The sequence below is a fragment of the Nocardia vermiculata NBRC 100427 genome, assembly GCF_001613265.1.
GTDB classification, from domain to species: domain Bacteria; phylum Actinomycetota; class Actinomycetes; order Mycobacteriales; family Mycobacteriaceae; genus Nocardia; species Nocardia vermiculata.
In genome coordinates, this window is the sequence record NZ_BDCA01000006.1 from 173014 (window position 1) to 230339 (window position 57326).

The 57326-nt window shown below is 67.0% G+C and carries 57 protein-coding genes and 1 pseudogene (2 of these 58 only partly in view); 30 read left to right on the forward strand and 28 right to left on the reverse strand.

Going from position 1 to position 57326, the window contains the following annotated elements; genetic code table 11:
* Nucleotides 1–2204 carry the 5' portion of a methionine synthase gene (gene metH / locus NV2_RS10270; protein WP_067871426.1) on the reverse strand. It extends 1375 nt beyond the left edge of the window, so only the first 2204 of its 3579 coding nucleotides appear in the window; its start codon is at nt 2202–2204; its stop codon lies beyond the left edge, outside the window.
* A gap of 239 nt (nt 2205–2443) precedes the next feature.
* Between metH and NV2_RS10275 the strand changes: the two genes are divergently transcribed.
* Nucleotides 2444–3334, forward strand: a complete 891-nt coding sequence (locus tag NV2_RS10275; RefSeq protein ID WP_067871334.1) for a PAC2 family protein — start codon at nt 2444–2446, stop codon at nt 3332–3334.
* Nucleotides 3335–3353: 19 nt separating this feature from the next.
* Here the strand turns inward: NV2_RS10275 and NV2_RS10280 are convergent, their stop codons facing one another.
* On the reverse strand, nt 3354–3659 hold the full coding sequence (locus NV2_RS10280) for a hypothetical protein (protein WP_067871335.1): 306 nt from the start codon (nt 3657–3659) through the stop codon (nt 3354–3356).
* Nucleotides 3660–3928: 269 nt separating this feature from the next.
* Between NV2_RS10280 and NV2_RS10285 the strand changes: the two genes are divergently transcribed.
* The 4 genes from NV2_RS10285 (at nt 3929) to NV2_RS10300 (ending at nt 12368) form a co-directional block, all read left to right on the forward strand.
* A complete protein-coding gene (locus tag NV2_RS10285; RefSeq protein WP_067871427.1) occupies nt 3929–5068 on the forward strand; it encodes an NsdA family TPR-like regulatory protein in 1140 nt (379 codons plus the stop codon).
* A 180-nt stretch (nt 5069–5248) separates the two neighbouring features.
* Nucleotides 5249–6748 (forward strand): TIGR02677 family protein, encoded by a 1500-nt coding sequence (locus tag NV2_RS10290; RefSeq protein ID WP_067871428.1) that lies wholly within the window; start codon nt 5249–5251, stop codon nt 6746–6748.
* Nucleotides 6748–8151, forward strand: a complete 1404-nt coding sequence (locus NV2_RS10295) for a TIGR02678 family protein (RefSeq protein WP_067871336.1) — start codon at nt 6748–6750, stop codon at nt 8149–8151. The genes NV2_RS10290 and NV2_RS10295 overlap by 1 nt, the downstream gene beginning before the upstream one ends.
* Before the next feature lie 2 nt (nt 8152–8153).
* The gene (locus tag NV2_RS10300; RefSeq protein WP_067871337.1) at nt 8154–12368 is read left to right on the forward strand and encodes a TIGR02680 family protein; all 4215 of its coding nucleotides are present in this window, start codon (nt 8154–8156) and stop codon (nt 12366–12368) included.
* Between the two features lie 41 nt (nt 12369–12409).
* Here the strand turns inward: NV2_RS10300 and NV2_RS31370 are convergent, their stop codons facing one another.
* Together NV2_RS31370 and NV2_RS10310 are read right to left on the reverse strand one after the other, a co-directional pair.
* Nucleotides 12410–12622 (reverse strand): hypothetical protein, encoded by a 213-nt coding sequence (locus tag NV2_RS31370; RefSeq protein WP_157102838.1) that lies wholly within the window; start codon nt 12620–12622, stop codon nt 12410–12412.
* Between the two features lie 301 nt (nt 12623–12923).
* A complete protein-coding gene (locus NV2_RS10310; RefSeq protein WP_245662534.1) occupies nt 12924–13403 on the reverse strand; it encodes a M15 family metallopeptidase in 480 nt (159 codons plus the stop codon).
* A 239-nt stretch (nt 13404–13642) separates the two neighbouring features.
* On the opposite strand from NV2_RS10310, the gene NV2_RS10315 reads away from it, so the two are divergent.
* Nucleotides 13643–13858, forward strand: a complete 216-nt coding sequence (locus NV2_RS10315) for a hypothetical protein (RefSeq protein ID WP_157102839.1) — start codon at nt 13643–13645, stop codon at nt 13856–13858.
* Nucleotides 13859–14196: 338 nt separating this feature from the next.
* On the opposite strand, the gene NV2_RS10320 is transcribed toward NV2_RS10315, so the two are convergent.
* Nucleotides 14197–14409, reverse strand: coding sequence for a hypothetical protein (locus tag NV2_RS10320; protein ID WP_067871340.1), 213 nt, complete (start codon nt 14407–14409; stop codon nt 14197–14199).
* A gap of 347 nt (nt 14410–14756) precedes the next feature.
* The gene (locus tag NV2_RS10325; protein WP_067871341.1) at nt 14757–15107 is read right to left on the reverse strand and encodes a hypothetical protein; all 351 of its coding nucleotides are present in this window, start codon (nt 15105–15107) and stop codon (nt 14757–14759) included.
* Nucleotides 15108–15460: 353 nt separating this feature from the next.
* Between NV2_RS10325 and NV2_RS10330 the strand changes: the two genes are divergently transcribed.
* The 3 genes from NV2_RS10330 to NV2_RS10340 all read left to right on the forward strand — a co-directional run bounded on the left by NV2_RS10330 (nt 15461) and on the right by NV2_RS10340 (nt 17110).
* On the forward strand, nt 15461–16330 hold the full coding sequence (locus NV2_RS10330) for a helix-turn-helix domain-containing protein (RefSeq protein ID WP_067871342.1): 870 nt from the start codon (nt 15461–15463) through the stop codon (nt 16328–16330).
* Nucleotides 16327–16539, forward strand: coding sequence for a DUF397 domain-containing protein (locus NV2_RS30735; protein ID WP_084474282.1), 213 nt, complete (start codon nt 16327–16329; stop codon nt 16537–16539). Before NV2_RS10330 ends, NV2_RS30735 begins: the two co-directional genes overlap by 4 nt.
* A gap of 139 nt (nt 16540–16678) precedes the next feature.
* On the forward strand, nt 16679–17110 hold the full coding sequence (locus NV2_RS10340) for a hypothetical protein (protein ID WP_067871344.1): 432 nt from the start codon (nt 16679–16681) through the stop codon (nt 17108–17110).
* Between the two features lie 297 nt (nt 17111–17407).
* Here NV2_RS10340 and NV2_RS31375 read toward each other — a convergent pair whose 3' ends face one another.
* From NV2_RS31375 to NV2_RS10355, 3 genes are read right to left on the reverse strand one after another with little or no spacing between them, the layout of a single operon-like run.
* Nucleotides 17408–18178 carry a hypothetical protein gene (locus NV2_RS31375; RefSeq protein WP_157102840.1) on the reverse strand — a complete coding sequence of 257 codons (771 nt, stop codon included), beginning with the start codon at nt 18176–18178 and terminating at the stop codon, nt 17408–17410.
* A 59-nt stretch (nt 18179–18237) separates the two neighbouring features.
* On the reverse strand, nt 18238–20868 hold the full coding sequence (locus NV2_RS10350; protein ID WP_067871346.1) for a TPR repeat domain-containing protein: 2631 nt from the start codon (nt 20866–20868) through the stop codon (nt 18238–18240).
* Between the two features lie 17 nt (nt 20869–20885).
* Nucleotides 20886–21203: a hypothetical protein gene (locus NV2_RS10355; protein WP_067871347.1), complete on the reverse strand. Its 318-nt coding sequence runs from the start codon at nt 21201–21203 to the stop codon at nt 20886–20888.
* Nucleotides 21204–21314: 111 nt separating this feature from the next.
* On the opposite strand from NV2_RS10355, the gene NV2_RS10360 reads away from it, so the two are divergent.
* Nucleotides 21315–21842, forward strand: a complete 528-nt coding sequence (locus NV2_RS10360) for a YbaB/EbfC family nucleoid-associated protein (protein WP_067871348.1) — start codon at nt 21315–21317, stop codon at nt 21840–21842.
* Between the two features lie 347 nt (nt 21843–22189).
* A complete protein-coding gene (locus NV2_RS10370) occupies nt 22190–22537 on the forward strand; it encodes a hypothetical protein (RefSeq protein WP_067871350.1) in 348 nt (115 codons plus the stop codon).
* Nucleotides 22538–22592: 55 nt separating this feature from the next.
* Here NV2_RS10370 and NV2_RS10375 read toward each other — a convergent pair whose 3' ends face one another.
* Nucleotides 22593–24269, reverse strand: coding sequence for a fumarate hydratase (locus tag NV2_RS10375; RefSeq protein ID WP_067871430.1), 1677 nt, complete (start codon nt 24267–24269; stop codon nt 22593–22595).
* 272 nt (nt 24270–24541) lie between these two features.
* Here NV2_RS10375 and NV2_RS10380 point away from each other — a divergent pair, with 272 nt between their 5' ends.
* From NV2_RS10380 to NV2_RS10405, 6 genes are all read left to right on the forward strand, one after another.
* A complete protein-coding gene (locus tag NV2_RS10380) occupies nt 24542–25072 on the forward strand; it encodes a MarR family winged helix-turn-helix transcriptional regulator (protein WP_067871351.1) in 531 nt (176 codons plus the stop codon).
* A gap of 152 nt (nt 25073–25224) precedes the next feature.
* On the forward strand, nt 25225–26118 hold the full coding sequence (locus NV2_RS10385) for an STAS domain-containing protein (RefSeq protein ID WP_067871352.1): 894 nt from the start codon (nt 25225–25227) through the stop codon (nt 26116–26118).
* A 12-nt stretch (nt 26119–26130) separates the two neighbouring features.
* Complete coding sequence (locus tag NV2_RS10390) at nt 26131–26505, forward strand: STAS domain-containing protein (RefSeq protein ID WP_067871353.1); 375 nt, start codon at nt 26131–26133, stop codon at nt 26503–26505.
* On the forward strand, nt 26505–26921 hold the full coding sequence (locus NV2_RS10395) for an ATP-binding protein (protein WP_373863547.1): 417 nt from the start codon (nt 26505–26507) through the stop codon (nt 26919–26921). Before NV2_RS10390 ends, NV2_RS10395 begins: the two co-directional genes overlap by 1 nt.
* The gene (locus NV2_RS10400) at nt 26914–27546 is read left to right on the forward strand and encodes a SpoIIE family protein phosphatase (protein WP_067871354.1); all 633 of its coding nucleotides are present in this window, start codon (nt 26914–26916) and stop codon (nt 27544–27546) included. Before NV2_RS10395 ends, NV2_RS10400 begins: the two co-directional genes overlap by 8 nt.
* Nucleotides 27547–27589: 43 nt before the next feature.
* Nucleotides 27590–29872, forward strand: a complete 2283-nt coding sequence (locus NV2_RS10405; RefSeq protein WP_067871432.1) for a SpoIIE family protein phosphatase — start codon at nt 27590–27592, stop codon at nt 29870–29872.
* A 69-nt stretch (nt 29873–29941) separates the two neighbouring features.
* Here the strand turns inward: NV2_RS10405 and mftR are convergent, their stop codons facing one another.
* Entirely contained in the window at nt 29942–30589 is a 648-nt protein-coding gene (gene mftR / locus NV2_RS10410; RefSeq protein WP_245662535.1) for a mycofactocin system transcriptional regulator MftR, read from the reverse strand.
* Nucleotides 30590–30625: 36 nt separating this feature from the next.
* On the opposite strand from mftR, the gene mftA reads away from it, so the two are divergent.
* The 8 genes and pseudogenes from mftA (at nt 30626) to NV2_RS31380 (ending at nt 35964) form a co-directional block, all read left to right on the forward strand.
* Nucleotides 30626–30736 carry a mycofactocin precursor MftA gene (mftA, locus tag NV2_RS10415; protein WP_067871356.1) on the forward strand — a complete coding sequence of 37 codons (111 nt, stop codon included), beginning with the start codon at nt 30626–30628 and terminating at the stop codon, nt 30734–30736.
* The gene (gene mftB / locus NV2_RS10420) at nt 30726–31031 is read left to right on the forward strand and encodes a mycofactocin biosynthesis chaperone MftB (protein WP_245662536.1); all 306 of its coding nucleotides are present in this window, start codon (nt 30726–30728) and stop codon (nt 31029–31031) included. Before mftA ends, mftB begins: the two co-directional genes overlap by 11 nt.
* Nucleotides 31028–32212 carry a mycofactocin radical SAM maturase gene (mftC, locus tag NV2_RS10425; protein WP_067871358.1) on the forward strand — a complete coding sequence of 395 codons (1185 nt, stop codon included), beginning with the start codon at nt 31028–31030 and terminating at the stop codon, nt 32210–32212. Before mftB ends, mftC begins: the two co-directional genes overlap by 4 nt.
* A gap of 87 nt (nt 32213–32299) precedes the next feature.
* On the forward strand, nt 32300–33472 hold the full coding sequence (gene mftD, locus NV2_RS10430) for a pre-mycofactocin synthase MftD (RefSeq protein WP_067871359.1): 1173 nt from the start codon (nt 32300–32302) through the stop codon (nt 33470–33472).
* A gap of 14 nt (nt 33473–33486) precedes the next feature.
* Nucleotides 33487–33843 (forward strand): annotated as a pseudogene (locus NV2_RS32665) (SDR family NAD(P)-dependent oxidoreductase); the annotation flags it as partial.
* 112 nt (nt 33844–33955) lie between these two features.
* On the forward strand, nt 33956–34429 hold the full coding sequence (locus NV2_RS32670) for an SDR family oxidoreductase (protein WP_281198528.1): 474 nt from the start codon (nt 33956–33958) through the stop codon (nt 34427–34429).
* Nucleotides 34430–34459: 30 nt separating this feature from the next.
* Nucleotides 34460–35713 carry a fatty acid desaturase family protein gene (locus NV2_RS10440; protein WP_067871433.1) on the forward strand — a complete coding sequence of 418 codons (1254 nt, stop codon included), beginning with the start codon at nt 34460–34462 and terminating at the stop codon, nt 35711–35713.
* A complete protein-coding gene (locus NV2_RS31380; protein ID WP_157102842.1) occupies nt 35710–35964 on the forward strand; it encodes a hypothetical protein in 255 nt (84 codons plus the stop codon). Before NV2_RS10440 ends, NV2_RS31380 begins: the two co-directional genes overlap by 4 nt.
* A gap of 4 nt (nt 35965–35968) precedes the next feature.
* On the opposite strand, the gene NV2_RS10445 is transcribed toward NV2_RS31380, so the two are convergent.
* The 5 genes from NV2_RS10445 to NV2_RS10465 all read right to left on the reverse strand — a co-directional run bounded on the left by NV2_RS10445 (nt 35969) and on the right by NV2_RS10465 (nt 40168).
* Nucleotides 35969–36733, reverse strand: a complete 765-nt coding sequence (locus NV2_RS10445) for a crotonase/enoyl-CoA hydratase family protein (RefSeq protein WP_067871360.1) — start codon at nt 36731–36733, stop codon at nt 35969–35971.
* Between the two features lie 167 nt (nt 36734–36900).
* Nucleotides 36901–37653: an SDR family NAD(P)-dependent oxidoreductase gene (locus NV2_RS10450; RefSeq protein ID WP_067871361.1), complete on the reverse strand. Its 753-nt coding sequence runs from the start codon at nt 37651–37653 to the stop codon at nt 36901–36903.
* Nucleotides 37654–37665: 12 nt separating this feature from the next.
* Nucleotides 37666–38496 carry a mycofactocin-coupled SDR family oxidoreductase gene (locus NV2_RS10455; protein ID WP_067871362.1) on the reverse strand — a complete coding sequence of 277 codons (831 nt, stop codon included), beginning with the start codon at nt 38494–38496 and terminating at the stop codon, nt 37666–37668.
* Nucleotides 38497–38516: 20 nt separating this feature from the next.
* Nucleotides 38517–39398, reverse strand: coding sequence for a DUF6282 family protein (locus NV2_RS10460; RefSeq protein WP_067871363.1), 882 nt, complete (start codon nt 39396–39398; stop codon nt 38517–38519).
* Nucleotides 39395–40168, reverse strand: a complete 774-nt coding sequence (locus NV2_RS10465) for an SDR family NAD(P)-dependent oxidoreductase (RefSeq protein ID WP_067871364.1) — start codon at nt 40166–40168, stop codon at nt 39395–39397. Before NV2_RS10465 ends, NV2_RS10460 begins: the two co-directional genes overlap by 4 nt.
* 132 nt (nt 40169–40300) lie before the next feature.
* Between NV2_RS10465 and NV2_RS10470 the strand changes: the two genes are divergently transcribed.
* Entirely contained in the window at nt 40301–41533 is a 1233-nt protein-coding gene (locus tag NV2_RS10470) for a cytochrome P450 (protein WP_067871365.1), read from the forward strand.
* A gap of 181 nt (nt 41534–41714) precedes the next feature.
* Here NV2_RS10470 and NV2_RS10475 read toward each other — a convergent pair whose 3' ends face one another.
* The 3 genes from NV2_RS10475 to NV2_RS10485 all read right to left on the reverse strand — a co-directional run bounded on the left by NV2_RS10475 (nt 41715) and on the right by NV2_RS10485 (nt 44524).
* Nucleotides 41715–41915 carry a ferredoxin gene (locus NV2_RS10475; protein WP_067871434.1) on the reverse strand — a complete coding sequence of 67 codons (201 nt, stop codon included), beginning with the start codon at nt 41913–41915 and terminating at the stop codon, nt 41715–41717.
* 90 nt (nt 41916–42005) lie between these two features.
* Nucleotides 42006–43445: an MFS transporter gene (locus NV2_RS10480; protein WP_067871366.1), complete on the reverse strand. Its 1440-nt coding sequence runs from the start codon at nt 43443–43445 to the stop codon at nt 42006–42008.
* Nucleotides 43446–43510: 65 nt separating this feature from the next.
* Nucleotides 43511–44524 carry an LLM class flavin-dependent oxidoreductase gene (locus tag NV2_RS10485; RefSeq protein ID WP_067871367.1) on the reverse strand — a complete coding sequence of 338 codons (1014 nt, stop codon included), beginning with the start codon at nt 44522–44524 and terminating at the stop codon, nt 43511–43513.
* 180 nt (nt 44525–44704) lie between these two features.
* Between NV2_RS10485 and NV2_RS10490 the strand changes: the two genes are divergently transcribed.
* Nucleotides 44705–45832: a CaiB/BaiF CoA transferase family protein gene (locus tag NV2_RS10490; RefSeq protein ID WP_067871368.1), complete on the forward strand. Its 1128-nt coding sequence runs from the start codon at nt 44705–44707 to the stop codon at nt 45830–45832.
* 61 nt (nt 45833–45893) lie between these two features.
* Here NV2_RS10490 and NV2_RS10495 read toward each other — a convergent pair whose 3' ends face one another.
* The 4 genes from NV2_RS10495 to NV2_RS10510 form a co-directional block, all read right to left on the reverse strand.
* The gene (locus tag NV2_RS10495) at nt 45894–46601 is read right to left on the reverse strand and encodes an alcohol dehydrogenase catalytic domain-containing protein (RefSeq protein WP_067871369.1); all 708 of its coding nucleotides are present in this window, start codon (nt 46599–46601) and stop codon (nt 45894–45896) included.
* 115 nt (nt 46602–46716) lie between these two features.
* Entirely contained in the window at nt 46717–47208 is a 492-nt protein-coding gene (locus tag NV2_RS10500) for a nuclear transport factor 2 family protein (RefSeq protein WP_067871370.1), read from the reverse strand.
* Nucleotides 47209–47222: 14 nt separating this feature from the next.
* Nucleotides 47223–48032, reverse strand: coding sequence for an SDR family NAD(P)-dependent oxidoreductase (locus tag NV2_RS10505; RefSeq protein ID WP_067871371.1), 810 nt, complete (start codon nt 48030–48032; stop codon nt 47223–47225).
* A 19-nt stretch (nt 48033–48051) separates the two neighbouring features.
* Nucleotides 48052–50397, reverse strand: coding sequence for a CaiB/BaiF CoA transferase family protein (locus NV2_RS10510; RefSeq protein WP_067871372.1), 2346 nt, complete (start codon nt 50395–50397; stop codon nt 48052–48054).
* Nucleotides 50398–50612: 215 nt separating this feature from the next.
* On the opposite strand from NV2_RS10510, the gene NV2_RS10515 reads away from it, so the two are divergent.
* Genes NV2_RS10515 through NV2_RS10525 form a run of 3 tightly spaced genes read left to right on the forward strand, consistent with a single transcriptional unit; the run spans nt 50613 to nt 52961 of the window.
* Complete coding sequence (locus tag NV2_RS10515) at nt 50613–51344, forward strand: FadR/GntR family transcriptional regulator (RefSeq protein ID WP_067871373.1); 732 nt, start codon at nt 50613–50615, stop codon at nt 51342–51344.
* A 1-nt stretch (nt 51345) separates the two neighbouring features.
* On the forward strand, nt 51346–51765 hold the full coding sequence (locus NV2_RS10520; RefSeq protein WP_067871374.1) for a Zn-ribbon domain-containing OB-fold protein: 420 nt from the start codon (nt 51346–51348) through the stop codon (nt 51763–51765).
* A complete protein-coding gene (locus NV2_RS10525; protein WP_245662537.1) occupies nt 51762–52961 on the forward strand; it encodes a thiolase C-terminal domain-containing protein in 1200 nt (399 codons plus the stop codon). The genes NV2_RS10520 and NV2_RS10525 overlap by 4 nt, the downstream gene beginning before the upstream one ends.
* 106 nt (nt 52962–53067) lie before the next feature.
* On the opposite strand, the gene NV2_RS10530 is transcribed toward NV2_RS10525, so the two are convergent.
* The 5 genes in view from NV2_RS10530 to NV2_RS10550 are tightly spaced (at most 14 nt apart) and all read right to left on the reverse strand, a layout consistent with a single transcriptional unit that may run on beyond the window.
* Nucleotides 53068–53844: an SDR family NAD(P)-dependent oxidoreductase gene (locus tag NV2_RS10530; protein ID WP_067871376.1), complete on the reverse strand. Its 777-nt coding sequence runs from the start codon at nt 53842–53844 to the stop codon at nt 53068–53070.
* Nucleotides 53837–54781, reverse strand: a complete 945-nt coding sequence (locus NV2_RS10535; RefSeq protein ID WP_067871377.1) for a zinc-binding dehydrogenase — start codon at nt 54779–54781, stop codon at nt 53837–53839. Before NV2_RS10535 ends, NV2_RS10530 begins: the two co-directional genes overlap by 8 nt.
* A 14-nt stretch (nt 54782–54795) precedes the next feature.
* On the reverse strand, nt 54796–55992 hold the full coding sequence (locus NV2_RS10540) for an acetyl-CoA C-acetyltransferase (RefSeq protein ID WP_067871378.1): 1197 nt from the start codon (nt 55990–55992) through the stop codon (nt 54796–54798).
* A gap of 13 nt (nt 55993–56005) precedes the next feature.
* Nucleotides 56006–56464, reverse strand: a complete 459-nt coding sequence (locus NV2_RS10545; RefSeq protein ID WP_067871379.1) for a MaoC family dehydratase — start codon at nt 56462–56464, stop codon at nt 56006–56008.
* Nucleotides 56464–57326, reverse strand: the 3' portion of a protein-coding gene (locus tag NV2_RS10550) for an acyl-CoA dehydrogenase family protein (RefSeq protein WP_067871435.1). 292 nt of this gene lie beyond the right edge of the window; only the last 863 of its 1155 coding nucleotides appear in the window; its start codon lies off the right edge, out of view; its stop codon occupies nt 56464–56466. The genes NV2_RS10545 and NV2_RS10550 overlap by 1 nt, the downstream gene beginning before the upstream one ends.

Below are 57326 nucleotides of genomic sequence, written 5' to 3' on the forward strand. Positions count from 1 at the left end.
AGGACGATCCGTCCCTTGCCGGCGTCGTCGGTGGCCTCCATATGCGGTTCCAGGTGGGCGACGGCGGTCTTCATCACCTCCGCGGACTGCAGGACGAACGGCAGCTGCATCTGGCCCGAGCCGAACAGCTCGCCGACGGTCTTCATCCCGGCCAGCAGCGTCTCGTTGATGATCCGCAGCGGCGGCACCTCCTGCATCGCCGCATCCAGATCCGCTTCCAGACCGTTGCGGTCGCCGTCGACGATGCGCCGTTCCAGCCGCTCGAACAGCGGCAACGCGGCGAGTTCGTCGGCCCGCGAGGCCTTCGCCGAGGCCGCGGACACGCCCTCGAACATCGACATCAGCGTCTGCAGCGGGTCGTAGCCCTCGCGGCGGCGGTCGTAGATCAGATCCATCGCCGTGTCGCGCTGGTCCTCGGGGATCCGGCTGATCGGCAGAATCTTGGACGCGTGCACGATCGCGGAATCGAGCCCCGCCTGCACGCACTCGTGCATGAAGACCGAGTTCAGTACCTGCCGGGCGGCCGGGTTGAGACCGAAGGAGATGTTGGACAGCCCCAGGGTGGTCTGCACGCTGGGATGGCGGCGCTTGAGCTCGCGGATGCCCTCGATGGTCTCCAGCCCGTCGCGCCGCGACTCCTCCTGGCCGGTGCCGAGGGTGAAGGTCAGGCAGTCGACGATGATGTCGCTCTCCGCGAGGCCCCAGTTTCCGGTGATGTCCTCGATCAGCCGTTCGGCGATCTCGACCTTCTTGTCCGCGGTGCGGGCCTGACCGTGTTCGTCGATGGTGAGCGCGACGACGGCGGCACCGTGCTCGGCGACCAGCCGCATGATCTGCTGGAAGCGTGAGTCGGGCCCGGCGCCGTCCTCGTAGTTCACCGAGTTCACCGCACAGCGACCGCCCAGATGCTCGAGTCCGGCCTGCAGCACCGGAGGCTCGGTGGAGTCGAGCATGATCGGCAGGGTGGAGGCGGTCGCGAGCCGGCCCGACAGCTCGGCCATGTCGACCGCTCCGTCGCGGCCGACGTAGTCGACGCACAGGTCCAGCATATGGGCGCCGTCGCGGGTCTGATCCTTGGCGATGTCGAGGCATTTCTGCCAGTCACCGGCGAGCATCGCCTCGCGGAATGCCTTGGAGCCGTTGGCGTTGGTGCGCTCGCCGATCATCATCACCGAGGCGTCCTGCTCGAACGGCACCGCCGTGTACATCGACGCCACACTGGGCTCGTGTTGCGGAGTGCGCACGGCCGGAGCCACATTCGCCACCGCGTCGGCCACCTCGCGAATGTGCTGCGGGGTGGTACCGCAGCAGCCACCGACCAGTGCCAGCCCGAACTCGGTGACGAATCCGTGCAGCGCACTCGCCAATTCGCCGGGAGACAGCGGATATTCGGCACCGTTGGCACCGAGTACCGGCAGGCCGGCGTTCGGCATCACCGACACCGGCAACTGCGCATGCCGGGACAGGTGGCGCAGATGTTCGCTCATCTCGGCGGGGCCGGTGGCGCAGTTGAGACCGATCATGTCGACGCCCAGCGGCTCGATCGCGGTCAGCGCGGCGCCGATCTCACTGCCGACGAGCATGGTGCCGGTGGTCTCCACGGTCACGTGGGTGATGATCGGAATGCGGCGCCCGGCGCGTTCCATGGCCCGGCGGCTACCGGTCACCGCGGCCTTCACCTGCAGCAGGTCCTGGCAGGTCTCGATCAGAACGGCATCGGCGCCGCCGTCGAGCATTCCCAGTGCGGCCTCGGTGTAGGCGTCACGCAGCGCGACGTACGGCGCGTGTCCCAATGTCGGCAGCTTGGTGCCCGGCCCCATCGACCCCAGCACATAGCGTGCCGTGCCGTCGGCACCCGGCCCCATCTCGTCGGCGACCTCACGAGCGAGCCGGGTGCCCCGCTCGGACAGATCACGGATCCGGTCGGCGATGTCGTAGTCGGCGAGGTTGGGCAGATTGCATCCGAAGGTGTTGGTTTCCACCGCGTCGGCACCGGCCTCGTAGTACGCGCGGTGGATACCGCGCAGCACGTCCGGCCTGGTCTCGTTGAGGATTTCGTTACAGCCCTCGAGGCCGCGGAAGTCGTCCAGCGTGAGATCGGCTGCCTGCAACATGGTGCCCATCGCACCGTCGCCGATCACGACACGCCGGTTGAGCGTGTCGAGCAGGGTGGTATCGAACTCGGCGCGGGAGGACACAGACATGTACTCCAGGGTAATTGCACGCTCCGACACCTCGGGGTCCAGGCCGCACGTACGGTGCTCCAGCACACTCGGTGCCGGGCCACGCGGCCGGGCCGTGACCGACGATGCTGTCCGGTAGCGGTGCGCCGCTGCGTGCCGAGGCCGGCTCCGACGGGGCGAGCCGGCACCCGTTCTCCTCGACACGCGGGGTCGCCGCAATTACCTCCGACAAGATTCCTCGCACACCGTAGGCTGACCTGGTGAACCCCAGTGCACCATCCGATCCGGCGCTTCCGACCCTGCGCGATCCGGTTCTCGTAGCCGCCTTCGAGGGCTGGAACGATGCGGCCGATGCGGCCAGCGGCGCCATCGAACATCTGGAACTGATCTGGGACGCCGAACCCCTGGCCGAGCTGGATTCCGAGGATTACTACGATTACCAGGTCAACCGGCCGAATGTGCGTCAGGTCGACGGCGTGACCCGCGAGATCCAGTGGCCGTCCACCACCCTGTCGGTGTGCTCACCGCCCGGCAGTGAACGCGATATCGTCCTGCTGCACGGCATCGAACCGAATATGCGCTGGCGGGCCTTCTGCTCCGACATCATCGAGATGATCGAGCAGCTTCGAGTGTCGACGGTCCTGATCCTCGGCGCCCTGCTGGCCGATACCCCACATACCCGCCCGGTTCCGGTCACCGGCACCGCCTACAGCAAGGACGCGGCCGAGCAGTTCAATCTGGAGCAGACCCGCTACGAGGGACCGACCGGTATCACCGGGGTGCTGCAGGACGCCTGTGTGCGCGCGGGTGTGCCGGCGATCTCGTTCTGGGCTGCGGTTCCGCACTACGTCTCGCAGCCGCCGAATCCCAAGGCGACGATCTCGCTGCTGCGCCGCGTCGAGGACGTCCTCGACCTCGAAGTGCCGCTCGGCGAGTTGCCGGCGCAGGCCGAGGACTGGGAGTCCGCGGTCGACGAGATGACCGAGGACGACGAAGAAGTCACCGAGTACGTGCGGTCACTGGAGGAGCGCGGCGATGCCGCGGTCGACATCGACGATGCGATGTCGAAGATCGACGGCGACGCGATTGCCGCCGAATTCGAGAAGTATCTGCGCCGCCGGGGTGGCGGCAAGGGGGGATTCGGGCGCTGACCGCCCGGTCCGCGGGGGTTCAGGTGTCGATGGTCAACACCTGAGCTTCCGCGTCGTGGGCCAGTTTCGCGAGCAGAACTTCACGCGGAATGGTCTGGCCTGCAAGGTGATCGAGTGACGGGACCACCACATGGTGCGCCTCGGACCGCTTCAGTTCTGCGGTCAGCTCGGCGAATGCGGTGCCGTCACCATGGAGCGATTCATGGAACGTGGCGGCGAAACAGAGGCCGACCTCGCTGGCGAGGGTGCACATCGCATCCTCCAGTTCGGCGGCATGACCTTCGGCCAGGTCGTCACGCACGTATCCATAGATCAACGCTTCCACCCGAACCTCCGTTGGGATGTGTAAGGAACTCGCTGTTCTCTTGTGGAGTACTGCGGCGGACGGGAAAACCGCCCGAATCGAGCATCTGTCATCTGCAAATGCAATTGCAGATGTCAATGACGGACAACCTCGTGCCCTCTCGTCCATCCGGCGTTAACTGGTGGGATACTACAGACGTGGCCGTGAGTGACGATCGACCCGTCTGGGCTGTCAGGATGCGCTCCGAACGAGACGCCAGGGGGTGGTCCCAAGCAGATGCCGTGCGCGCAATGCGCGCCAAGTCATCCCATAATTTACCGACCGACAGCACCCTGCTGCGCAATTGGCGCCGCTGGGAATCGGGTGAGTCGAGACCCGACGACTTCTACGCACCGATCATCGCCGCGGCGTTCGACACCGTGACCGCGGCGTTCTTCCCCAAGGCGCGACCGAACCGCGACGACGAGTTGCTGTCTTCCACCGGTATGGACACTCTGGAATTCATCGGCCGCCTCCGTATGTCCGACATCTCCTCGGCGACACTGGACGCCATCCGGATCACCGCCGAACGACTCTGCTGTGAATACCCTTTCGCCGATCCGCACGAACTCCACGCCGAGGGCACCGCCTGGCTGCGGCGGATCACCTCGCTGCTCGACGGCAGGCTGACGCTGTCCCAGCACCGTGAGGTGCTCGTGCTGGCCGGCTGGGTGGCGCTGCTGGTCGGTTGCGTCGATTACGACCTGGGCCGGCGTACCGCCGCGGAGGCGACCCGTCGCGCGGCGCTGTCGCTCGGTCACGAGGCCGAACATCCCGAAATCATCGGCTGGGGTGCGGAAATGGCGGCCTGGTTCGCCATCACCCAGGGCAACTATCGCGGCGCGATCGAGGTCGCCGAGGCCGCCCTGGACGACTCCCGCGGCCTGGGCGTGGACGTCCAGCTGGCCGCGCAGCAGGCCAAGGCCTGGGCCCGCATCGGCGATCGCGAGGCGATGGAGCGGGCACTCGACCGTGGCCGCACCATCCTGCAGCACCTCGACGTCCCGGTGAACCTGGACAACCACTTCGTGGTCGACCCACAGAAGTTCGATTTCTATGCCATGGACTGCTGCCGGGTCGCCGGCGACAATCGACCGGCCGAAAGCCATGCCCGCCAGGTGATTCGCAGCTCCATCGGCCTGGACGGAACGGTCCGCCAGCCGATGCGGGTATCCGAGGCGCAGCTGACCCTGGCGGTAGTCGCGGTGCGTGATCGCGATCTGGAGCTGGCGGTCGACGAGGCGATGCGCGCGTTCGACGGTAAGCGGCGCTCACTGCCGTCGCTGTTGTGGATCGCCGGCGAAGCCGCCCGCGAGATGATCGAGCGGTACCCCTCCGATCCTCGTACCCGCGCCTATCTCGAACAGATGCGGGTGCTGGCGGCCGTCTGATTCCCGCCCGCTCCGTGGTGGCGGCGCGCCGAGATGCGGGCGCACCGTCACCGCGTGGCGGCAGGTATTACGCTCGTGCCGGTGACCGAGTCCGCTGGCCGATTGCTACCCGCCGAACCCGCCTTGTTCGAGGGCCCCTCCCCCGAGGGTGACGGGGCCGCGATCGAGGGTGCCGACCGGTTGCGATTGTTCTCCTTCGCGACCGCGGACAAGCGCACCGACTACCTGTGGGTGCTCCGCGCCTTCGATCGAGCGCGCGCCGCCTACGTGGTCCTTCTGCATGCCGACGAAGTCGCCGAAACCCTCGCCCGGCTGCCACGCGCACCGCGGCTCACCGGCACCGAGATCGGTCCCCTCCTCGAGCAACTACACACCTGGGGTGTGCTGGAGCGTAGCTATGACGGCACCCGGGCTGCCACACTGGCCGAATACCGCAACCGGCACTACGTCTACCAGTTCTCCCGGGCCGGATACCAGGCGTTCCGGGCGGTCGACGAGGTCCTGGACGCACGGTTGGACGAGGCGGCGCTGTCGCGGCTGGTGCTCCCCGAGCTGTTGTCGGATCTGCAGGCACTCGCCCAGGCCAACCGCGCCGGCGACGCCGAACGCGCGTACCGGATCCTCAAGCGGCTCGATACCGCCCTCTCCGAACTCGCCGACCACGCCGCGCATTTCTATCTGACCCTCGGCGACCTGGTACGCACCACCGAGGCCACCCCGGAAGCCTTTCTCGCGCACAAGGATGCACTGCTCGCGCATATGCGGGAATTCAGCATGGACCTGGCCCGCTACGCGCCGCGGCTGGCGGCAGCCATCGCCGAGGTCGACGATACGGGCGCCGAACTGCTGATCACCCGCGCCGCGTCCTGCGACGAGCGGGTGCTGCTCGATCTCGGGGCGCGGGAGACGGATTGGCGCGCACGCTGGGAGGGTCTGCGGGGCTGGTTCGTCGCGGTGCGCGATCGGACGCCCGATCTCACCTCCGACGCTGCCGCCGCCACGGAGGCCGATCGGCTGCGGGAAGCGACCATGAGCGCCATCGCGGCGGTGCTGTCGCTGTTGCGCCGAGTCACCGAGACCCGCAAGGGCGGAGTCAGCCGGGAATCGGCGCTGCGACATCTGGCCGGCTGGTTCGCCGCCGCACCGACCGCGGACAGCGCCCACGCACTGTTCGACGTCGTCTTCGGCCTCGGCAAACCGCGGCACCTGTCGATGGCTCACCCCGATGCCGATGTCATTCCCGCTCATCGGTCCTGGTGGGAGGCGGCGCCGTTGGAGATCGCCCGAACCCTGGCCGAGACCGGCCGCCAGCCCACCCCCGGCGCACCCGCGCGGCTGGTACGCAACGACGCCGGAGTGCGGCGACTGCGTCAGGCTCAGCTCGAGAGCCAGCGCGCCCGCGCCGCGGCGGCACTGTCGCTGGCTTCCGAGGACATCCACGAGCGCGAACTCGACGAACGCGAAACCGAGGTGCTGTTGCGCCTGCTGGATGCGGCCTCGACCGCCTGGGTTCCGGTCAGCGGGCGCGTGGGCACCAGCGGTTCGGACAGCGGCGTCACCCTGACCGTGCGCGAACATCCCGGCTCGACCGTGGTCCGCACCGCACAGGGATTGCTGTATCTGGATCACCGCCGGCTCGAGGTCCGGGAGAATTCCCGCACCGGATCCCGGCGGTCGTGATGCACGCCCGCACCATCGACCCGCTGGCACTCGACAGCTACCAGCGCGCCGCGCGCGCCCTGCTGGCCAATCATCTGGTGACCCGGACCTTCCCGGATCGCATCGCGCTCCCGCTGATCCGCCGCTGGGCCACCGAGCTGCGGGAGGACCTCGCGGAGTTGCTCGGCTACCGGCTCGAGGTCACCGAGACCACGGCGCGACTGTTTCCCGCACCCGACCGGTTCGACACCGGTCGCCCCGCACGCACCCCCGCCGACCGGGTTTTCGACCGGCGCCGCTACGCGTATCTGTCACTGGCACTCGCAGCGCTCGGACGTGCCGGTGATCAGATCACCCTGTCGGAGCTGGCCGATCAGGTCGCCGCCTACGCCACGCGGGTGCCGGGGCTGGATTTGTCCACCGAACGCGCCGCCGACCGGGACGCATTCGTCGACGCGGTGGCCTGGCTGGCCGCGCGCGGCGCGCTCACCCTCGCCGATGGGGATGCCGGTGGCTGGGCCGCCGACCCGGATGCCGGTGAGGCGCTCTACGACATCGACCGCGCGGTGGTGTTCGCGATCTTCCGGCCGCCGCGGGCGTTGCAGCATCTGCACAGCGTGCGTGCCCTGCTCACCGACGACGAGGGCGCGGGCCCCGGTACCCGAGCCGCGGCTGCGCGGCGGGTACGCCGGGCGCTGGTCGAACTGCCGGTCGTCTACTCCGAAACCCTCGCCGAGGCAGAACGTTCCGCGCTGGGCAACGAGAAGATCATTGCGGAGGTGGAGTTGCTGACGGGCCTGCGCGCCGAACGTCGCAGCGAGGGCGTCGCGCTCATCGACGCCTCGGGACGCTTCTCCGATGTGCGTTTCCCGAGCACCGGAACGCTGGCGCAGGTGGCGTTGCTGCTGATCGGCGAGATCGCGGACCTGGCTCTCGACATCGATCATCCGCTGCCGCGGCGGCCCCGCCCGCCCCTCTCCACCGAGCTCGCCGACGGCCTCGATGCCGCGATCCCGGCGGCCACCGTCTTCGCACCACTGGTGACCGACGACACCGAAGACGACGCCGAACCCACCGACGAGGAATCCGGCGGCGAGCAGTTCACCCATCCCTTCATCGGCGACGACTGGATCCGCGCCACGGTGATCGCACTCACCGAGCGGTACGGATCCACCTTCGCCGCCCAGTGGCAGGCCGATCCCGGCGGACTCACCACCGAGGCGATCACGCTGCTGAACCGGCTGGCGCTGGTGCAGGTCGTCGACGGCGGCATCCTCGCCCTACCGGCCCTGGCCCGCTACCGCGGGACGGTGGTGACGGTCCGCAAGCGTGCGGAAAGCGAGTTGTTCGCCTCGGCCCGCACACTGAGCAGCCACGCCACCGATCCCGCATCCGCCGACACCTCAGGAAAGGCGACGGAGTAACCATGGACCTCATACACGGTGGAGTCCGCTTCATCCCGACCCGAGCCGGCATCGTGAACCTCTGGGACTATCGCGATCAGGAGTTCAGCTTCGCCGACGGGCGCCTGGTGCTGCGCGGCCCGAACGGTTCCGGCAAGACCAAGGCTCTCGAGGTGCTGTTCCCGTTCGTGTTCGACGGGCGGATCGAGCCGCGCCGGCTCAACCCGTTCGCCGGTGAAGAGCGCACGATGAAGTCGAATCTGCTCTATCGCAAGCAGGATTCGGCGTATTCGTACGTGTGGATGGAGTTCGCGCGGGGCCACTGGACGGAGCCGGAAGTGGTCACCGTCGGGATCGGGATGCGCGCCACCCGCTCCTCCGACAAGGTGACGCGTTGGTACTTCGTCGCCGACGGCCGGGTGGGCGTGGATTTCTCGCTGATCGGCCCGGACGATCGGCCCTTCACCCGCAAGCAGCTCGCCGAGCAGATCGGCACCGATGCGATCGTGGACCGGCCGGTCGACTACCGTGCCGCGATCGACGCGCGAATGTTCGGGCTCGGGGTGCAGCGCTACGACCAGCTGATCAATCTGATTCTCACGCTGCGGCGCCCACAGCTGGCGAAGAACCTGGATCCGCGCGGACTCTCGCAGGCACTCACCGACGGTCTGCGTCCGCTCGACGATCAGCTCATCCTCGACGCCGCCCGCTCGTTCAGCGATATGGAGGAGGTCGGGCGCACCCTCGAAGGGCTCGTCGCCGCCGACTCCGCCACCCGGGCATTCGTCGGCACCTACCGCAAATATCTGGCGGTGCAGGCGAAGGGCGATGTCGAACAGGTCCGCACCCGGCTGGACGCGGTCACCCACGGCAGTACCGCATTGTTCGCCGCGGCCGCGCTGCGCGAGCGGCGCGAGGGCGAGCGCACCGCGGCCGAACAGCGCGCCGACGCCGCCGATACCGCCTACGAGCAGGCCCTCACCGATCGCGAAACATTGCAGCGTTCGGGCGCATACGAGGGCAAACAGCAGCTCGACGATCTGGCCGGAGCGGTGCGGCGACTGGAATCCTCGGCCGCGGTGCACCGCGACAAGGCCACCAAGGCACAGCAGAGCGCCGATCAGCGGGCCGCGGAGTCCGAACGAGCCGCGACCGCGTTGGACAGCGCCGTGGCAGCGCTCGCTCGCGCGGAGAACGAGCTGCGGGAGGCGGCCGAGGAAGCGGGCATCGGGTGGACCACGCTGCCGGAGCAGGCTCGGACCGAGCAGCTGGTCACGACGGTGCGCAGCCATGCCGAGGAACGCGACGCGGATGTACGCGCGGTCCGCACGGCGATGGCCGCGGCCGACGCCGCGGCCGCCGACCGCGATCGAGCCCAGCGCACCGTCGAACACGGCACCGACCTGCGTGACACCGCGGCGGCCGCACTTGCCGAGGCCGAGGCCGAGGTCACCGTGGCCCGGTCGAATACCGCAGCGGCACTGCGGGGTTGGTGGGACACCCACCGCGACCGGTACGCCGGGGTCGCCGAACTGTTCGAGGCACTCGAAGCCGCCGTGGCACAGGCAGGTGCGGATGATGCGCCCTCGCTCGCGCAGGTTCTCACCGAGCACAGCGAACAGCTCACCGAAGAGTTGCGTGACCGCCGCCGGCAGGCACGCGCGAGCGCAGAGCAGGCCCGTACCCACACCGCGGCGCTGCGCACCGAACGGCAGACGATCGCGGCCGAACAGGACGATGCTCCTCCGGTCACCTTCGGCCGCACCGGCTCCCGGTCCGACCGCGGCGGCGCACCACTGTGGCGGCTGGTGCGTTTCGCCGACGATGTGGATCCCGAACGTGCCGCGACGATCGAGGCCACGCTGCATGCGATGGGAATGCTCGACGCGTGGGTCGGGGACGAGTCGACCGGCCCCCTGGAGTCCGACACCGTCCTGGTTGCGCTGCCCGCCCCGTCGCGTCCCGCCGCGCCGACGCTGGCCGATGTGCTGAGCATCGAGGACGGTGTCGGGGACGGCAGTGATTCGGCGATGGGTGCGGTGTCGCGCGCCCGCCTCGCCGACGTGCTGAGCTCTATCGCTGTGCGAGACAACGCTTCCCGGTCCGAGGAACCTGTGGTCGTCTCCGGTGACGGCACCTTCCGCCACGGCGTGCAGCTGGGTCGCCACCACAAGCCACAGGCCGAATTCATCGGAGCGACCGCCCGGGCTCGCCGCCGCGAACAGCGACTCACCGATCTGGCCGTGGAGATCGCCGCGGCCGAACAGGCCGCGCAGGCAGCCGCCGAGGAGGCAGCCGCAGCCGAGGAGCACGTCGGCGAACTCGCCGCGGCGGCCCGGGAATTGCCGCGCACCACCACGGTCACCGCCGCCCTGCGTGCGGTCTCGGAGGCCGCGGGTGTGCTGCGGTCTCATACCGATACCGCGGCACGGGCGGAGCAGGAACTGGACCAGGCGGTCGCCGCCTACACCGCGGCGGACAAGAAGGTGCGCGCAGTGGCCGCGGCCCGGTCCGCGCCCCGCGATCCGGCCGAACTGGATGCGCTCGCGGCCGCCGTCCGGCATTTCGAGAATGCGGGCACGGCGCTGCTGCGGGTGCGGGGCGAGCAGCAACGCGACGCCGAACGGGCTCGCGAGGCCGGCGACCGCCTCGCCGAATCCCGTGATCTGGCCGAGGCTTTCGCGGAGGAGGCCGAAGCGGCGCGGGTCGGCTACGAGGAGCAGGTGCGCACCCTCGAGACGCTGCGGGAGGCGTTGGGTGCCGATGCAGCCGATATCGATCGTGAACTGGAGCGGGCACGCGAGCGGATCGAGGCCGCGCGCACCGAACAGCGCAACGCCCGCAAGGCCGCCGCCGAGGCCATCGAAGCCGTCGGCTCCGCGGAGGGCAGCTACCGCGCCGCCTACGAGGCGCTCGGGACCGCGCTCACCGAACTCCTCGCCGATGTTCGAGCATTGGCGCCCTATGCCCGCGCGGATCTGCTGGCGCTGCTGGGGGCGTCCGTCGAGCACCGCTGGCCGAGCACCTCGGCGGCCTGGTCGACCGCCGACCAACTGCTCTACCGGATCGAATCCGGTGGTCCGGAAACCGAGACACCGGTGCTGCCGGCCGAGGTCCATGCACTGTTCGAGGATCTGTGCACCGCGACCGCATCGGTGCGCGCCGGTGAATCGGCCCGCAAATCCACCCGCACCGCGGTGACCGCGGCCCTACAGGAATTCGACGCCGCGTTGTCGGCGGCACGCCAGGACTACCGGCTGCAGTGGGATGCCGCCGACGGTCTCACCGTGGTGCAGGTGCACGACGACAACGGTGTGGCGCCACTGTCGGATTTCGCCGATCGCATCGCCGCCGCGCGCTCGGATCAGGAACTGCTGCTCACCGACGCCGAACGCCGCATCCTGGAGGATGCCCTACTCACCGGGCTGGCACAGCAGATCCACGAACGTACCTGTGATGCAAGGGATCTGATCGCTCGTATGGGTGCGGAGATGAAACAGCGCCGGATGTCCTCGGGTAACACGATCGGGGTGCACTGGGTGCTGGCGGACAATCTGTCGGAGTCGGCGCGGGCGGTGTGCAAACTACTCGATCACACCGCCACCGACCTCGGTCCCGGTGATCTGGCGACGGTGCGTGCGCATTTCGCCGCCGAGATCCGGGCCGCTCGCGCCGCGCATCCGGAGCGCTCCTATCCGGAGATCCTGGCTACCACATTGGATTACCGCACGTGGCGGGTGTTCTCGTTCTCCCTGGTCAATGTCGACGGCTCCGAGGACCGGCTGACCGTCGCCCGGCACAGTGCGCTCTCGGGTGGCGAACAGTCCGTCTCACTGCATCTACCGTTGTTCGCCGCCGCGCATGTGATGCTGGATTCGGCGGACCCGCAGGCGCCGCGCCTGCTCGCCCTGGACGAGGCGTTCGCCGGTGTGGACGACAACGGCCGCAGCGAATTGCTGGGCCTGTCGGTCGATTTCGATCTGGACCTGTTCATGACCGGCTACGACCTGTGGATCACCTACGATCACGTACCGGCATGCGCGCATTACGATCTCGCGCATTCCGCAGCCGAGAACACGGTCAGCGCGACGCTGCTGGTGTGGGATTCCTCGGCACTACTCGCCGAGCACGACGGGTCCGACCTCAGCACGGCGCTCGGCTCCCCCAACCGCCGCCGCACCCCGCACACGGTGGAGGGCGGAATTCCCTTGGACGAGGTCTTGGAACCGAGCACCTGACGCACTGGGCGTGCGCCGGGCTCAGCGGCTGCGGCGCACGCTCAGTTCTCGCCGAAGGTGACCGACAGTGCATCCTGATCGCCCGGTGCGACCACTGCGGTCAGCGGCAGTTCGGGAACAGGCTCCACCTCCGACGCGGCATAGCCGACCCATCCGGTACCGACGAATACCGCGATCAGCAAGGCGGTAGGCAGTTCCAGTAGCAGCCAACCGCCCGGTATCGACTGCAGGCCGGTCGGCGGAATCAGTTGCACCGAGGGTATGTCGGACCGGCCACCGGCCGTGCCGCAACGGACTCCGCGGTCGGCTCCCTTTCGATTCCTGGTTCCTGCACGCGCATTCGACATCATTACCGATCCGCTCCGCCACCCCGGAACCCGCGCTCGCACCCGAACCTCCACTCGTTTCGAACATTCGGCGGATTTGCCGAAATGCCGCTGGAACTTCAGCGTGCCGGATCCACGCAGACGCCACACCGATAATAAGCAGGACATTCGGCGTGTCCGGACGAAAAGCTCCGAATACCAATCGGTTGCTAATATCTCGCCGATTCGATCAGCGCACACTCGCGTCGGGCACCATGGGCGGGCAGGTGCCGCCGGGGAAGGTCTGCAACTCGAAGTGCCACCACTCGTTCACGAACGTCCGGCACAGCCCGAAACGATTTCCGTTGTCCTGCAACCACTGTGCTCCCTGCTGCGGGCCGACATCGATCGCGTGCCCGGTCACATGGGTGGATTCGTCGGGCGGCAGTACCCAGCGCCGCGCCGCCTCGGGGCTGCCGTAGGTGGCAATCCCCTCGTCCCACAGCTGCTGCTGTTCCGCACGGGTGCGATAGCCGGACACGATCTCGAGCGGTACCCCCTGTTCGTGCGCCTGCTGCTCGGCCAGCGAGTACGCCGCGGCCAGCAGCGGATCCAGTCCCGCACTGCCGGCCGCGGATCCGGTCGCAACGGGTGCGGCGGTACCGGTCCCGGTCGCGCCCGCCACAGCCACTCCGACCATCACCGCTGTCCCCGCCAGTCCGCGCAACATGAAAGCGATCCTAGCCACCACCTACCCCTTGCCCCCGCCCCGGGCACGGACGCACCGTCGGGTGCGCGAGCCGCCGGAGATTGTCCACCTCGTCGTCACGCGACCGGTTCGCGCCACCGCGCCCGGCCCGAACTCGCTTTCCGCCAGTGGCGTGTCTATCGCGGGCGAGCGCCATCACAGCCACTACCGTGCGAAGCGGTCCTGTGTTCTGTCGACCCGACGACGACGAGGAGGCAGTCGTGGCACTTCCGATGACCGCGAACACCCTGGTAGCGGTCGCTGCCGCACTGGGAGCGACCGCACTCGTCGCCCTCGCCACGCTCGCCCCGGCTCGCACCCGCCGCATTCCTTCGGATGCCGACGAGGTAACGCGACGTCGCATGGTTCACCAGGGCGGTGTCACGCCCACCCGACACCGTCGCGCGACCCGTGCAGGCATCACACCGCCCCACTAGCTCAGGCGCAGAAGCTACTGCCCTCAACTGTCGAACACGGTCGTTCATCTGCCGATGGCGTCGCCGGCCCAGGTCCTGGCGGTGCCGTTGGCGAGATCTGGGCCGGCGGGAGACCCGTTGGAACGTTGACTCGCGGCATGATTGTCTATGCTCAGGGCGCCCACGATCAGGCAGCGGCGCAGGTGGCCGATTACAAAGAATTGCGCGGGGAACTCCACGCCGCGACCGACGCGCCGACCGGCGAGTAAGCAACCGACGCCGCCGGATCACCCGGCGCAATCATCTCCGGGCCGAATCGCTTTGCGGCACTGCATCGGTCGCGACGCGGATACACCGGATCAGGTGTCCAGCCATTGCTCTATCCGGTTGAGATCGGTGGTGGTGACGATATCCTCCCCGTAGTCACCATCCATGAGTTTCCATTCGTGGCGCGGGGCGGCACTGCGCACGAGAACATACCCCGCCTTCTCGGCTCGGGCGACCAGTCGGCGGATCCGTTCGGCGTGTGGATCCGGTTGTGCGGCTCCATTGTTCGGTCCCGTATCAGTCATCGGTGCGGCTCCATCGTGCTCGTCGGCTGGAATCGGGCTGGATGCGTCCGGCGGCAACGAGGGCCGCGAAGGCGGACCGCTTGCGTGGACAGTCGTGATCGCGATGGACCTGCATCCACAGGTGGGCCTCCGCGAGGGTGAACGGGCGGTCAGGGCACGCGCAGCTCCACTCCGACGGCCACGCGAACGTTCGGGGCCGACCTTCGCGTCGATTGCTGCCGCACGAGCTGTCATGTGGTGCGGCGGGGTCACCCGGCCAGAGACAACCGGCCGCAAGCAGCGCCACCCCACATCCCGACAACACCGTCACAATGCTCGACAGGGCGTTCCAGGTCCCCATCGGGCAATCACTCGACCCGAGTATCGTTCGGGTACAGTCCGTTTGCGAGCTCGTTCAGTCCGGCGAGCACCTGCCGGAACGTTTCCGCCGGAACCACGCCGTGCCGAAACGGCTTGCCGGTTTCCTGGGCGGCGGGGAATTCGACACCGCGGCAGTGCGCCCGCTCGCGGGGACTCAACCGCGGCGGCTCGACCCGGTGGAAGTGCACCAGCGTGTGGTAGGCGACCTGTTTCCAGGCACAGTGTTCGGCACGGCAACACAGATGCTGCTGCATCGTGGCGTGGGCAAGTTCGATCTGCGAGAGTTCACAGATACTCGGCGGGGTGACCCGTACCTCGTCGGTCAGCGGGTTGTGCACGGTTTCATCTCCCTCGATTTCATTGGATCAGTGGGCTATTCGAGACGAACGCTCGCCGAACCGATACGAGTCGGCTATCATGGTCGGTAGCAGCGACACGGACACGGGCTACACCCCGCGACCACGGTCGCCCTGGTGCGAGCGATTTTTCGGGTTCCTCTTGGTTGGTACGGACCGCAGTAGCGGTCTCGGTTTATACATTTGCCTCGCTTGCGACACCAGAACACCACTCACCCGCCTGGACTGGTTGCGCGACACGAAATTTCGGTGGAAGTGCTGTAAAGCGCCAGGACGGATTACAGGATTCCCGAAGCACCGTTTCAGTGTGAAACGAAACAGATTGGGGGCATTCGATGGCCGAGAACGGGGAACCGCTGTCCCTGCCGAAGCGCCAGCTCGGCTATTACCTGCGGCAGGCGCGCGATGAGGCCGGACTGACGCTGGCGCAAGCTGCCGCATATGTCGGACGCTCCGCACCCACATTGATGCGGATCGAGAAGGGACTGACGCAAAAGCTGTCACTTCCGGAGATCGAGGCCTTCTGCCGGTTGTACCAGTTCGATCAAGAGAAGATCGAGGCCATGAAAGGCCTTGCTCAGCAGGCGGATACAAAGAACTGGTGGCATGAGTACGACGACCTGATCCCGGCGGACTTCGACATCTACGTGGGGTTGGAGACTGCCGCACAGACGATCGTCACCTACCAGCCTGAACTGGCCCCGGGCCTACTACAGACCCCCGACTATGCACGAGCACTTTCACGCAGTTCGTTGCCGGATGCACCGGAAGCCGAGATCGAGCGGCACGTCCAGCTCAAGATGCGCCGACAGCTACTCATCACCCGCAAGGCGCACCCAGCCGGGCTGCAGCTCATCATCCACGAAGCTGCGCTCCGGCGTGTGGTTGGCAGCGGCAAGGTGATGAGCTTCCAGGTCCGCCATCTCGCGGACATCAGCATCCGCGCGAACATCGAGGTGAGGGTTGTCCCGTTTGCGGCCGGCATCCCGCTGGGAGACCAGGTCGGTGCCTTCGTGATGTTGCAGTTCGCCGCTGCCAAGAACACTGTCGTATACGTGGAAACCTTCACCGGCGACTTGTATTTGGAAAAACCCGCTAGCGTCCGCCGGTACGCTGACGCATACGGAGCCGTGCAGACCGCCGCACTCGACGCGGCAGCCAGCAGGGCAACGTTGCGGCAGGTAGCGAAGGAGCATGCACGATGAATATCGATTTATCCGGAGCGCAGTGGTTCAAGAGCAGCCGAAGTAGCGGTACCAGGGAGTGTGTCGAGGTCGCGTTCCTCGGCGGCGGCCAGGTCGGCGTCCGTGATTCCAAGAACCCACAGGGTCCAGCTCTCGTGTTCACGCCCGACGAATGGGACGCCTTCACGGGCGAGATATGCCACGGCGAACTGTTCCGGCCCCAGGCATAGCGATTCCATGGCGACTCCCTCCACAATCGGTTCGATCCGGCTGGTCGACCTGCACGTAGGTTCGGCCGCGAGCGGCAGGGCTTCGCCAACATGAAAGACCGTCCTCCATGACCGATGCCCGTCGTCTCGTAGACAAGATGTGGTCCTACTGGCCCGTCCCCGACGATGCGACCGCCTGATCCGGCCCCGGGATCAGGCGGTCGATCACCGGCGCGCAAGCTGTGGGTCTACGACCTGCGCACCAACCAGACTTCACGCTCAAACAGAACCCACCACGCCGCACCACCTCGACGACTTTGTCACCTCCTACGGTCCGGGCCGCGACCGCGAGACCCGCGTCGAGTACCAGCGCTGGAAATCGTTCACCTACGACGAGCTCATCGCCCGCGACAAGACCAACCTGGATATCACCTGGTTGCGTGACGAATCACTGGAAGACACCGAGAATCTTCCCGCCCCGGAGATCATCGCCCGAGAAATCGTCGAAGACTTGACGGCGGCGTTGGCCGAATTCGAGGCCGTCGTAGCAGCATTGGAGCAAGGCGCAGCAGCACAAGCTTCCGCTGACTGACAGCTCGGCCCGGCCCGCGAGCAGTGGAGGCAATCATGAGAACCGGAGAACAAATCGACGCCCGCGTACGGACAGAGATACTGATCTAAAAGATGACCGCTAAATTCGGACCACTCACGGCCGCCACCAGCCAGCGAGTCCAATCTGCGGACCCCACGCAGGTCCGCACCTGGATGAACCGAATCCTCACAGGCCACACGCTCGACGAACTGAGTTCACCTCGCCCAGATCAAGCCCTCCGAACCACTGACCCGATGGTTCTGCTGAAGAAGAAGCTTCCGACGGGGCGCCGTGCTTTCACCAACCAGGGGACGACGGCAGCGTTTCAGGCCGCTCGGTTGTGCGAACAGTGAAAAGCATATCGCCCATTTCCTTCGTCTTCGGCGGCTTCGGAAACAATGAATATCCCCACGGTCGACACCGATCCATATCGCCCGGATCAGAATTCACCACAGCAATCTTCCAGCCAGAAAAAATATTGATCGGCGGACCAGCCCAATACGCTTCGGGATCCAACCCCTTCATGCCCGGAAAAATCGCAGACGGAACAGACTGCACCGTCGGTGAGGCGTCACGGCCGATCTCCCGGGTAAACGTCGTACGCGTACTCTCGATCGTTCCGAGGCGCGGAGAATCATACTGCGGATAGGACGCTGTGGTCGCCGTTCCGGCGACCTGTAGACAACTCAACGACTGGAATCCGTCTTTCGTCGTCACCAAAGACATCAATCGCCACTGCAGGGTCCCCACCAATCCCTTGCCCATGAACGCAGAGGCCACATGGGATCCGATGTCGCTGGTCTGTGCCTTTTCAAAGCCGGCGTACGTATCGACGAAGCGACTATAGTTCCCGATGAATTCCGACTCGGCGGCACCTCTCGACAGCTTCGCCTCGATACTCGACAAATCGATACCCGGTTCAACACTCCACACGGATGTGGCGTCCGAAATCGACAGTGGAGGCCTGTAGGGAAATACTTCCATCGCCGGCAACGAACTGCGGGAATCATTCTGACTCCCGCACGCGCCCAACAACAACACGACTGACAACACCGTCACAGCCCGCATCGAACGAACAACCTTGCGAGACGACGTCTTGGAAGAAACGATCGAAGCCCCCCACCGACTCACCAGGACGCCAGCCAATTGTTTTTCCCCTTCTTCTCCAACTCGTCGGTCTTCAACACGGCCAGCGAGCCTTGACCATCGGACGTCCCGCTGGAGATGATCTCCCGCCGGAACCAATCATTCACCTGGGTACCCAAGCGCATATATTCCAGGCGACCACCGTCGTCGACACCCGAATTGTTCAGGTCGGTCGAGAGCTTGTCTGCCAGCAGATCTGCCTTGTCGTCGGTATTCGCGGCCGACAGATACGGCTTCACGGTAAAGGATCCATCCGGTGATGATTCGAGCATTACGTCCCGAACATCGGGTGGCAACATCAGCGGCTGCACTCTTCCCGATTCGATGAGCTGCGCCATCATGTTGTAATTTTGCGCCCCGATGGTTCGCGACCGCGATGCGTCGTAGCCATGATGGTCCGAATCTTCCAGATAATCGTCACGAATCTGCCCGGAAAGGTCCGGGTCAACACTGGTCAGCGGATTCTTGTAGTACTCCGATACCGCCTGAGCCAGTGGACCGCCGATCGCGCCCGCAGGCCCCGCTATGCCGGTCAGCCCCAACAGGTTCTGTGCCACGCCGTAGGCGGCCGATTTCTGATCTGCCAGCGCCTTGGCGCGCGCGGTCTCATCCGTCGTGAAATCCGCTACCTCCGCGGCCATCCCACTGTCGACCAATGCCTGCAAACGTCCCGAATACGTGCCCAACCCTCGCTGTTCCTCGCCGCCACCGAAAGCCCCCGCGGCGAAGTTGCGGTCGATCTTCTCGGCGAGCCCTAGTGCCGCACCATTGATCGTCGCACCGGCTCTCGGATCGCCGTCCAGAATGCTGAAAATGCGGGTGCCGTCGACCGGGCCGACGCTGTCGGCCGGGAACCCACTGGTTCCCGTGATCTCGGAAGGAGCCCCCACGATGTCACCCACATACGGCGCCAGACTGTTCGCAATACTGCGAGTGACGAGCGGATTCACCTGCCCGAGCGAATGATTCTCCTGACCGGGCATATTGAGCAGGGTGTCGTACATGTTCACACCGCCGCCCGTCTTTGTAGTCGACAGCAATTCCGCGAGGGCGCCGGCAGCCTCGCCGGCATGCTCGGCCCGGGTCGGATCGGCGTTGGTAGCGTCACCGCTCACCCAGTCCATCAACGAGCCTGCCGCGGCGCCGTCGTCGGACCATTCGTGCGTGAGGATGGCGCCCATGGCGGATTCGTGGTCGTAGGCGTGCCAGGACTGCCCCGGTGTGTCTTTGCCGAACAACTCGTCACTGCCATTTCCGGTGAGCAACGCGTAACTCGCATCGTTGCTGCGCCCGGCGGCACCCAGCAGGCTCTGTGCGGCGTTCTCCGAGTCACGGAGCGCTTCGGCATCGGGGTATTTGGTGCCCATATAGTCACCGATCCCGCCATGATCGAGGATCCAGGCCTGGTGGGCTGCCTGGCGGCCCATCTCGACCCCGAGCCGATCCCCCGGCATGTAGTCCGGGTCGCCAGCGTTGATGAAGTCACCGAAGGCCGCCAGGTCCGCGTTGTAGTCCAGGATCGCGCTGCGATGATCGGTCTTGGGACCGAACATGCCTGGCCGATAGTCATCGGGCAGTTCGCGAGTGTTCGAATCAGGGGCACCCGCCAGATTGGGGCGGGTGCCGACGATTTCTCGGATCTCAGAGTTGAGTTTGCCGAACCCGCCGCGATCGACGATCTTTCCTTGCGTGTCCCGGGTGACCACACTCTCGTTGGAGAGGGTCATCATTCCGCCGGCCAGTCCCGCCCGCAACTGCTGCGCTTGCGACGAGCCGTCGTTCTTCAGGTTCTCCGACAGGGTCAGCAGACCGTCGCGGCCGGATTTGTCGTACAGGTTCGTCAGGTAGTCCATTGTCGATTGCGGGACTGTGAGCACCTCCCCGCGCTGGATTGCATTCCAATCCTCTTTGCTGATTCCCGCCTGTGTCAGATGTTCGAGAATCCTGGCGCGTTCATCGTCGGACAACTTCCCGTCCGCGATGGTCTCGCCGTCCTCACGCCCCTGGTCCCCTGTAAGCTTCATCCTCGGATCAAGCTTCGCCGGCGCCTCCGCCGCCACCGTGGTGACGCCCTGGGTGTCGGGCAACGCGTTCTGGATATGAGTACCAGCATTCGTGATTGCGGTGCCCAGGTCGTTCAGCGCCGACTTGATCGGCAGCTCGAACGTATCCTTACCGTATTTGAGCAGCGCAGCCAGGGCTGCACCTTGGTCATCCGGGTTGTCCAACGACGAGGTCGCTGCCACCTTGGCGCCGTGACTCGGCTCGACGTTGCCATCGTCGGACACATCGTACTTCGCCTGCACGGCCGCCGAGATCGCCTGTGTCGCACGATTCTTCGCCCCCCAGATCGCATCCCGATCCGCTGTCAGGGTGGTGATCGCAGTCTGTAGGTCCTCGGTGAAGCGTCGACCTGCGGTGACTGCCGCCGCAGCAGTGTCACGCGCCCGGTCTCCAGTCTTTCCGGTCCAGAAGTCGCTCGACTGACGAAACTCGTTGCCCGACTTGTCGAGGTTGATCTGCACCGTGTCGTGCACGGTCCGCCATTCGGTGATCAACCCGTCCAGCGCGTTCGGATCACATGTCTCCGCTTGCGATCTCGTTGCCGCCATGTCGCCCCCCTGCCTCCTCAGCGCCCACTGTCGACGCGGTCGTACTCACGTGCACGGTCCTCGTCTACCTGCAGAAATATCGCAGACACCGTGACAGTGTTGGCGGCCAGCGCGTCGAATATGCCGGCGATGTCGTCCACGGCGCTCCGCACCACTGGGCTGACGGATGCATACGCCTGCCCGACCTGGAATCCGGGAAACGCATTGGTCAGAGCAAGGCCAGCACCGCCCAGCGGCACCGTTTTGACCTCACCAGCATGACTCTTCACATTTCGCGCCAGAACGGCGGCATCGGCGCCATCGATTTTGAATGTTTCACCCAGCGGATTCCCCACGAGCGACGATATTACGAGACAGGCCCCGTTTTGCCCAGTTCGACCGAAACGCCGGTATGGTGGCCCCAGCGCGGAACACTGCAGCGCAGTGTGGGGAGTGGAGGAATACCTATGGGCACCGGGAACCTCGATCCGATGCAGGAGAATACGAGAAGTCTGGTCCAGGCACTGACCACAGCCCGGTCGTCCGCGCGATCCTCCGATGGGCTGTTGGCCGTCGAAGCCTGCGCCGACGGTGAGATCGAGATCCGGATCGATGATCGCGCCCTGGTCTACGGCGGGGCGGCGGTAGCGGCTGAACTATCCAGGCTGGCAGCCCAGGCGTTGACCAGCGCCCGGTCGCAAGTGAGCACCGCGATGGAGGCTTTCCAGGCCGATCCCCGCATCACCGCTGCCATTCAAGCAACGTCGGATGCGATGGATCAACCGCTCACAACAACCGCGCCACCCCCGTTGCCCGTCAGCCATGACACTCGGCCGTCAACACACCCAGCGACGGATCCATTTGTGAGAACCAATGATTCACGATCGATCAACCGGCAAACGCCGACAGCACATCAAGCGCTACCTCCATACGACCTGTATGACGACGATGTTGATCAGGATTCCTACTATCAACGCAAATCCTGGCTGGTCTGAGCCGGCGAGATCCCGGCCCCGAAGACATTGATCCCGAGCGCACTGGTTCACCCGGAACGATCCAGCATCGAAAGTATCCGACCGGCCGGCCTCAAACCGTCTCGCGCAGAGCGTATTACACGATTCACCCCGTTTGCCTGATTGGCTGCCGTGGGCAACGGCTCATCGACCTCGACATCCCCGACCGCGAGGCCCTGGGCCCGTACCTGCCCCGGCTGCGGTTCCTGCTCGACGACATCGCCGCACTCGACCCCGCCGCCCTGCGTAAACGCGACCTGACTCCCGCGGCGCGGATCCTGCTCGTCCTGCAACGCATCGCCCCCAAGAACACTGCGCTCGGAAACGATATGCTGGACTGGCTCGACGACTTCCGCGAACTGGAGTACGGCCCGGACCCGCTCAGCGACTACCGGGCCATCCTCACGTACCTCATGGCAGTCGGCGAAGCCCCAGGGGCCGACCTCGCAGTAGTATTCAGACAACTCGGCCCGCACGCACAGGAGGCGGTCATGACAACCGGCGAAAGCATCAAAGCCCTCGGACGCACCGAAGCACTGATCGAACTCATGACGGCTAAGTTCGGTCCACTCCCTGCCGGCACCATTCACAGAGTTGAATCAGCGGACCCAGCACAGGTCCGCGCCTGGAACATCCGAGTCTTCACCGCGAACACTCCGGACGAGCTGCTCGACTGAGTTCACCGCCCGGCCGGGATGCCCGGGGCCGCACACCTACGGCCCCGGTTCACTATCAGACCCGTTCCTTGGACCGAGTCCGCACGCGAAGGGCGATCGGCTTCTGGGTCTCGGCGAAGAAGTCGTTGCCCTTGTCGTCGACGACGATGAAGGCCGGGAAGTCTTCGACCTCGATCTTCCAGACCGCTTCCATGCCGAGTTCCGGATATTCGAGGACCTCGACGTTCTTGATGCAGTCCAGGGCGAGGCGGGCGGCGGGGCCACCGATGGAGCCGAGGTAGAAGCCGCCGTGTTCCTTGCACGCCTTGGTGACCTGGGCCGAGCGGTTGCCCTTGGCCAGCATCACCATCGAACCGCCGGCCGCCTGGAACTGGTCGACGTAGGAGTCCATCCGGCCCGCGGTGGTGGGGCCGAAGGAACCGGAGGCGTAGCCATCGGGGGTCTTGGCGGGGCCAGCGTAGTAGACGGCCATATCGCGCAGATATTGCGGCATCGACTCGCCGGCGTCGAGACGTTCCTTGATCTTGGCGTGGGCGATATCACGCGCCACCACCAGCGGGCCGGTCAACGACAGGCGGGTCTTGACCGGGTACTTCGACAGTTCGTCGCGGATCTCCGACATCGGGCGGTTCAGGTCGACCTTGACCACATCGCCGCCGAGGATGGCGTCGGTCTGCTCCGGAAGATACTGGGCCGGCTCGGTTTCCAGCTGCTCCAGGAAGACACCCTCGGGGGTGATCTTGGCCAGGGCCTGCCGGTCGGCCGAACACGACACCGCGATCGCGACCGGGCAGCTGGCACCGTGGCGCGGCAGCCGGATCACCCGCACGTCGTGGCAGAAGTACTTGCCGCCGAACTGGGCGCCGATACCGAAGGACTGGGTCAGCTTGAAGACCTCCTCCTCCAGTTCCAGATCACGGAAACCGTGCGCGGCCAACGACCCTTCGGTGGGCAGGGCGTCGAGGTAGTGCGCGGAAGCGTATTTCGCCGTCTTGAGGGCGAATTCGGCACTGGTGCCGCCGATCACGACCGCAAGGTGGTACGGCGGGCAGGCGGCGGTGCCCAGCGAGCGGATCTTCTCGTCGAGAAAATTCAGCATTCCAGCCGGGTTCAGGATGGCCTTGGTCTCCTGGAACAGGAACGACTTGTTCGCCGAACCGCCCCCCTTGGCCATGTACAGGAACTTGTAGGCGGGATGGCCGGGATCGCCTGCGGTGGAGTACAACTCGACCTGCGCGGGCAGGTTGGAACCGGTGTTCTTCTCGTCCCACATGGTGATCGGCGCCAACTGCGAGTACCGCAGGTTCAGCTTGGTGTAGGCGTCGAATACGCCGCGGGAGATCCACTCGGCGTCGTCGGTGCCGGTCAGCACGCCCTCGGACTTCTTACCCATCACGATCGCGGTGCCGGTGTCCTGGCACATGGGCAGGATGCCGCCCGCGGAGATGTTGACGTTCTTGAGCAGGTCCAGCGCGACGAAGCGATCGTTACCGGAGGACTCCGGGTCGTCGATGATCTTGCGTAGCTGCGCCAGATGAGCGGGACGCAGGTAGTGGCTGATGTCGTGCATCGCCTCCGCGGTGAGCATCCGCAGCACCTCGGGCTCGACCTGGAGGAAGGTGCGCCCACCCGCCTCGAAGGTGCTCACGCCCTCGGTGGTCAGCAACCGGTAGGGGGTCTCGTCGGCTCCGGTGGGCAGCAGATCCGAATAGCGGAACTCTGGCGCGGTCACGAATCGCACTCCTTGTATGTCTTCGGGTGCACTCGGCCGCGGCGAATCACGATCGGCCGAAACAACGATCCGACTCTAGCCAGGGCGCCGCACCGCGCCGAGGGCAGGCCAGCCTAATCTGCATTGCCGTACGCAAAGGTTGCACCTTCAACGTAGGAGGTGTAGGTGTCGATCCGAACGGTGACTCGGCTATCGCCGGCAGGGTGCGACATCGGCTGTCGCCTACAGCGGGAAGGCAATACCATCACCACGCACAGACCTGGAGAGGAACCGTGACCGAACCCCGTTGGCTCGACGATCTCGAAACCCGCGCGTGGCTCGGTTTCGTGTTCACCCGAGACCTCGTCGCCGCGGCCGTCGGCCGTGATTCGCTCCGTGTCGCCAATCTCACCCACGTCGAGTACACCGTGCTGTCCCGGCTGGCCGACGCACCCGATCACCGCCGCAGCTTCGCCGACCTGGCCGCCGTCCTGGAGTGGTCGCAGAGCCGGTTGTCACATCAGATCACCAGGATGGAGAAGCGCGGCCTGGTCGCGCGCCAGTCCATTCCCGACGATGCGCGCCGCACCGCCGCGGTGCTCACCACCAAGGGTGCGGAGGTGCTGGCGACCGCCGCTCCCGCACACGTCGACAGCGTCCGCCGGCACATGATCGACGTCCTGGATCGCGATCAGCTGACCGCCCTCGCCGATATCTACGACACATTGCTCACCCATCACCGCGCCCCTGACCGACGGGTGGACACATGGATCGACCGCAGTGGTTCGCTCACTCCCGCCCGTTCCGCTCCTCCCGGCGGCTGAGGGCGTGGCAGAGCACACACCGGGCCGGAGTGTTTGATTTGTTCACCAGCGGGTATCGGGTAAGACTAGGCTCGACTGCGGCGCCTCGACAGACACCGCGCGCGAGCGACCCTGACGAACCGACCTCCCTTACGAAAGGGGCAGGAGTTTTCATGTCCGACGTGTCCATCGGCCTGTCGCCGGATTCGCGGCCGGCCGGCCCGGTCGACAACCTGCTTCCCGAGCTGGTCGAACACCTGCGTCAGAATCGCACCGAGCTCCGTGAGGAATGGGCGCGCCGCATTACCGACGCCCAGTTGCTGACGGCGATGACACCGGAGGAGATCTTCTCCGAGGCGACGTCGGTCTACGACAATTACGTCGAGGTACTCGAGACCGGCAGTGTCGAGGCCCTGCAGGCCTACGCACGCGATCTGTCCGAGCGCATCATTCCGAGAGGCGTCGAGACCGACGAGGTCATCGGCATCGTGCTGTTGCTGCGAGATGTGCTCTCGCGGAGCCTGTTCGAGAAGTACCAGTCGGACTTCGGTCTGCTGAAGAAGGTGCTCGACGCCTACGAGCCCGCTGCCAATCGGATCGCCAACACGGTGGCCATCTCGTTCGTGCAGGAGCGCGAGCGCGTCATCCGCCAACAGCAGGAGGCCATCCGGGAACTGTCCACCCCGGTCCTACAGGTACGCGAGCAGTTACTGATCCTGCCGATCATCGGCGTGCTGGATTCGCAGCGCGCCCGCCAGCTCACCGAGCAGTTGCTGCGGGCCATCCGCGCCAACCGCGCCAAGGTCGTCGTGATCGACATCACCGGTGTGCCGATGATCGACTCCACCGTGGCCAACCACCTGGTCCAGACCGTCGATGCTTCCGGGCTGATGGGCGCCAACGTGATCATCACGGGCCTGTCCTCGGAAATCGCGCTCACCCTGGTCACCATCGGCCTGGATCTGACGAAGATGAATGCGGTCGGCGACCTGCAGGGGGGTATCGAGGAAGCGGAGCGGCTGCTCGGCTACGAGATCTCCCGGCTGACCGAACGCGACGGACGGTAGTCGGGGCGCCCCATGCCGGTACCCATTCTCAAACAGGGCACCTACCTGATCGCATCGGTGCAGTCGGCCCTGACGGACGCCGATACCGAACGCCTGCAGGACGACTTGATGGCCTATGTCAGCAAGTATCGCGCTCAGGGCATCATCGTCGATGTGACCGCGATCGACGTGATGGATTCCTTCGCCGCGCGTTCTCTGCGTACCATCGCCCATATGACCAAGCTGCGGGGAGCGGAGACGGTCATCGTCGGCCTGCAACCCGAGGTGGCCTTCGCGATGGTCCAGCTCGGCCTGACATTCGAGGACATGCATACCGCGCTGGACCTCGAAGAGGGTCTGGCATGGCTCAACAAGAAGCTGTCCAACAGCCGGCGAGACGGTCGGTGATCGTGGCCTCCGATAACGTGGTGATTGCGGTGAAGGTGTCGGGCGACATCGTTATCGCACGTCAGGCCGGACGGGAGCTGGCCACCGAGCTCGGCTTCACGCTGACCGATATCACCATGATTTCCACGGCCATCTCCGAAATCGCCCGCAACATCACCAGTTACGCCGGAACCGGGGAGATCCGGGTCGCGGTGCTGGAACGAGAAGGCCGGCAGGCGCTGGTCATTCAGGCCCAGGATCAGGGACCCGGAATTCGCGATATCCCGCGCGCACTCGAAGACGGCTACTCCACCGGCCGCGGCCTGGGCCTCGGCCTGCCCGGCGCGCGCAGGTTGATGGACCGGTTGATCGTTGAGTCGACACCGGGGCAGGGAACACTCGTCGAGATGTGGAAGTGGGTGCCGCCCGGTGCATGAGGACGGATCGGCCGGCACAGTGGAGTGGGCGGTCGCCGGACGAGCACTACCGGGACAGCCCGTCTCGGGAGACCGGTCGGTAGTTCTCGACGCGGGTGACGGATCGGTGTTGTTCGCGGTCCTCGACGGACTGGGCCACGGTGCCGCGGCCGCGGACGCCGCGGACCGCGCGGCGAAGATACTGGCCGACAATCGCAACGAACCGCTCGATGTGCTGATGGTGCTGTGTCATCGGGCGATGGCCGACACCCGGGGTGCCGCGGTGTCGCTGGTGTTGTTCGGCGGTGACGACCGGCTCGAATGGCTGAGCGTAGGCAATGTCGACTCCCGGGTCGTCGCGATCGGCCCCGGAAAGCCCGAACTTCGCGCCTCGGCGCTGCTCACCGGCGGTATCGTCGGCTACCGTTTGCCGCCGAATCTACAAACCCAGACCTTGCTCATCCGTCCGGGCGACATTCTGCTGATGTCCACCGACGGTATCGTCAGCAATTTCGTCGACACCCTGGATCTGGCGAAACCGGCTACCGATATCGCCGCCGACATCCTGTCGCGGCACGGTAAGGACACCGACGACGCGCTGGTACTCGCGGCGCGCCACCGTGGTCGTGCGGCAGGTGCCAGATGAACGCGGCTCGGCGAGCCCCGGTGGCAGCGCGCAGGCGCGTGCCATGAGTGCGGTGCTGGCCGCTTTCCGCGAGGCCTATGCGAATGCGCTTCGGCTACACCTGGATTCACCCACCCAGAACACGCTGTCGGAGGGCTACGAGCTGGGCCGGCGGGCACTGGTCGAGGGCGTCAGCATCCTCGATCTCACCGAGCACCACTTCCGCCTGCTCGACGCGCAGGGCCTGATCGCCACCTCCGCCACGCGGCAACCGCAGGCAGGAAGTTCCGACCGCGCGCAGGCCGCGCTGGAATTCCTGCTGCAGACACTCGCGGCGCTCGATGTGGCCACCCGCGGGTTCCTCGACAGCACCCGCAGTTACGAACTACAGCGGCTACGCGCCGACGATCTGGAGGGCCGTGACGCCTTCCGCACGGCATTGGTCGAATCGCTGCAGGACGGATTCTTCGTCGCCGCCGACGACGGCACGATCACCGAGGTGAATTCCGCATTCGGTGCGCTGACCGGCTACGGCCCGGCGACCGCGCCCTACCCGCTGCCGCATCCGTGGACCGACAATTCCGAACCCCACTATCCGGCCCTGGGCACCGAGGCGGCGCGATTCGTGATGCCGGCCAGGCACCGCGACGGGCGACGGGTGTGGCTCGCGGTCAGTACCTCCTCGCTGCGCAGCCCGGAGGACGACGAGCGGATCTATGTCGGCACCATCCGCGACGTCACCGCCGAACACGATGCGCAGGCCCGCGATCAGGCGGTGTCACGCCTGGCCACCGCAGTCGGTGCGGCCACCACCGTGGCCGAGGTCCTGGCCGTCGGCCTGGAGGAGTTGCGGCGCGCGATCGGCGGCGAGACCGCCGTGGTCTCGATGTGGGCGAACCGCCAGACCGCACCGGAACTGTATGTGTCGGGGCCGGTCAGGGGCACCGACGGCGCCGCACCGGTACCCGGAGACGCCGTGGCGCGCAAGGTGATCGATGCGCGGGCGCGGGCACTGCTCGACCGCACCCGGATGCGCCCGCACCGCGCGATGTTCGCCATCCCCGAGGGCGCCGCCAGTTCGGAAGGCATCGTGGCGCCGCTCGGCGAAACCGGTGACGCCGCGCTGTGGGTACGGTTCGCGGCACCCCGTGCGATCAGTCCGGGCGATTGGTCGTTGCTGACCCTGCTGGTCGGGCATCTCAGTCTGGCACTGCAGCGTGCCCGCAACTTCGACCAGGTGCGATCGACGTCGTTGACACTGCAGCGGGCGATGCTCGGCCCGATCGATCTGCCGCCGGGTTTCGCGGTGCACTACGAACCCGCACTCCCCCCGCTCGAGATCGGCGGGGACTGGTACGACGTGGTGCCGCTGCGCGACGGCACCCTCGGCATCGTGGTCGGAGATTGCGTCGGGCGCGGCCTGTCCGCGGCGGTGGTGATGGGCCAGTTGCGCACCGCCGCACAGGCGCTGCTGCTGCGCGGCGCCGGACCGGCCCAACTGCTCACCGAACTGGATGCGGTGGCCGCGCGTATTCCGGGCGCGATGTGCACCACGGTGTGCGCCGCCATCCTCGATCCGGCCCGCGGTGTGCTGCGCTATTCCAGTGCGGGGCATATGCCCCCGGTGCTGGCGGCGCCGGGGCGGGCCGGGCGCCTGCTGGAGGGCGGACGGGCGGTACCGCTGGCGACCTTCGACATGGGCCGGCGTCCCGAGGCGACCACGGCCATCGATCCCGGTGCCACGCTGGTGCTGTACACCGACGGCCTGGTCGAGCAGCGCGGCATCGACATCGCCGATCACTTCGACCAGTTGGCCGACGAATTGTCCGGCGCGGCCGAGTATCTGCCATGGGAGGTGGCCGATGCGGTGCTGTCGCGGTTGCGTCCCGATGTCGGCTACGACGACGACATCGCGATGGTCGTATATCGCCATCCGCCCCCACCGCTACGGCTGGACGTGCCTGCCGAACCCACCCGGCTCGGCGTGGTGCGGCGGACACTCACCGCCTGGTTGTCCTCGGCCGCCGTCGGACACGAGCTGGCCGCCGATCTGGTCTCGGCCGCCAACGAAGCGTGTACGAACAGCATCGAGCACGCTTACCTGCGCGAGGACGCCGGCAAGGTACAGCTCACCGCCGAGTGCGCGGATGATTCGATCCGGCTCGAGATCATCGACTCGGGAACCTGGCGTCCGCTACCCGAGGACCCGGGGCCCCGGGGCCGCGGCCTGGCGATGATGCGCGCGCTCACCGACGACATGGAGATCGACCACACCGCGGCGGGAACCCGGGTCCGTTTGACGGTGCGGCTTCCCTCGGTCACCTTCAGCGCCGCGAGCCGCGTGTAGCGCACCGGGGGTCGGGGATCGGCAGCACGTGCCCTGCTCGTCTCGCCCGGGGATCGCACGCACGTCGTTTCAGGCGCCGAATCCGGAGCTCCAGCTCGACAATGCCCGGTCGAGGATGTCGGCCAGCTCCTCCTCGGGATGGTCGAGCCAATACTCGTATCCGGCCATCGCGCCCCCCAGCGCACAGTAGCTCGCCACCTGCGGCTGCAGCTCGCGCCGGTCCACATCCAGCCGTCCGGCGATGAAATCGGCCACCACATTGCGCCACTCTTGATAGCGGAGAGTCGAATGCGCTTGTAGCGCAGGAACTTTCAAAATCAATTCCATCCGCTTACGGTGCCACGGGACCTGCTCGGGATCGAAGCGGTTGAACGCGACCACCACGGCGCGCACGGCGTCGGCGATCGACTGATCCGCCGGGCAGCGGTCGAACAGTTCCCGCATCCCCTGCAGTTGATCGGTGAAGCTGCCCCACACCACGTCGTTCTTGGATTCGAAGTACCGAAAGAACGTCCGCTTACTCACCCCGACCGCGGCCGCGATGTCACCGACGGTCGTCTCGTCGAAACCTCGCTCCTCGAACAGCGAGAATGCGGCGCGTTCCAACTCGATTGCGCTGGTAGAGGGCCTACGGCCGGCCCGGGCGCGGTGCGAGCCCGACTTTTCCGCCGCACCCTCTTCCATTTTGTCACCGGATGCCATTATGCTGTGTGTCACTCCCATCACCCATCGCGATCCGCAGGAGGAGCACTCATGAACGAACCCATCACCAGCCAGACAGTAGTCCCCGGCGAGGACACTCTGGTCGAAGACGACCTGCTCGTCGAGGACGTTTCGATCGATGGCATGTGCGGTGTCTACTGACGCCTTCGATCCGGCAGGCTCCTATCGGCTCGCGCCCTCGATCTCGTTGCGGCCCGAGCCGTTCGGAGCCCTGGTCTACGACTTCACCACGCGTCGTCTCTCCTTTCTGAAGACGCCGCAACTGGTCGCGGTCGTGCAGGGACTGGCCGGACAACCCGACGCGGCCGCCGCTCTGGCGGCCGCGGGGGTCACCACCGCCGAACGCCCGAGCTACCTCAACGCGCTGGCCGGCCTGCTCCACGCGGGCACCATCGAGCCGCGTCCCGCCGGTGCGAACGAACAGGATCCACGATGAAACTGGTCGAACACTTCAAACACGGCCTCGATGCGCCGATCTGCCTGACCTGGGAACTCACCTACGCCTGCAATCTGGCGTGCGAGCACTGCCTGTCCTCCTCCGGCCGTCGCGATCCGCGCGAGCTGTCCACCGAGGAGTGCAAGGCGTTCATCGACGAGCTCGAACGCATGCAGGTCTTCTACGTCAATATCGGCGGTGGCGAGCCGACCGTCCGCAGTGATTTCTGGGAACTGCTCGACTACGCCGTGGCCCACCACGTCGGAGTGAAGTTCTCCACCAACGGGGTTCGCCTCACCCCCGAGCGTGCCCGGCAGCTGGCGGCCACCGACTACGTCGACGTGCAGATCTCCATCGACGGCGCCACCGCGGAGGTCAACGACGCCGTACGCGGTCCCGGATCCTTCGATACGGCGATGCGAGCGATGCAGAACCTGGCCGACGCCGGATTCGAGAACTTCAAGATCTCGGTGGTGATGACCCGCCACAACGTTGATCAACTCGACGAGTTCAAGGCCATCGCCGACCGTTTCGGCGCGCAGCTGCGCATCACCCGGCTGCGTCCCTCCGGACGCGGTGCCGATGTGTGGAACGAGCTGCATCCCACCACCGATCAGCAGCTGACCATCTACGACTGGCTCGTCGCCAACGGCGAGGGCGTGCTGACCGGTGATTCGTTCTTCCACCTCAATGCGCTGGGCTCCACGCCGATCGCGGGCCTGAACCTGTGCGGTGCCGGCCGGGTGGTGTGCCTGGTCGATCCGGTCGGCGACGTCTACGCCTGCCCGTTCGCCATCCACGACGAATTCCTCGGCGGCAACATCCGCAATCCGGGCGGGTTCGAAAGCGTCTGGCGCACCTCGGAGTTGTTCGAAGAACTGCGGCAACCGCAGACCGGCGGCGCCTGCACCTCGTGTTCGGCCTACGACGCCTGCCAGGGTGGGTGCATGGCCGCGAAGTTCTTCACCGGCCTGCCGCTGGACGGTCCCGACCCCGAATGCGTGAAGGGCAACGCCGAACTCGCGCTGGCCGGTGTCGGCGCGAAACCACAGCCGGACAAGAACCACTCCCGCAGCGCACCACGCACCCGCACCGTCGCGCTCGGAATTCCCACCCGCGCCGCGACCACGACCGCGCCGGACCGGGCCTGCGACACCAGCCCGCTCGCCGGTCTCACCTGACGCCCCCTCCCCCGGCCGCCGTCCCCGCCGCTCTGCCCGCGGCCGGGGCGGCAGGTCCGGCCCCCTCACTTCAGTGCAAGGATTCTCATGGCAAGCACCCGTGACTGGTTCGAATCGGTCGCCGAAGCACAGCGACGCGCGAAGAAGCGTGTCCCCAAGGCGGTCTATCTGGCGCTGCTGGCCGGCTCCGAAGCCGGTGCCACCCTCGACGACAATGCCGCCGCGTTCGCCGAACTCGGCCTGCGCCCGCATATCGCGGACCTGTCCCCGACTCGCGATCTCGCCACCACGGTGCTGGGACAAGAGATCTCGATGCCGGTGATCTGCTCGCCCACCGGTGTGCAGGCGGTGGACCCGGCCGGTGAGGTCGGTGTCGCCCGGGGCGCGGCGTCGTCGGGCACCGCGCTGGGACTGTCCTCGTTCGGCTCCAAGCCGATCGAGGAGGTCATCGCCGCCAACGACAAGACCTTCTACCAGATCTATTGGCTCGGCGACCGCGACAGCATGCTCGCCCGGCTCGACCGGGCCCGCACCGCCGGCGCCAAGGGCCTGATCGTCACGCTGGACTGGGTTTTCGCCAGCGCCCGCGACTGGGGCAGCCCCGCCCTGCCCGACAAAGTCGATCTGAAGACCGCGGTACGGTTCGCGCCCCAGGTCGCCACCAAACCCGGCTGGCTGCTGCGCTTCGCCCGCACCGGCAAACTGCCCGATCTCACTACCCCGAATCTGGTGGCCCGCGGCGAGCAGGGGCCGACCTTCTTCGGCGCCTACGGCGAATGGATGGGCACCCCGCCGCCGACCTGGGACGACCTGGCCTGGTTGCGGGAACAGTGGGACGGACCGTTCCTGATCAAGGGTGTCGGCCGGCCCGACGACGCGAAGCGCGCGGTGGATATCGGGGCCAGTGCGATCTCGGTATCCAACCACGGTGGCAACAACCTCGACACCACTCCCGCTTCGATCCGGATGCTGCCCAGTGTGGTTCAGGCCGTCGACGGACAGATCGAGATCCTGCTCGACGGCGGGATCCGGCGCGGCAGTGACGTCGTCAAGGCCGTGGCCCTGGGCGCGCAGGCCGTGATGATCGGCCGTCCGTATCTGTGGGGTATGGCCGCCGCCGGTGAGCGCGGCGTGCACAACGTCCTCGAGGTACTGCGCCAGGGTATCGACTCGGCGGTCTACGGCCTCGGACATTCCTCGATCCACGACCTGTCGCCGGCCGACGTCATCGTCCCCGACGGCTTCACCCGAGGAATGTAGCGACCCCCGCACCGGTGGCCGTCGTCACGGGCGCGGTCCGCGGTATCGGCGCGGCCACGGCGCATCAGCTCGCCACCGAGGGCTGGCGGATCGTCGCGGTCGACTCCCTCGGCCGTCTCGACGCCGCGGCCTCCATGATGACCGGCGGACAGCCGCTGTGGGAGACCACTCGCGACCCGTGGGCGCCGATGTTCGATATCGGCGCCCACGGTACGGCCGATCTCGCGCGGGCCGCCGTCCCGGCCATGCTGCGGCAGCCGGCACCCCGAACCGGACGGTTCATCGGTGTCGCCTCGGCCGCGGCCCACCACGGACTGTGGCATCTGTCGGGCTACAGCGCGGCCGAGCACGCCGCCGTCGGTCTGATCAAGGCCCTCGCCCACGATCTGCGCGGCACCGGCAACACCGCGACCGCGGCCTCCCCCGGGTTCAACCCGCACCGCGTTGCTCAGCGAAACGGCACGCCGCTACGACCTCGGCGACGTGGCCGAGGTCGGGGGGCACCGGCTGGTGGACCGGATCCTGGATCCCGACGAGGTCGCCGCCGTCCTCACCTGGCTGTGCTCACCGAAATCCGCCGCGATCACCGGCAGCGGCGTCCACGCCGACGGCGGTTTCCTGGGGTGCGTGCGACGCGCGCGATGCCTCCTCGCGCGCTGGGTATTTCGCCGCGCTGCCGGTAGGGCCCGCGTCGGCGCCCCGCGCGGGCGACCTCCTCATCGGCGGATGCCGGACGCATCACATGGACAGGAGCCCCCGGTTCCCGTAGCGTCGAAGCAGACATCCGGTATGGCATCGGTGCCCCTTCCCGAGTTGCAACGCACCGGATTCCCAGCCGGAGACAGGCGACGGGATCCGTTGCCACAGTGTTCCGGCACGCACGAACGTATCGCACGAATGCTCCGTCCGCGATCTCGATCCGGCCGTCCTCGCCCGTCCGCGGTGCGGTCACTGTAGGTGCCCACGCAGACTGCAGGGAAGGAACTCATGGCTATTGCCGAGGTCGCCACGTACGCACACCTCACCGACAGCGATATCGCCGAGCTCGGCCGCGAACTCGACGCGATACGCTGCGACATCACGCGAACGCGGGGTGAGCGGGACGCCGCCTACATCCGGCGTACGATCGTCGCTCAGCGCGCGCTCGACGTGGCGTCCCGGACGGTGATCGCACTCGGACGCGGCCGGCGCGGCTGGATGCTCGGTGTGGCGGGGCTGTCGACGGCCAAGTGCGTGGAGAACATGGAACTCGGCCACAACATCGGCCACGGCCAGTGGGACTGGATGAATGATCCCGAAATCCATTCCAGCACATGGGAATGGGATATGGCCGCACTGTCGTCGCACTGGCGTTACGCGCACAACCACCGCCATCACGTGTACACCAATGTGCTGGGTCTGGACGACGATATCGGCTTCGGGGCGATGCGGGTGACCCGCGACCAGCCGTGGCGGTGGTACACGAGTCTGCAGCCACTGCAGAACCTGCTGCTGGCGCTGACCTTCGAGTGGGGTATCGCACTGCACGGGCTCTGGGCCGAATACGAGCGGTCCGACGGACGCGTCGCCCGGGCCGCGCACACCAGGGCGTGCCTCGCCAAGGCGGTCCGGCAGATCGGCAAGGACTACGTGATGTTCCCCGCGCTGACCGGCCGGCGGTGGCGGCGCACCCTGGCCGCGGCGGTCGCCGCCAACGCACTGCGCAACGTCTGGGCGCATACGGTCATCTTCTGCGGTCACTTCCCCGACGGCGCCGAAAAGTTCACCTCGGACGTGGTCGAGCAGGAGTCACGGCACGAGTGGTACCTGCGGCAGTTACTCGGCAGCGCGAACTTCGACGCGGGGCCGGTGCTGCGGGTGCTGAGCGGGAACCTGTGTTATCAGATCGAACATCACCTGTTCCCCGACCTGCCGAGCAACCGTTATGCGGAGATCGCGGTCCGCGTGCGGGCGCTGTGCGACAAGTACGACCTCCCCTACACCAGCGGTTCGCTACCGCGCCAGTATCTGCTGGCGATGCGGACCGTCCACAAACTGGCCTTACCGGACCGCTGGCTCCGCGCCGGCCCCGACGACGCTCCGGAGACGGCCTCGGAACGCAAGTTTCACACCGCCGACCTCCACGCCACCGAACGCAGCACCGGCCACTCGGAGCAATCCTCGAGACGTCGCCGTGGATTGCGTACCGCATTGCGCCGGCCCACCGGGCCGACCGCCACCACCGAAAGAGATATTTCATGAGTAACGACGACACCGCGGGCCCACGGTTGTTCAGCCACGAGGATGCGGCCACCGACAGTGCGCCCGCCACCGCGGCCCGCACCGACCTTCGGCCCACCTTCCTTGCCCCACCGGGCGAGGCGACCCGCGCCGAGACCGACTCGCAGAGTCCGGCTCGCACGCGGGAACCGGGCCGCCGCGACGGCCGGCGGTCACCGCATGCGCGCCGACCCCGCCCTACTACTGCGCGCGGACAAGGCAGGCGGGGCTAGTTCGCTATTCTCCGCGCCACTGTGGCGCACGCTTCTCCGCGAAAGCACGAGCGCCTTCCTGGGCGTCGGCGGAGGTGAAGATCGGGCCCGCGATCGCGCTCTGCCGCTCGAACATTTCGTCCTGCGGCCAGTCACCGCTGTCGCGCATGATCTGCTTGGACGCACGGACGGCAAGCGGGCCGTTGGCCGCGATGGTCCGGGCCAGTTCGAGCGCCGTGTTCAGCGCGGCGCCTTCGTCGGTGAGCCGATTGACCAGACCGAAATGGTGCGCCCGTTCGGCATCGAGCAGGTCGCCGGTCAGGGCCAGTTCCAGCGCCACCGCGGGCGGTATCCGCCGTGGCAGGCGCATCAGCCCACCGGCAGCCGCCACCAGACCGCGTTTGACCTCGGGAATGCCGAATTTCGCTGCACGCGAGGCGACGACGAGATCTGCGGCGAGCACGGCCTCGCAGCCGCCCGCGAGTGCATATCCCTCCACCGCCGCGATCAGCGGCTTGTCCGGCGGCGCCTGCACCAGGCCGAGGAATCCGCGGCCCGGAATCACCGGGGATTCACCGCGCACGAAGGCCTTCAGATCCATTCCGGCGCAGAAGGTGCCGCCGGCACCGGTGAGCACGCCGACCGAGAGATCGTCACGGGAGTCGAGCTCGGTCATCGCCGCGGCGACACCTTCGGCGACCGCGAGGTTGACGGCGTTACGAGCCGCCGGCCGGTTCAAGGTCACCACCAGCACGCCGTCGTGCGCTTCGACCAGTACTTCGTCGCTCATCGCAGCTCCGTTCCGGCCGCGGCGGCGCATCGGGTGTCGCTACTGCCGGCCGCCGGGCCCGCATGGTTTCGTTCGACGTTCATATCCGTCCTCTGTCGCGCTCGTCGCTGCGCCCGCCACCGCGGGCAGGCGCAGTGTGATTGTGCCTGGTACTTCGACAGTCTCGCTCACCGTGCGGTGAGACCGCCGTCCGCCGTCACGACCGATCCGGTCATATACGAGGATTCCGCCGAGAGCAGGAACGCGATGATGCCGGCCATCTCCTCCGGTTCGGCGCGGCGGCCCAGCGGGGTGGCCGCGACCGCGTTGCTGGTCACGCCCTCGACTTCGCGGGCGCGGCGGGCCAGCGGAGTGTCCACCACTCCCGGGCACAGGCAGTTGGCGCGCACCCCACGATCGGCGTAGCCGACGGCGATCGATCGGGTCAGCCCCAGCACGCCACTCTTCGACGCGTCGTAACCGCAGGTGTTGGTGTTCGCCGAGATCAGTGACGCCACCGACCCGATGGTCACCACACTGGCGGCGTCCGCCTCCAGTAGATGGGGCAAGGCCGCCCGGACCGCCAGGAACGTCCCGTTCAGGTTGATATCGATCACCGAGTACCAGTCGTCGAGCGACATCTCGTGCGGCAGGCCGGAGCGAGCGATACCCGCGCAGGTGAGCACGCCGTCCAGTCCGCCCAGTTCCTGCGCCGCGGCACTCACCGCGGCGTCGACCGATTCCGGCCGGGTGACATCGGCTTCGAACGCTACCGTCCGGTCGACATCGGCTGCCAGGCGCTGGGCGGCGTCGACATCGCGATCGAGCACGGCTACCGCGGCGCCCTCGGCGGAGAGCCGTCGTACCGCGGCGGCACCGATCCCGCCGGCACCACCGGTAATGAGAATCCGCCGGTCCTGTAAGCGTTGTCCGTTCGTCATCGTCAGTTCCTCTCAGCCGATCCGGCGGCCGCAGTCGACCGGGATCGAGACACCGGTGACGAAACGGGCTTCCTCGGAGGCCAGGTACAGCACCGCGTTGCTGATGTCGATCGCTTCGACCCATCCCTGCCCGAGTACGTCGCCGCCGCGGGCACGTTCCCGCAGATCCTCGGGGGTGGGGTTCTCCAGGTCCGGGCAGAAGACCCGCAGCGTGGAGTCACTGAACAGCATGTCGGTGGCGACATTGCCCGGATGCACGGCGTTCACCCGGATCTGATGCGGGCCCAGTTCGGCCGACAGCGTCTTCATCAGCCCGACGACACCGCTCTTGGACGCGTTGTAGTGGGCGACGTTCGCGGCGCCGACCATGGTGACGACCGAGCTGGTCAGGATGACCGAGCCGCCGCGGCCGGCCGAGATCAGGTGCGGGACGGTGGCTTTCACCGTCCGCCAGACCCCGGTCATGTTGATGTCGACCATGTCCTGCCATTCGGCGTCGGTCAGATCGACCGTCGGGCGGCACCCGCACACTCCCGCATTGGCGCTCACGATATCGATACCGCCCAGGGTCTCGACCGCGTCCGCGGCCACCTGGTCGAGCCCGGCCTGGTCGCGCACATCGACCTGCCGGGCGATCACCCGCCGGCCCAGGTCACGGACCAGTTTCTCGGTCTCCCGCAGGTCGTCCACCGTGGCCATCGGATACTCGAGCGACGCGACATCCGCGCAGGAGTCGACCGCGACGATATCGGCGCCCTCCTGCGCGAGCCGCACCGCATGTGCACGACCCTGTCCGCGTGCCGCACCGGTGATGAACGCGACCTTTCCGGCAACCCGTCCCATTTCGCCTTACCTCCGTGTTCTCAGTTCATGTTCAGCAGCCGGGCCGGCACCGCGCCGGCCATCAGCCGCAGCTGTCGTTCGTCGACGCCCTCGTCCCACAGGGCGTTGACATAGCCCCGCAGGCCGGCGGCCGGGTGCGGCAGGGTGTCGGTCCAGCCGTAGTCGGTGGAGACGATCGCGCGCTCCGGGCCGATCCGGCCGACAGCGCTGATCACCTGCTCGAAAGTCGAGGGTTTGCCCATACAGGTGTGCGCACAGAACTCGATGACGGCGCCCAGGTCGGCCAGCTCCACGACCTGGTCGACGGACAGGCCCGGTCCCGCGCTCGCATGCATCGCGTGGGTCACGACCAGGTTGCCGCGGCCGCCGAAGGCACGCGCCACCGCGTAATGCTCGTCGACGGTGATGTGCCCGGTCGCCAGTACCGCATCGTGCGCGGCGACGAGATCCATGATGTCGCGCACCTCGGGCACCATTTCACCGTCCGGATCGAGCACCGCGATCCCCTGTGACACACCGAATGCCGCTTCGATGGCGGCGGGGCGGTTCGATATCGACGACAGGGTCGGCAACCAGATCACCTGTGCGCCGGCGCGCAGCGCGGTGTCCACCGCCTGCGGGTTGAGCCCGCCCACCGGGTGGTCGCAGCACATCCCGGCGATCGAGGTCACCTCCGGAACGGCCTTGTTCGCCAGATCGGCGACGGCGGTGGAGGGAAACTCGTGTGCCTTCAGCACGATGGCCCGCATGCCGGCGGCCGCGGCCTCCTGCGCGGCCTGGATCGGATCCACCGCGTGCGGATGCTTGGCCAGCTTTTCGACCAGCGGTTCCGGGCCGAAGTGGCAGTGCATGTCGATCGCGCCGCCGAAAAGGATGGGGGCCGAACCGGAGTCGCGTGTCATTCGGCGGTGACACCTCCGTCGACCAGGATCGCCTGGCCGGTGACGTAGGAGGCATCCGAGGAGGCGAGGAATGCGACCACCGAGGCGATCTCGTCGGCTTCGCCGTAGCGGCCCAACGGCACACTCAGCGGTTTCGACGGATTGCGGACGGTGCCGCCGGTCGGGACGATCGCCGCGGTATTGTTGCTCAGATTGGTCTTCACCGCTCCCGGGCAGACGCTGTTGACCCGGATGCCCTGCGGCGCGTACTCGACCGCCAACGTCTGGGTGAGCATCTTCACCCCGCCCTTGGACGCCCGGTACGGTGCGAGGCCGCCTTGCGTCGCGACGAACGACGAGGTCGAACCGCAGGTGACGACCGAACCACCACCGCGTCGCAGCAGCGACGGGAGCGCGGCCTGGATCGTGAAGAAGGTGCCGTTCAGGTTGATATCGAGCACGCCGCGCCAATCCTGTTCCGACAGTTCGTGACTGTCGACGCGCGCACCCGAGACGCCGGCGCCGGTGAAGACCACACCGATCTCGCCGAATTCGGCGACAACCTCGTCCACCACCACGCCCAACCGCTCCCGATCGCGCACGTCGGCGACGTAGGACGCGGCCCGCCCGCCGGCCTCGCGGATCGCTGCGGCGGTCTGCGCGGCGGCATCGCCGTGCAGATCGATCACTGCCACGGCCGCCCCCTCCGCGGCCAGGCGCCGGGCGGATGCGGCGCCGATGCCCGATCCGCCGCCGGTCACCACCGCCGTGTGGTTGTCGAGCCTGTGCATGTCCGACCTTCCCTGGTTACTCATTTATACGAATCATGCACATCATTACCCCGGAAGTCAACGGTTGATTTGCGTCACATTCATGCTAATAATTCGCACTAGTATCCGTGTGATTTCGACGAGGAGAGGCCTATGCCCGAGCTGACCGACAATCCCGGCAGAACACGAGATCTCGGCGGGTGTCCGGTGTTCCACACCGACTACCGCGTCGAACGCCCCGCGCTGGAAACGCACCGGCTGCTCAACGCCGAGCGGGAGGCCGCCCGGTTCGCCTGGAACGATTCGACCGAGGAGGGGTTCTGGGTCCTGAACCGGTTCGACGATGTGCGCGAGGCGCTGCAACGCGATGACGATTTCACCAACGACCAGGTCAGCGCGTTCCACCGGTCGCCGCCGCGAGTGTTGCTGCCGGAGAATCTCAACCAGCCCGAGCATGCCGAGATGCGCAAGATTCTCAATCCGTTCTTCGCGCCCAAGCTGGTCCGGCGCGTCGCTGATCTGGCCCAGGAGCGTGCCACCGCACTGGTGGACGCGATCGCGCCGCGCGGATCGGAGGATATGGCGAGCGGGTTCGGCATGATCTATCCGACCGAGCTGTTCCTGGCGCTGCTCGGTCTGCCCGTCGAGGACGGAGCGACACTCATGCCCTGGGTGGAGGGCCAGTTCATCGGCTTCTTCGACAAGACACCGGAGGCTCAGCGGATCGCCGCCGATACCCGCCGGGAACTCGACGCCTACTTCGCGGCGGCGATCGCTGCACGCCGGAAAGCACCCGGCGATCCGTCGACCGACCTGGTGACACGACTGATCACCGCCGAATACCAGGGTGCACCCATTCCGGACGAGATGATCCTGACCATCTGCATGACGATCATGTCGGCCGGGCTGGACACCACCCGCAGCGCGCTGGGCTACACCTTCCTGCACATGGCCACCCATCCCGAGGACCGGCAACGGCTGATCGACGACCCCGAACTGTGGCCGAATGCGATCGAGGAGATCATCCGGCTCTACGGCCTGATCATTCAGGATGGACGCGAAGCGGCCCGTGACATGGACTTCCACGGCCTGCCCATCCGCAAAGGTGACCTGGTGTGGTTGGGGCTCGCGGCGGCCAATCAGGACCCACGCGCATTCGAGGATCCGGAGGCCTTCGATCCGGATCGACCGAATCTCACTCGGCATCTGGGCTTCGGTGCCGGCTTCCACCGCTGCCTCGGCATGCATCTCGCGCGGGCGGAACTGGTTGTGGCGCTGACCGAATGGCACAAGAAGATTCCGCACTATCGAATCGCCGACGGAGCCGAGCTGCGCGAACGCGGTAGCCAGCTACGACTGCAGCACGTGCCCCTGGTGTGGGACTGAGCGCACGTACCGCCCGCGATCCGCACCGCGATCGGCCCGGCACCCTCACGACGGGGATGCCGGGCCGACCTGTTTCCCAGGACACTTCCCAGCACAGCCGTCGCCATCGGCTACGCCGGATACCCAGGGGTGGGTTTGCCCCCACGCAGCACCCTCGCGCTGCGGGCGGTGCGGTGGTGAGCTACGAATCGCGCACGGTGATAGCGGTTTCGGGGCAAGCCCCGGCAGCCGCCTCGGCCTGCCCGGTCAGCCCTTCGGGTACGTCCCAGCTGGTGCCCCGCTCGGCGACGAAGCCCTCGTCGTCGTCGGTCAGCAGTGCTTCGGCCATCGCGTAGCAGCGGCCGTGCCCCATGCACCGGTCCTTGTCGATCGAAATGATCATGTCGTCCTCCTCGTCCATTGGGTGGATATGCCTCGGCGCGGCCCACACCTGCCGTGGGCCACGCCGAGGACGAGCGAATATGGTTCCGGCTCAGTCCACTTCGTCCGCGGGCACATTCGCCGAGCGCACGAACGCGACGAGCAGGAAGCCGACGACCGCGATTCCGACGCCGATGAACCAGCCCAGCTGGAAGCTGTGCTCGGACGGAACCGCGTCGTGCCCCACCGTGATCACCGATGCGGTGAGGATGCCGGTGATCGCGGCACTACCGATCGAGCTCCCCAGCGGGCCGGCGATCTGTCCCATACCCGCCGCGGTGGAGACCTGATCGGGGTGCAGCGCCTTGATGAAGGTCATATAGGCGCTGGCGACGGCCAGGCCGTAGGACAGACCGACGATGATCGGCCATACCCACATCTGCCATTCCGAACCGTGCGCGACCGCCATGAGCAACATGCCGAGCGCGGAACCGCCGAAAGCCACCATGGACACAGTACGAGCCGGCACGAACCGGCTCAGCCGATCGGCCCCGGCACTGCCGACGACGATACCGATGCAGTACACCAGCATCACCAGACCGCTGCGCAGCCCGTCGTAGCCGAAACCGAAACCGGCCGACGGCGGCACTTCGGTGAAGGCCGGAATCGTGAAATTGATGACCCAGGTCGACATTCCAGCCAAGAAGAAGACCAGCCAGCCGCGCAGGAAGTTGAGGTTGCGCAGCGCGCGGGTATTCACCAGCGGCTGCGCCACCCGCTCCTCGACGAGCCACCAGACGATGACCACGACGATACCGAGAATCAGCGGTAGCAACGTCTTCGGCGACGACCAGCCCCACTTCGACCCCATGCTCAGAGGTACCAGAATCAGCGCCAGCGCCACGGTCAGCAGGAATCCGCCGATCCAGTCGACCTTCGTGTCGGCGGCACCCTCGTGCTTCGGGATCGCGACGAGGGTGCCGACGATACCGATGACTCCGAGCGCCGCGATCACCGCGAGCATGATCCGCCAGTTCACCTCGACGGTATCGGCCAACAGTCCACCGAGGGCAAAGGAAAGACCGGCCGCGACACCCTCGGCGGCCGCTATCCACGCCAGCACCACGGTCAGCGACCGACCCGACAGGTTGGACCGCGCCATGAACAACGCCAGCGCGATGGCACCGAGGGTGAACCCGCCGATGAACCGGCCGATCAGCAGTACCGTCATATTCGGCGCCACGGCGGCGAGGAAACAACCGAAGGCCAGTAGCCCCATGGTGGTCAGCGCGACGACCCGCTGACCGAACAACTTCGCCATCGGGGGAAGCAGGGCGGTGCCGATCGCACCGCCGAGCGTACCGATGATCACCACCCAGTTGAGCAGACCGCCCGTGGCCCCGAGATCGGGGCCGATCTGACCGAGCAGCTTGAGTGGAACGGTGGTCACCAGGGTGGCCAGGATGACGAAATAGCCGATCATGACGACCAAGCCGCGTGGCATCGTGTCCGACACCTCACCGCGGTTGGAATCCGTTGCAGTAGTGGTCATCTTGCCTCTTCATCGAGTCGAGCGAGAATCCACCCGGGATACGGGCGGAAAAGAAGGTGACGCTGTCACCGGTCGGCCGGGGTGCGATATCCCCGTGCGACGAGTTCGGGCAGCACGTCGGATTCGAACAGCCGCAGGCTGCGCCATCCGGCCTCGAGCGGCAGTCCACCCATCAGCGGCTGGAAGACCAGTTCGGCGTCGGGACCGAGCTTTTCGCAGAGTGCGAGGCATTCCTCCGGTGTGACCACCCTGATGTTCGGATCCTGCTGCAGCTCGGCCAGTCCCGCGGCCGGCTGGTAGGCGGTGGTGCCCACTCCCCGCTCCCGCGCCCAGGCGGCATTGGAGTTGGTGGTGTACAGCACGTGCGGTGCGACGATCTCCCAGTCCCGAGCAGGATTGTCGGAGACGAACAGGAACAGCGGCCCCAGGGTGGGCGCCTGCGGCGGGACCGGCTCGCCGAGGCGGCGCCGTTCGGCGGCGTAGATCTCGTACAGCCGGTCCTTATCGGATCCGGCGGGACGATAGCCGTCCCCGATGCGTGCCGCGCGGACGGCCGAGGCATCGGCCGAGCCGCCGATGAACAGTGGTGGCCCCTGCGGACGGGCGGGACGAGGGCGGACCCGGACCCGCTCACCGCGAAAGTCGAATTCCGCGCCGGTCCACGCCTGCCGCAGAATCTGCACGGTCTCCTCGAGAATCCGCGCCCGGTGCCGGCGTTCGACGCCGAACATCCGGTATTCGAAATCCCGATAGCCGATGCCCGCGGTCACCTCTACCCGGCCACCACCGATCAGATCGAGAGTCGCGAGATCCTCGGCCAGGCGCAGCGGATGATGCAGGACGGCGACCAGCGCCGACAGATGCACCGTCAGCCGCCGGGTCCGGCCGAGGATCGCCGAGCCGAGAATCATCGGTGCGGCGCAGTACCCGTCGTCGGCGCCGTGATGTTCGGCCAGGTACACCGTCTCGAATCCCACCTCGTCCGCCCACACCGCGTGGTCGAGTGCGGCGGCATACTGATCGGGGCTGTCCACGCCGATATCGGGTGCGCGCATGTCGTAGCGCAAAGACAGTTTCACGTCACAGTCCCTCATTTCCTGCCGGCGCCGAACGTGTCCCACGCCACTCTCAAATCCAGTAGAACCATAGCAACCATGCGCATGAATGTGTAGGGTTTGATCCGATTCGCCGCGAAACAACGGTGTCCGCCCCGCATGCCACCGCCGCGAGTCACGGGTACGACGTGTGAAAGGGAAACGATGACGGCCACTGCACCAGGAGCCCTGTCCGGGATCCGGATCGTCGACTTCAGCCGGATCCTCGCGGGTCCCTACGCCACCATGCTCCTCTCGGATTTCGGCGCGGAAGTGACCCGGCTCGAACGACCGAACGTCGGTGACGACACCCGTGGCTGGGGCCCGCCGTGGCACGAGGGCGAGTCCACCTACTTCCTGGGCCTGAACCGGAACAAGCGGTCGATCGCCTTCGATCTGACCAGCGAAGCCGATCGGGCGATGGCTCACGAACTGATCGCCGAAGCCGACGTCGTGGTGGAGAATTTCCGCCCCGGCACGCTGGAGCGTTACGGATTCGGCTACGAGCAGCTCGCCACCGACCACCCCGCCCTGGTGTATTGCTCGGTGACCGGCTTCGGCTCCGACAAGGGCGCTCACCTCCCCGGTTACGACCTGATCGCGCAGGCCACCGGCGGACTGATGAGTATCACCGGCCATCCGGATACCGGCCCCGCCAAGGTCGGCGTGGCGATGGTCGACGCGATCACCGGGGTACACGCCGCGCTCGGCATCCAGACTGCACTGATCCACCGGCTGCGTACCGGCGAGGGGCAGCGGGTGGAGGTCAACCTGCTGTCCTCGGTCCTGGCGTCGCTGACCAATCAGGTGTCCGGGCACATTCTCACCGGGAATGTGCCCGGGCTGATGGGCAACGCACATCCGAGTATCGCCCCGTACCAGCCGGTGCACACGGCCGACCGTCCCCTGGCCGTCGCCGCGGCCAACGACAAACAGTTCGGCGCGCTGTGCCATGCGCTGCACCGTCCCGCGCTGATCGACGACCCACGATTCCGTACCAACACCGATCGCTCGACCCATCGCGAGGCGCTGATCGAGGAACTGGAGGACGTCTTCCGCACCCAGGGCGCGGACCACTGGTTCTCCGTCCTGGTCGATGCGGGCGTGCCCGCGGGTCCGATCAACGACATCGGTCAGGCCATCGACTTCGCCGAGAATCTGGGGCTGTCGCCGGTGGTGATGCCCAGCGATGAACCGCAGGGCACCGGAGTTGCTCAGGTGCGCAACCCGATTCGGCTGTCACGCACCCCGGCCACCTACCGGACCAATCCCCCGAAACTGCCTACGCGCTGATGCCGATTCGAGGGGCGGAGCCGGTCGCCTGCCCGCCCCTCGAATCACCGCGTACCGCACCTCACCTCAGGTCGAGTACCAGCTTGCCGATCGAGGTGCGCGCCCCCAGAGCCTCGAGTGCCGAGCCGGCCTCCGCGAGCGGTCGCAGCTCGGGCTCGGCGACGCCACCGGTGCGGGCGCGCACCTCGGCCAACCAGTTGTCGACCGGAACCACCTGATCGGCACCGGCTGCGGTCGCGGCGCGGGCCTTCGCGTCGTCGCTGACCACGGCAATCGTGCGCAGTCCCAGGGCCCGGCACAGGTGCAGCACTGCCTGTCCGAGCCCGCCGGCCGCACCGTGCACGAGCACGAGTTCACCCGCCTCGACCCGGGCCCGGCGACGCAAGGCGAAATGCGCGGTCAGATAGTTCATCGGCATCCCTGCCGCAGCCGCGACGCCGACGGTGTCCGGCAGTGGGAGCACCCGTCGAGGGTCGACAGCGACCACCTGCTGCCAGGCACCGCCGGTCGTCAGGGCCGCGACCCGCTGTCCGGGCTCGAGGCCGCTGTCCGGCGGCGCGGAGCGCACGGTGCCCGCTGCCTCCACTCCCGGCACGAACGGCAGGGCGCGCACGGTCTGATAGCGCCCCTGGGTCTGCAGCAGATCCGGATAGGACACTCCGGCGGCCTGCACGTCGACGACGACCCGGCCGGTCGCGGCCGGTTCGGGTAGTTCGGTCACCTGCAGCCCACGGGGGCCGATCGCCTCGTTCAGTACCACTGCACGCATCGGGATTCCTTTCCGGCACACGGCATCCCGCGCGCCGTATGAGACAACGATCCGGTACGCGAACCGGGCCCCGGTGCCGGAGCGGGTACGGCCCGCGATGTTGTGGTGGCGCGGGTCAGCGCGCCTGCGGTTCCTGCTGCCAGCCGGCGACCAGATCGGTGCTCACTTCCACCGCCATACTCATCTCCGTGAACAGCGGCGTCGGGCCGGCGACGTTCACGACGGCGTCGTAGCGACCCCAGCCGATTCCCGAACGCCCGCTCCCGCGAGCGGTGAACAGGAACTGCGCCTGCACCCGCACCCCGGATTCATCCAGCCGGGTGGTGCGCGCATTGGCGACGAAATGTCGTTTGTTCGACGGATCGGCGGCAAAGGCCCATTCGAAGAACTCCCGGATCTCGGCGGTACCGCGGGCCTGTCGCGACGGCGTGTTCAGCACCGCGTCGGCGGCGAACAGTGCGGTCACCGTGTCCGGATGCGGCTCGTCGAGCACCCGTGCATAGGCGTGCAGATGATCACGGGCGACCTCGGCCGCCTCCAGCCGGCGCAGCCGTTCCCGCAACTCGGTCGTGTCGTCGTCGAGATGGTGTCCTGCGGACTCGGTCATGATCGAATTCCTCCTCAGTCGAGGGGCACGTCGTCGTGGACGCCGCGCCACGCCGTCGTGCCGCCGTCGACGGGCAACACGACCCCGGTCAGAAACGACGCACCGTCACCGGCCAGGAAGCACGCGGGGTGGGCCACCTCGACCGGCAGACCGCGGCGCGGAATGAGATTCGTGCCGTACATCGATCGCGCCCGCAGCAGCCGGTCCTCGCCCGCGGCCAGATGCGCATCACTCATCGGTGTCTTGATCGAGCCCGGGCAGTAGCAGTTCACCCGGACGTCGGGAGCCAGATTGACCGCCGCCACCTTGGTCAACTGGATCACCGCTGCCTTGGAGACCCCGTACGCGACCATATTGGTGCCGGCGAGCCCCGACACCGAGGCGGCGTTGACCACCGACGGGCCCCGGTCGGAGGCGCGCAGATGCGGCGCCGCGAACTTGATCGCGGACCAGACGGCCTTGAGGTTGATGGCCATCACCGTGTCCCAGACGTCTTCGTCGAGAGTTTCGATGCCGGTCCGGTCCGGCGGGGTGAACATGTGGTCGAGCACGCCCGCATTGTTGAACAGCGTGTCCAGCCCGCCGGCCCAGCCGGCGAAGTCGTCGACCATCTGCTCGATCTCCGAGGTGGAGCGCAGGTCCGCGGTGATCGCCCGGACCTGGGTGCCCGTGTCGGCGACCAGTTCCGCGGTCGTCGCCAACTCCGTGGCGTCGACGTCGGTGACGCCGATCCGGGAGGCGCCCTGGCGGGCAGCTTCCAGGGCGAGTTCACGCCCCATCCCCTTGGCCGCGCCGGTGATCAGTGCTCTTTTGTCGTTCAACATGTCGGTCCCACTTCCGGATTCAGTTGCGCGCCGGCTCGAGGCAGACGCCGCGCTCGACCAGTTCGTCGATCGCCGCGGTCGGGTAGCCCAGTTCTGTGAGGATGTCGCGGGTGTGCTGGCCCAGCAGCGGGCTGGGGCCGCGGACCTGTCCCGGGGTGTCCGAAAGCCGAATGGTGACACCGACTTCCCGGCACCAGCCGTATTCCGGATGATGGTGTTCGACGACCTGTCCGGTCTCGGCGAGCGTTTCGTCCCACAGCAGTTCGGGCATCACCGGATCCTCGGCCGGGATCTCCACCGGCACCCCGGCGCGGTCCAGCAGGCCGAACGCGTCGTCGGTACTCAGCTGTGCGAAGGCATCTTCCAAGCGGGCAGCCAGCTCGGCGGAGTTGTCGACGCGTTGCTGCTCGGCACCGAACTCCTCGAGCCATTCGGGTCGACCGAGTGCGGCGGCCAGGTCCGCGAATTTCCGGTCGCCGAATACGGCGATCATCACCCAGCCGTCGGCGGTGCGATAGAGCCGGTACAGCGGCGACCACCCGGTCGTGTCGGCGTCCAGCCGATAGGGCTCGAGCGGATTGCCGTTGCCGTCGGCTGCCATCTCGGTGCGCACGAGCAGGCTCGAATGCAGCTGCGGACTTTCCAGATACTGGCCGGCCCCCGAATTCTGCCGGGCGACCAGGGCCATCAGAACGCTGACGGCGCCGAGGAATCCGTTGTACAGGTCCTCGTTACCCATCACCCGCCGGATCGGGGCGTTGCCCGCCCCGGCACCGATGAAGTTCATGCCGACGAATCCGGATTGCAGCGGCGCGAAGCTCTTCAACGAGGACTTCGGGCCGGTCGAGCCGAAACCGGGCAGATAGGCGTAGATCAGCTTCGGGTTGATCGCACGCAGCTGTTCGTAGCCCAGGCCGATCTTCTCGGCCTTACCAGGGCGGAAGTTCACCGTGACCACATCGACCTCGGCGACCAATGTGCGGACGACTTCCCGGCCTTCCGGTGTGCGCATATCGATGCACAGGCCGCGTTTGCCGCGTTGGGAGCATTCCCACAGATCGCCGAGCGGGCGCATCTGATCGCCCGAGGGCGGTTCCACCTTCACGACCTCGGCGCCGAGGTCGCACAACAGTTTCGAGCCGAAGCCGGTGGCGAAGAACGAACTGAAGTCGGCGATCTTCACCCCCTCCAGCGGCCGCGCGAGACTGCGTGGCTGTGCGGGCCGCCAGGCCGGATGCGGCCGCAGTTCGCTGATCTTCTCGTCGTGGGAACCGACCTGCGGTGCCGGTTCCGGTGTGGCGGGCGGGGTTTCGCCGAACTTCACCACGGGGCCGAGCTGGCGGACGGTGCCGTGCTCGGCGTCGGGCAGCTCGATGGTGACACCGGCATGCCGGATCTGTTCGTCGTCGAAGATCTCGTGCGGCCGCAGCACCGGCAGGCACGCGATGTCGTGCTCGGCGAACAGCGCGACCCACTCGTCCCGGGTACGGGACTTGAACGCCTGGGGCACGAGATCACGCGCGATCACCAGTTCGTCGTCGTCGAGCGGCACCGACATCTCGGGGCCGTCGATCTGCTGCACACGGTCGCCGAACCCGAGCAGGTCCATCATTCGCTTGTAGGAGCCGGGGCCGCCGGTGTGTGGGATCAACCAGTTCCCGTCCGCACATTCGAACGGGTCGGTGATCAGGCGTTTGTTTCCGAAACCCTGCTTGGTTCCGCTGCGGGCGAGGTAGGAGATGTCTTTCTCGTTCCACCACCAGTTCATCCCGCGGATCGCGAGCATGCCGTCCAGCAGTGAGGTGTCCACACGCTGGCCCCGCCCGGTGAGTTTGCGCGCGTGCAGTGCCGACAGCACTCCGATGACCGCCAGAAATGCGGTGCCGTAGGACACGGTGGGATGACCGAGGAAGGTCGGTCCGTCGCGATGTGCACGCTGTTCGGCCGTCATGCCGAGGCGCGCGTTGAGCAGTGCCTCGTATCCCGGCCGTCGCGACAGCGGGCCCGTCGTTCCGTAGCCGGTGAGGGTGAGGCAGATCAGTTGCGGGTACCGGGCATGCAACGTGGCGTGGTCCAGACCCTTGGCTTCGGCGCGACCCGCACCCCAGGATTCGATGAACACGTCCGCGGACGCCAGCAGCTCGTGCAGCTTCACCTTCCCGGGATCGGTGTCGAGATCGGCTGTGACACTCCACTTTCCGCGGTCGAGCACCTTGCGCAGCGTGGCTTCGGCTCCGGGTGTGTAGCCGGGCCGCTCGATCTTGACTACTCGTGCACCGTAGTCGGCCAGCATCATGGTGGCGATACCCGCGGGCATGCCCCGGCTCGCGTCGACGACCACGAGTCCCTCGAGTGGACCAGGCATATGCGCTCCTCACCTAGCAATTCACGAATCGATCGAGTGTGCGGACGAGTCGATATGTGTGCCGGCCTCCGGACTCGGGCGGCACCCGAAAGAGCAGCATCTCCACCGCGCGATCGAGTGATCAGCAGCAGATGGATCGCGTCTATCTATACACATCAATAGCATTGAATGTAGGGTGTGGAGTACGCGAGCACAAGAGCCTGGGGAGAACGAATATGCCTGCTACGGAACGGCCGAAGAAGACTGCGCTACTCGTGGCACAGCGCATCGTGGAGGACATCCATCGCCGAGGTAACCAGATCGGCGATCGCCTGCCCCCGGAAAAAGCCATGCTCGAGGATTACGACGTCGGGCGCGGGACGCTCCGGGAATCGCTGCGGTTTCTCGAGCTGCAGGGCGTCATCACCTTGAAGCCCGGCCCCAGCGGTGGCCCGATCGTGCAGCAGCCCGACAGTTCGGCGTTGGCCACGTCACTGAGCCTGCTGTTGCAATTCCAGCAGGCCCCCTTCCAGACCGTGATCGAGACCCGCGCCGCACTGGAACCCCGGATGGCACGCCTGGCCGCCGAGCGGATGCCGGAAGAGGATACGGCGAAGTTGTTCGAGATCATCGAACTCGAACAGCAGAATCTCGACGACGAAACCGGATTCCTCACCCAGACGCGTCGCTTCCACAACACCGTCGCCGACGGCTCCGGCAACCTGATCTTCGCGGCGCTGTTCACCGCACTGTTCGACATCCTCGACGGTGCTTCGGTGGGCGTCGAGTACCCGGCGCGCCAGCGGAAACTGACCGTGGAGATCCACACCGACATCGCCACAGCGATTTCCGAACACGATCTCGATCGCGCCGAGGAGCTGATGACCACCCATATGCAGGCGCTGGCCGCCTACACCCAGAAGCACTACGCCAAGGCGCTCGCGGCGCCAGTGATGTGGAAGATGTGACATGACGACAGCAATCCGCCCGGTCCCGTTCCCCGACGATGTGACCGAGGAATTCTGGGACAGCGTCCGCGCCCACCGGCTCAGCATTCAACGCTGTGCCGCCTGCCGGCGGTTCAACCACGCACCGAGCCTGACCTGCCCGGCGTGCGGGAGCGAGGATCTGACCTTCGAGCCGGTGTCCGGACGCGGCACCGTCTACAGCTACACGGTGCTCGAGGATCCTCCCGGCCCCGGGTTCGCCGAGCTGGTCCCGCTCGTGGTCGTGATCGTCGAACTCGTCGAGCAGCCGGGGCTGCTACTGGTGGCCGATCTGCTCGGCGCCGGGCCGGATGCGGTGCGCATCGGTGCCGCGGTGGCAGTGGACTTCGAAGAGATCTCCGAGGACTGCGTGCTCCCGCAGTTCCGGCTGACGGAAGCGTGAGAAGACAGATGTGGGAACTCCGTGACAAGGTCGCCGTCGCCGGCGTCGGATACAGCGAACTGGGCCGGCGGCTGCCACGCACGCTGGCCGCACTCACCGTCGAAGCGTGCGATCGCGCACTCGCGGATGCGGGCCTGACCCGTGCGGACGTCGACGGCATCGCCACCTCCCCCTCGATGCCTCGCTACGGCGGAACCAAGGGAACCGGCGAGGGGATCGACGTCGTCACCCCCTACTACCTGCCGCAACTGCTCGGCATCCGGCCGCAGATCACCTGGACCGGCTCCACCAACGGCATGGTGACCCAGAGTGTCATGGACGCCGCCATGGCGATCCACTCCGGAGTGTGCACGCACGCACTGGTCTACCGGTCGCTGCACGTGCCCAAGGGGCGCTACGTCAACTACGACAGCAGCATCGCCGCGGGCCCGGACCAGTTCCAGGCGCCGTTCGGTTTCAGCATGCCCCCGGCGTGGGCGGCGACGGTCCTGCGCCGATATCTCGATCTGAACGGGCTCACTCGCGCCGATCTGGCCCCGTACGCGGTCGCGAACCGGGACAACGCACAGAAGAATCCGCACGCGTACTGGCGTGGAAAGCCGCTGAGCACAGCCGATTATCTGAATGCCCGGATGATCGCCGATCCGATGTCCATCCTGGACTGCGATATCCCGGTCGACGGCTCGGTCGCGTTGCTGCTCACCTCTACCGAACGCGCACGCGATCTGCGGCAGCCGCCCGCACTGCTCACCGGCTTCGCCGCCGGCACGCACACCGCCCCGACCGGCGCGGTGATGACCCTCGAAGATCTCGTCGAGGGCTCCGAGCAGATCGCGCGCACCCTGTGGCACACCAGCGGTCTCGGCCCGTCCGATATCGACAACGCCCAGTTGTACGACGGATTCAGTGTTTTCGTGCACACCTGGCTGGAAGGTATGGGGTTCGTCGGACGCGGTGAGGCGGTGCCGTTCACTCGCGAGGGCCACACGGCACTGACCGGCAAGCTACCGGTCAACACCGGTGGCGGCGCCCTGGGTGAGGGCCGCCTGCACGGGATGACCCATCTCGCGGAGGCGGTGCTGCAGGTCACCGGCCGTGGTGGTGAGCGTCAGGTCCCCGATGCCGCGCGCGCACTGGTGACCGTCTCCAACGGCCTGGCCAAATCCACCGCATTCGTCTTCAGCCGGGATCGCTGACCCGGATCTCCGGTCGGACCACACAGAGAGCCGCCCGGTGACCGATCTTCTCGGTCACCGGGCGGCTCGTCTCCTCGACCGGTCGAGCCGGCCCGCGCGCAGCTACCTACCGGCCCGCGAATTTTCCCTTGGCGAAGCTCGCCGGACCGGGCGCATTCGTATAGCCCGCATCGGCGAACAGTTCGGTGCCGGTGACGAATGCCGAATCCGCACCGGCCAGGAACGAGACCGCTCCGGCGATATCGGACGGTTGCCCCGGGCGGCCGACCAACGGACTGGGAGCCATCGTGCGGGCCGTCGCTTCCAGATCGGCCGGGTCGTCGGCGAGCACGGCCGCCGTCATGGCCGACACGATCGCTCCCGGAACCACCGAGTTCACGCGAATGCCGTAATCACGCACCTCGGCGGCGACGGCACGCACCAGGCCCGCGACACCGGCCTTGGTCGCGCTGTACACATGCGGACCGACACCGCCGACCACCCCGCCCGGGCTGGACGTGACGATGATCGAGCCCCGGCCGCGCGGCCGCATCACCCGCACCGCATGCTTCAGGCACAGCAGGGTGCCGCGCAGATTGACCGCGATCGTCCGGTCGGCCTCGGCGGTGTCGGTCTGCTCGATCGGTCCCAGCGCACCGAAAACGCCGGCGTTGGCGAAGAACACCTCGAGTGATCCGGCGCGGTCAACCAGCGCCTGGATGTCCGCCTCGCACGTCACATCGGTGCGGACGAACTCGCCGCCGATGCGCTCGGCGAGTGCGCGCCCGGGCTCGTCGGCCACGTCCGCAACCAGGACGTGGAATCCGTCGGTGGCCAGCCGCTCGGCGCAGGCCGCGCCGATGCCGCTCGCCCCGCCGGTCACGATCGCAACCCGTTCACTCATAGACGGCCACCAGGCGTCCTTCGACCTCGCCGCGGTGCAGTCGTTCCAGTGCGTCCGGAATGTCGTCGAAGGTGATGGGCACGATCAGCGGATTCAACTCTCCCGCGGCGAACAGGTCGTAGACCGCGGCGATGTCCTCCACCGAACCGCTGCGCGACCCGATGAGGGTGACCTGTTTGAAGATCAACGAGCCGGTCGAGATCTCGGCGGCCAGCCGGCCCATCCCGACCTGCACCACGGTGCCGAATTCACGCACTGTTTCGATCGCCGCGGCCGTGGTGGTGCCGAACCCGGCGAAATCGACGATCAGATCGAGCTTCTCCGCGGTGAAATCGGTGATGTCGTCGGAGACCGCTTGTGCGCCGAGGTCTTTCGCCGCCTGCCACAGGGCCGGCTTCTTCTCCGCGACGAAGACCGTGGCCCCCAGCACGACAGCGATACGGGCCGCCATCTGCCCGAGCCCACCGAGGCCGATGATGCCGACCTTGTCGCCCCTGCGCACCCCGCCGCGGCGCACCAGTGCCCGGTACGCGGCGCGCCCCGCGTCGGTGCCGAGCGCGGCCTGCTCGAAGCCGACCCCCTCGGGCACCCGGACCAGATCCTCCGGCAGGGCGGTGCAGCGGAACGAATAGCCGCCGTCACGTCCCAGACCGGGACGGGTTCGTCCCGCCGGGAAGACACCGACCCGGTCACCGACGGCGAAATCCTCGACCGCGGGACCCACTTCGGCGATCACGCCCGCGAGTTCGTGTCCCAGGGTCAACGGGAAGGGGCCGATCCGCTCGGTCCACTGCGGATCGTGCAGGATGCCGACGTCGGTGTGGCACAACCCGGCCGCCTTGATCTCGATCAATACCTCGTCGTCGGCGGGGCGGGGTTCCGGCAGATCCCGGAGCACCAGCGGATCCCCCGCACGTTCGAACTGCCATGCCCTCATAGCCACCTCTTCTCTCAGGCCGCGGTGACCGCGGCCGCCATGCCTTGTCCGCCGCCGATACACATGGACACCAGGGCGCGATGTGCGTCACGACGCTGCAATTCGTGCAGTGCGGTGGTGAGCATGCGTACGCCCGTGGCACCGATCGGATGCCCCAGCGAGATGCCGGATCCGTTGACGTTCAAGCGGTCCCGGTCGTCCCATCCCCAGCCACGCAGTACGCCGAGGACCTGGCAGGCGAAGGCCTCGTTGAGTTCGACCAGATCGATGTCGTCGAAACCGAGTCCGGTGCGGGCGAACAGCTTCTCGACCGCCGGCACCGGGCCCAGGCCCATGAGTGCGGGATCGCAGCCGGCCGCGGTCCAGCCTTCCAGGTATCCGATCGGCTCCAGACCCAGCTCTTGCAGACGATCCTCGGCGACCACGAGTACCGCGGCGGCGGCGTCGTTCTGCTGACTGGCGTTACCCGCGGTCACCACACCACCGGGTGTGACCGTGCGCAGCTTCGCGAGGGATTCGGTGGTGCTGTCCGGCCGGATCCCCTCGTCCCGGGCGAACATCGTCACGTTGCCCTTGCGGTCGGTGAGCTCGACCGGCACCACCTCGGCGTCGAAACGGCCCGACTCCCAGGCGGCATGTGCACGGGAATGACTTTCCGCGGCAAGCTGATCGGAATCGGCACGGGTGATCCCGTACTTCTTCGCGACATTTTCCGCGGTCTCGATCATCCCGCTGATCCGGCCGAACCGCCATTCCGGCTGCGAGCGTTCCCGGCCACGATCGAGTCGATCGAACAACTGCAGACCACCGGATCGGGTGCCCCAGCGGGCACCGGTCGTGTAGTGCTCGATGGTGCTCATCGATTCGACACCGCCGGCGACGACCACATCGGCCGCACCGGTCTGCACCATCATGGCCGCCGTCACGACCGCCTGCAGCCCGGTGCCGCAGCGGCGGTCGGTCTGCAGTCCGGCCACCGAGATCGGCAGGCCGGCGTCGAGGGCGGCCCAGCGGCCGATACACGGCGCCTCCGAATTGGCGTAGGACTGCCCCATCGCCACGTCGTCGATCCGATCGGGGTCGATACCGGAGCGTTCGACGACCGCACGCAGGACGGTGGTCGCCAGGGTCACCGCCGGCACTTCCTTCAGCGCACCCCCGAACCGGCCGACCGCGGTGCGGACCGGGGCCACCAATGCTGCACGTTTCATCACACTTCGCTCCTCAGCCGACCAGTACGCGGATGGTCTCGGCGACGAGCGCCGGACGTTCACCGCCCTCGATCTCGATGACATAGGCGGTGACCAGATTCGCGCCCTTCGGGGTGCGTTCCAGCGCTTGGATCCGGGCACCGCACCGGATCCTGGACCCCACCGGGACCGGCGCCAGAAAGCGAATCTTGTTGGTGCCGTAGTTGATTTTCATGCGTACGCCGTCGATGTCGAAGATTTCGGCGCCGAGTGCGGGCAGCAGCGACAACGTCAGATATCCGTGCGCGATGGTACCCCCGAAATCGGTCGCGGCCGCACGCTCGGGATCGACATGGATCCACTGCCGGTCATCGGTCGCGTCGGCGAAGGCGTCGACGCGCTCCTGAGTCACCTCGAGCCAGCCGCTGTAGCCCAGATGCTCGCCGACGGCGGCGGCGACCTCGTCGATGCCGTGAAAGATCTGTGCCCCCATCACAGTCCCCCACGTGCCACGAGTTGCGCGGCGATCACATTGCGCTGGATCTCGTTGGTCCCCTCACCGACGATCATCAGCGGGGCGTCGCGGAAATAGCGCTCCACGTCGTATTCGGTGGAGTAGCCGTACCCGCCGTGGATACGTACCGCGTTGAGCGCCACCTCCATCGCGATCTCCGAGGCGTACAGCTTGGCCATCCCGGCCTCCATATCGCAGCGCTCACCCCGGTCGTACATTTCGGCGGCGTGCCGGGTGAGCTGACGCGCGGCGGTCAGCTTGGTCGCCATATCGGCGAGATAGTTCCCGACCGACTGATGCTTCCAGATCGGCTGTCCGAAGCTCTCCCGCTGCTGGGCGTAGGCCAGCGAATCCTCGAGGGCCGCGGTGGCCACGCCCAGCGCCCGCGAGGCGACCTGGATGCGGCCGGTTTCGAGCCCCTTCATCATCTGCCCGAAACCCTTGCCGGGTGTGGTGCCGAGGACGGCGTCGGCGGAGATCCGGTAGTTGTCGAACGACAGCTCACAGCTCTCGACGCCCTTGTATCCGAGCTTGGGCAGATCCCGCGACACGGTCAGTCCCGGACCGTGTTCGACCAGCACGATGGAGATGCCGCGATGCCGCGGTGTCGCCGCCGGATCGGTCTTGCACAGCAGGGCGATGACGCCCGAACGCCGCGCGTTGGTGATCCACGTCTTGGCACCGTTGATCACCAGATCGTCGCCGTCGCGCTTGGCGGTGGTGGTCATGGCCTGGAGGTCGGAGCCTCCCCCGGGCTCGGTCAGTGCCATGGTCGCGCGGATCTCGCCGGTCGCCATCCGGGGCAGGTAGCGCCGCTTCTGTTCCTCGGTGCCGAACAGGC

Bases quoted from the DNA above. Each gene is read 5' to 3' on its own strand.
- NV2_RS10285 (WP_067871427.1), top strand. From the start codon at position 3,929: ATGCGCGCCAAGTCATCCCATAATTTACCGACCGACAGCACCCTGCTG.
- NV2_RS10295 (WP_067871336.1), top strand. From the start codon at position 6,748: ATGCACGCCCGCACCATCGACCCGCTGGCACTCGACAGCTACCAGCGC.
- NV2_RS10300 (WP_067871337.1), top strand. From the start codon at position 8,154: ATGGACCTCATACACGGTGGAGTCCGCTTCATCCCGACCCGAGCCGGC.
- NV2_RS10310 (WP_245662534.1), bottom strand. From the start codon at position 13,403: ATGTTGCGCGGACTGGCGGGGACAGCGGTGATGGTCGGAGTGGCTGTG.
- NV2_RS10320 (WP_067871340.1), bottom strand. From the start codon at position 14,409: ATGACTGATACGGGACCGAACAATGGAGCCGCACAACCGGATCCACAC.
- NV2_RS10330 (WP_067871342.1), top strand. From the start codon at position 15,461: ATGGCCGAGAACGGGGAACCGCTGTCCCTGCCGAAGCGCCAGCTCGGC.
- NV2_RS30735 (WP_084474282.1), top strand. From the start codon at position 16,327: ATGAATATCGATTTATCCGGAGCGCAGTGGTTCAAGAGCAGCCGAAGT.
- NV2_RS31375 (WP_157102840.1), bottom strand. From the start codon at position 18,178: ATGCGGGCTGTGACGGTGTTGTCAGTCGTGTTGTTGTTGGGCGCGTGC.
- NV2_RS10350 (WP_067871346.1), bottom strand. From the start codon at position 20,868: ATGGCGGCAACGAGATCGCAAGCGGAGACATGTGATCCGAACGCGCTG.
- NV2_RS10360 (WP_067871348.1), top strand. From the start codon at position 21,315: ATGGGCACCGGGAACCTCGATCCGATGCAGGAGAATACGAGAAGTCTG.
- NV2_RS10370 (WP_067871350.1), top strand. From the start codon at position 22,190: ATGCTGGACTGGCTCGACGACTTCCGCGAACTGGAGTACGGCCCGGAC.
- NV2_RS10385 (WP_067871352.1), top strand. From the start codon at position 25,225: ATGTCCGACGTGTCCATCGGCCTGTCGCCGGATTCGCGGCCGGCCGGC.
- NV2_RS10390 (WP_067871353.1), top strand. From the start codon at position 26,131: ATGCCGGTACCCATTCTCAAACAGGGCACCTACCTGATCGCATCGGTG.
- NV2_RS10405 (WP_067871432.1), top strand. From the start codon at position 27,590: ATGAGTGCGGTGCTGGCCGCTTTCCGCGAGGCCTATGCGAATGCGCTT.
- mftA (WP_067871356.1), top strand. From the start codon at position 30,626: ATGAACGAACCCATCACCAGCCAGACAGTAGTCCCCGGCGAGGACACT.
- mftC (WP_067871358.1), top strand. From the start codon at position 31,028: ATGAAACTGGTCGAACACTTCAAACACGGCCTCGATGCGCCGATCTGC.
- mftD (WP_067871359.1), top strand. From the start codon at position 32,300: ATGGCAAGCACCCGTGACTGGTTCGAATCGGTCGCCGAAGCACAGCGA.
- NV2_RS10440 (WP_067871433.1), top strand. From the start codon at position 34,460: ATGGCTATTGCCGAGGTCGCCACGTACGCACACCTCACCGACAGCGAT.
- NV2_RS31380 (WP_157102842.1), top strand. From the start codon at position 35,710: ATGAGTAACGACGACACCGCGGGCCCACGGTTGTTCAGCCACGAGGAT.
- NV2_RS10445 (WP_067871360.1), bottom strand. From the start codon at position 36,733: ATGAGCGACGAAGTACTGGTCGAAGCGCACGACGGCGTGCTGGTGGTG.
- NV2_RS10450 (WP_067871361.1), bottom strand. From the start codon at position 37,653: ATGACGAACGGACAACGCTTACAGGACCGGCGGATTCTCATTACCGGT.
- NV2_RS10455 (WP_067871362.1), bottom strand. From the start codon at position 38,496: ATGGGACGGGTTGCCGGAAAGGTCGCGTTCATCACCGGTGCGGCACGC.
- NV2_RS10460 (WP_067871363.1), bottom strand. From the start codon at position 39,398: ATGACACGCGACTCCGGTTCGGCCCCCATCCTTTTCGGCGGCGCGATC.
- NV2_RS10465 (WP_067871364.1), bottom strand. From the start codon at position 40,168: ATGCACAGGCTCGACAACCACACGGCGGTGGTGACCGGCGGCGGATCG.
- NV2_RS10470 (WP_067871365.1), top strand. From the start codon at position 40,301: ATGCCCGAGCTGACCGACAATCCCGGCAGAACACGAGATCTCGGCGGG.
- NV2_RS10475 (WP_067871434.1), bottom strand. From the start codon at position 41,915: ATGATCATTTCGATCGACAAGGACCGGTGCATGGGGCACGGCCGCTGC.
- NV2_RS10480 (WP_067871366.1), bottom strand. From the start codon at position 43,445: ATGACCACTACTGCAACGGATTCCAACCGCGGTGAGGTGTCGGACACG.
- NV2_RS10490 (WP_067871368.1), top strand. From the start codon at position 44,705: ATGACGGCCACTGCACCAGGAGCCCTGTCCGGGATCCGGATCGTCGAC.
- NV2_RS10495 (WP_067871369.1), bottom strand. From the start codon at position 46,601: ATGCGTGCAGTGGTACTGAACGAGGCGATCGGCCCCCGTGGGCTGCAG.
- NV2_RS10500 (WP_067871370.1), bottom strand. From the start codon at position 47,208: ATGACCGAGTCCGCAGGACACCATCTCGACGACGACACGACCGAGTTG.
- NV2_RS10505 (WP_067871371.1), bottom strand. From the start codon at position 48,032: ATGTTGAACGACAAAAGAGCACTGATCACCGGCGCGGCCAAGGGGATG.
- NV2_RS10510 (WP_067871372.1), bottom strand. From the start codon at position 50,397: ATGCCTGGTCCACTCGAGGGACTCGTGGTCGTCGACGCGAGCCGGGGC.
- NV2_RS10515 (WP_067871373.1), top strand. From the start codon at position 50,613: ATGCCTGCTACGGAACGGCCGAAGAAGACTGCGCTACTCGTGGCACAG.
- NV2_RS10520 (WP_067871374.1), top strand. From the start codon at position 51,346: ATGACGACAGCAATCCGCCCGGTCCCGTTCCCCGACGATGTGACCGAG.
- NV2_RS10530 (WP_067871376.1), bottom strand. From the start codon at position 53,844: ATGAGTGAACGGGTTGCGATCGTGACCGGCGGGGCGAGCGGCATCGGC.
- NV2_RS10535 (WP_067871377.1), bottom strand. From the start codon at position 54,781: ATGAGGGCATGGCAGTTCGAACGTGCGGGGGATCCGCTGGTGCTCCGG.
- NV2_RS10540 (WP_067871378.1), bottom strand. From the start codon at position 55,992: ATGAAACGTGCAGCATTGGTGGCCCCGGTCCGCACCGCGGTCGGCCGG.
- NV2_RS10545 (WP_067871379.1), bottom strand. From the start codon at position 56,464: ATGGGGGCACAGATCTTTCACGGCATCGACGAGGTCGCCGCCGCCGTC.